Origin of the sequence: Streptomyces sp. NPDC126510 (assembly GCF_040302345.1) — a bacterium.
In the GTDB taxonomy this organism is placed as follows: domain Bacteria; phylum Actinomycetota; class Actinomycetes; order Streptomycetales; family Streptomycetaceae; genus Streptomyces.
Genome location: NZ_JBEORR010000025.1, coordinates 1 through 55,755 on the forward strand (window position 1 = coordinate 1; position 55,755 = coordinate 55,755).

Below are 55,755 nucleotides of genomic sequence, written 5' to 3' on the forward strand. Positions count from 1 at the left end.
TACGAGGGACTCCGCCCGGCACGCCGAGAGCACGCACCAGACGCCGCGGGGCCCGCCCTCCGGGCGGACGACGGGACTTTGCGGACACGACCTAGCGGGGATGGGCAACGGGTGGCAGGGGCGCGGTGGTCGAGGGGTGGGTGTGGGCGGCTTGGAGGAACCCGGCGGCGCCGCGGACGGCCGCGGTGTGCGGCGCCGGGACAATACGCAGCGGTGCCTTCAGCCGGGCCGTGAGGGCGTAGGTGATCTCGGGTCGCAGGGCTCCCCCGCCGGCCAGGAGGACGCCGCGCCGCAGGGCTCCTGCGGCGAGGGAGGTGCGGTCGTCGCGGCGGATCGCGGTCAGCATCGCGACCACCGATGCGACGATCTGCTCGGGCGAGGTCGTCTCACCGAGGTCGCTGGTGCCTACGGCCGTCCGGCGCGCGTCGGTGACGGCGCCGTCGCACAGCAGCACCGCCTCGGTGAGGTGGGCTCCGATGTCCACCACCAGCAGCGGCCGGGACATGTCGGCGTCGGCGGCCAGAGCGATGCTCCGGGCGCTGGGGACGGTCAGGACGCTGCGGGGCCGCAGCACCTCGACGGCGGCGCGGGCCCGGGTGCGGTAGGCGACGCCGTCCAGGACGGGCGTGGTGACGATGACCATCGGGCGGGTGAAACGGGGCAGCCGGTGGCCGAGCAGGCGCTGCAGCATCCGGGAGCAGCCCGGGGTGTCGATGATGGTGCCGCGCTGGACGGGGTACACCGCGCCGGTGCCGGGGAAGGTGACGGTGGGTACGTCGACGACCGTGCCCTGGCCGGCGATCCAGACGCGGGTGCGGGCGCTGCCCATGTCCAGCGCGATGCCGCAGCAGCGTCGGCACAGCGGCCAGGGCCGGTGACGGGCGGCGTCCCCGGGCAGGTCGTGGGTGCCGGTCATGGCTGTGCCTCCTTGACCTGCTGGCAGCGGGAGCAGTAGCGGGCCTGCGGCACGATCATGAGCCGTTCCCGTTCGATCGGGTGCCGGCACAGGCGGCAGGGGCCGTACGAGCCCTCGTTCATGCGGGTGAGGGCTGCTTCGACGTCGGTGAGGACCATGCGGGCGGAGGCGGCCAGTTTGACGCGGACCTCGATCTGCGCGGCCGCTCGCTGCCGGATCCGGTCCTCGGTCCGGGAGGTGACCGGCCCGGCGAGCAGGCGCAGTTGCTCCTGGCGGAACAGGCGCTGCTCATGGAGGTTCTCGCGCAGCGCGGCGAGGTCCTCGGCCGACAGGTGGGTCGTGCTCTCGTCGATGGTCTGGTGGTTCACCACGTCACCCCTTTGCGGCAGGGCGTAGGAGGTCGGTACGGGCGGGGTCAGGCCGCGCGGCGCTGGCAGGCGACGCAGTGGCGGGTGTACGGCAGGATCTCGAGTCGTTCGGCGGGAACGGGCTTCGCACAGCCCACACAGATTCCGTAGGTGCCGTCGTCGATGCGGGTGAAGGCTTCCTCGATCTCTGCGAGGACCCGCTGCATCGCGGTCCGCTGCGCGGACAGCAGGTGATCCTCCGGTCCGCGCTCGCTCTCGTCGAGGGCGCGCAGCTGGGCCAGCCTCGAGGTGCGGGCGTGTTCCAGGCGCCGGCGGGCCTCGTGCGGGTGGGGCTCGGCCCGGGTGACATCGAGCGACATGGTCGGTCCCTTTCGGCGCGGGTGCGCGGGTCGGTCATGCGCGGCGGGCGGCCCGGCGGCGTTGCCGGGCCGCCCGTCCGCTGTCGGGTGGTCTGTGCTCTCCACCCTGGCCCGGTCGGCGGCGGATACCCATCGGGCGCGGAACCCATTTGCGGTGGGACGGGCAACCCATGGCCCCGCGCCCTGGGTGCGGCGTGACCGGGGAAATGGGGGTCAGTGCCCATGGACGGGACCCGCGGGGAGGGGGCAGCCTGATCGGCGGGCTTGCTCAGCGCCTGGGCCGCGAAGGCGGTGGGCCCCGCGATGCCCGACTGTGGAGGTGAGACCCAGGTAGGAGAAGGGGAGGCGCAGGGACGGTGTCCTTGTTCTGGCGGATCTTCGCGCTCAACGCCGTGGTGCTGGGTACGGCCACGGCCTTGCTGCTGTGGGCTCCGGTGACCGTCTCCGTGCCGGTGCTGCTGACCGAGGCGGTGATCCTGGTCGGCGGTCTGGCCGTCATGCTCGTCGCGAACGCGGCGCTGCTGCGGTTCGGCCTGGCTCCCCTGGACCGGCTCACCAGGCTGATGACGACCGTGGACCTGCTGCGGCCCGGCCAGCGCCTGCCCGCTTCGGGCGGCGGCGGGGTCGCGGAGCTGATCCGTACGTTCAACGCCATGCTGGAGCGGCTGGAGCAGGAGAGGGTCGCCAGCAGCACCCGGGCCCTCCTGGCCCAGGAGGGGGAACGCCGCCGCATCGCCCAGGAACTGCACGACGAGGTCGGCCAGAGCATGACCGCGATCCTGCTGGGCCTCAAGCGCTCGGCGGACGACGCCCCGGAGCCGCTGCGGGGGGAGCTGCAGGAGTTGCAGGAGATCACCCGGGAGAGCCTGGACGAGGTCCGCCGGCTGGTACGCCGGCTGCGGCCGGGCGTGCTGGACGACCTGGGCCTGGTGAGCGCGCTGACCTCGCTCAGCGAGGACTTCGCCACCCACACCGGGCTGTCGGTCACCCGCCGCTTCGACTCCGATCTGCCCGCGCTGGAGCCGGAGACGGAGCTCGTCCTCTACCGGGTCGCCCAGGAGTCGCTGACCAACGTCGCCCGCCATGCGGACGCCCGGCGGGTCACCGTCGCCCTGCGCCGTGCCGACGACGGTGTGGTGCTGACGGTGACCGACGACGGCAGCGGCATCGAGGCCCCTCGCGAAGGCGCCGGGATCCGCGGCATGCGCGAACGCGCCCTGCTCGTCGGCGGCACCCTGGAGATCACCCCGGCGCCCCGGGCCGGCACCCGCGTCCAGCTCACCGCGCCCGTCGCAAGGATGCAGCCCTGACCATGCCCGACACGACCACGCCCGCTCCGGCGGAACCGAGCACGATCCGCATCCTGCTCGCCGACGACCACGCCCTGGTCCGCCGCGGTGTGCGGCTGATCCTCGACCAGCAACCGGACCTCGACGTGGTCGCCGAGGCCGGTGACGGGGCGGAAGCCATCGAGCTGGCCCGCACCCACGACGTCGACCTGGCCGTGCTCGACATCGCCATGCCGCGCCTGACCGGCCTGCAGGCGGCCCGCGAACTGGCCGCCCTCAGACCGGGCCTGCGGATCCTGATGCTCACCATGCACGACAACGAGCAGTACTTCTTCCAGGCCCTGAAGGCCGGCGCGAGCGGGTACGTGCTGAAGTCCGTCGCCGACCGGGACCTGGTCGCCGCCTGCCGGGCCGCGATGCGGGACGAGCCCTTTCTGTACCCCGGCGCGGTCACCGCCCTGATCCGCAACTACCTGGACCGGGCCCGCCACGGCCAGGAAACGCCCGACCAGATCCTCACCCCGCGCGAGGAGGAGGTCCTCAAGCTGGTCGCTGAGGGCCACTCGTCCAAGGAGATCGCCGAACTGCTCTTCATCAGCATCAAGACCGTCCAGCGGCATCGCGCCAACCTGCTGCAGAAACTCGGCCTGCGGGACCGCCTCGACCTCACCCGCTACGCCATCCGCGCCGGACTGATCGAGGCCTGACCCCACAACGGGCCCGGGCCGTCCATCGCGAGGAGAGGGGAACGGTGCACCACATCGCGCGCACAGCGCCCGTCGTCGGCACCACCCGACCCCACTCCCCCGCCGCCGCGCTGCTCGCGGTCGTCGTCGCGGCGGTGCTGGCCGTCCTCGGCCTCGTCACCCCGCCGCCCGGCGCACCGAGCACGGGCACGGGCACGTCCGGCCATGCCACGGCGGCCGACCACCTCCGGTACGACGGGACGCGTGCGGCGGCCGACCACCTCCTGGCAGGGGGCACGCGCGCGGCGGATCACCTCCGGTCAGGCGGCACGCGCGCGGCGGACCCTCTCCGGTACGCCGAGACGCACGCCGACGACGGGTGCGATGCCGCCCGCGTCGTCCGGGCAGCCACCCGTCACGAGCAGACGCACGGCGAACACCCGGGCCCCCGCGGACACTCCGGCACCTGCGACCGGAGCACGCACGCCACCCCCTTCCTGTTTCCCCACCCGCACGGGCCTCCGACCCTGCGCATGCCCGTCCCCCAGCCTCACGCGGCCCAGGACCAGGGGCGGGCGCCCCCGGTGTTCTCCGGCACCTGACGCCCCTTCCCCTTCACCCCGACCCACCCGCGGCGGTCCGCGACGGCCGCCGACGTGGTGTGCCTGCCGGAGGCTCCCTTGAACCGTTCCCCGCGTGTGAGAGCGCTGCTCGCCCTCACCGTGCTCGCCCTGTCCCTGTACATCGCCGCCACTGTGCCCGTCCGGCTCGGACTGGACCTGCGCGGCGGGACCCAGATCGTGCTCGAAACCCGCTCCACCCCCACGGCCGACGCCGACCGCGCGGCCACCGACCGCACCCTCGAGGTGCTGCGCGGCCGCATCGACGCGCTCGGCGTCGCCGAACCCACCCTGGTGCGCTCCGGCGACGACCGGATCATCGTCGAACTGCCCGGTGTGCAGGATCCGAAGAAGGCCGCCGATGTCCTGGGCCGCACCGCACAGCTCACCTTCCACCCCGTGCTCGGCGCCACGGACGGAGCGGAAGACACCTCCCGGCAACTGCCGAAGCGGCCCCGGGAGCGGGTCCTGCCCGACGAGTCCGGCACGCCACTGCGCCTCGGGCCCACCTCCCTGACCGGCGAGGACGTCAAGGAGGCCGCCGCCCGGTTCGACCAGCAGGGCGGCGCCGGATGGCACGTCACGGTCGGCTTCGAGGGCGCAGGCCGGACCGGCTGGGCCGACCTGACCGGCGAGGCCGCCTGCCGGGCCCCGGGCGACCCCGCACGGCGCGTCGCCATCGTCCTCGACGACAAGGTCATCTCCTCCCCGCAGGTCGACCCGTCCGTGGCCTGCGGGGCCGGCATCCGCGACGGCGCCACCCGGATCACTGGCTCCTTCAGTGCCGAGGAGGCCCGCGAACTCTCCCTGCTCATCAACGGCGGGGCCCTGCCCGTGCCCGTCGAGACCGTCGAGCAACGCACCGTCGGCCCGACCCTCGGCGCGCAGGCCATCACGGCCGGCGCCTGGGCGGCGGCCATCGGCACCGCGCTGACGTCGCTCTTCATCATCGCCGTCTACCGGCTCATGGGAGGTCTGGCCGCTCTCGCCCTGGCCTGCTACGGCCTGATCTCCTACGCCGCCCTGGCCGCCCTCGGCGCCACCCTGACCCTGCCGGGCCTGGCGGGTTTCGTGCTGGCCATCGGCATGGCCGTGGACGCCAACGTGCTGGTCTTCGAGAGGGCGCGCGAGGAGTACGCGGCACGCCGCCGGCCCAGTGTCCGCTCGGCACTCACGGCCGGCTTCCGCAAGGCCCTCAGCGCGATCGCCGACTCCAACATCACCACGCTGATCGCGGCGGCCCTGCTGTTCCTCCTGGCCTCCGGGCCGGTCCGGGGCTTCGGGGTCACCCTCGGCATCGGCGTGCTGGCCTCCATGTTCAGCGCCCTGGTCGTCAGCCGGGTGCTGGCCGAGTTCGCCGCGAGCCGTCCGGGCGTACGCCGCTGCCCCGGTCTCACCGGCATCGCCGGCATCGGCGCGGTGCGCGACCGCCTCACCCGCCGCAACCCCCTCCTGATGCGCCGCCCGCGCCGCTGGCTCGCCACCTCCGCGGCCGTGCTCGTGCTGGCCGGCTCGGGCATCGCGGTGCGCGGCGTCGACCTCGGCGTGGAGTTCACCGGGGGCCGCCTCATCGAGTACAGCACCAGCGGCCCCGTCGATCCCGGCCGCGTCCGTGCCGCCCTCGCCGACGCCGGATTCCCCCGGGCGGTCGTGCAGTCCTCGGATGACACGGGAGTGACGGTGCGTACCGATCCACTGACCCATGCCGAGGAGGCGGAGGTCACCGGCGCGCTGCGCGACCTCGACCGCCGAGCGGACAAGGTCCGCGACGAACTGATCGGCCCCAGCCTCGGTGAGGAGCTGCGCCGAGGTGCGCTGATCGCACTCGCCGTGGCCCTCGGGGCGCAGTTCGTGTACCTCGCGGCACGTTTCCGCTGGGTGCTGGGATCGGCCGCGGTCGTCGCACTCGTCCACGACGTGGTGATCCTGCTCGGGGTCTTCGCCTGGCTCGGCAAGCCCGTCGACGGGGTGTTCCTGGCAGCCCTGCTGACCGTCATCGGCTACTCCGTGAACGACTCCGTCGTCCTCTTCGACCGGCTCAGGGAACTGGTCCGGCGCAGCCCCGCGGCACCGTTCCCCGGCCTCGTCAACCAGGCGATCCTGCAGACCCTGCCCCGCACGGTGAACACCGGCATGGGCGCGGCGTTCATGCTCACCGCGCTCGCCGTGCTGGGCGGTTCCTCGCTCGCCGACTTCGCCCTGGCGCTGCTCGTCGGCCTCGTCGTGGGGACGTACTCCTCGGTGTTCACCGCCGCTCCCCTGGCGATCAGGCTGCACGGCCGCTTCCCGCGAGCGGAGCCGTCCGGCCGGCGACCGGTCACGACGTGAGCCGGTCCAGCGCGGCGAGGACCGGGGCCACGCCGTCCTCTTCGCCCAGGGCACGGGCCAAGTCCTGGGCGCGGAGGCGGTGGTGAGGATCGCTCGTGGCGCGGCGCAGGGCGGAGGCCAGTGAGCCGGCGGTGAGGCGTCGCAGGGGGACGGCGCACGGTGCCGTCCCCAGGGCGACCAGGCGTGCCGCCCAGAAGCCGCCGTCGAACTGCACCGGTACCGGAACCGTGGGGACTCCGGCGCGCAGGACGGCGGCGGTGGTGCCGGCTCCGGCGTGGTGGACCACGGCGGCGGTACGGGGAAACAGCGGCGCGTGCGGCACGTCGCCCACGGTGATCACGTCATCGTCGTCGCCTCGGGCGGCCAGGCCCGCCCAGCCCTGCTGGATGATGCCCCGCAGTCCCGCCGCCCGCAGCGCACGCACGATCTCGGCGCTGAGGTGCTCGGCATCCGGCACCGTCGCACTGCCCAGACCGACGAATACCGGTGGGGGCCCGGCGGCCAGGAACTCCTCCACCTCACCGGGCAGTGCGCGGGTGTCGTGCGGCCACCAGTACCCGGCGACGTCCAGTCCGGGGCGCCAGTCCTTCGGGCGGGACACCACCCGTTCGCTGAAGCCGTGCAGCACGGGCCAGTGGGCTCGCTCGTGGGCCCGGCGGCCGGCGGAGGGGCCGCGCAGGGCCATGCCGTGCCGGGTGCGCAGCCGGTGCACTGCCTGGGCGAAGACCCGGTCGACGGCGGAGATCACGGCCCGTCCGCCCAGGTGTTTTCCCACCGTGCCGAGCGATCGTCCGCCGAGCATGGGCGCACCGAACTCGCGGGTCGGATGCTGGGGTTGGAGGAACAGGCCGAGACTGGGCAGGCTCAGCCCCTCGGCGATGGCGCGGCCCAGCGGTGCGACGGCTCCGGCGGCCAGGACGACGTCCGCGCCGCGGGCCGACTGGACCAGGGCATCGGTCATCTCCTCGGCCACGGACCGGGCCATCGACACCACACGCAGCAGCTTGCCGAGACCGCTGGTGCTGGCGTGCAGCTCGCGGCCGCGGTCGGAGTGCGACACGGCGTGCGGGTCGACCGGGGTCGGGTGGAAGCGCACCCCCGATCCGGCGGCCAGGGGTTCGAACAGGCCGTGGGTGGCGAGCGTGACCTCGTGCCCGCCGCGTGCCAGCCCCGCGCCCAACCCGGTGTAGGGCGCGACGTCGCCGCGCGATCCCGCCGTCATGATCACCACGCGCATGGGTCCCAGTGTGGACCGGCCGGACGGCTGACACGCGGTGCATGGCCGCACTTGGACGAAAATCGCCGCTGCGCGTGTTCTCCGGCCGGTTCTCGCCGCGGGGTGTCACAGCTGTGGAGGAGGCGGGGTGGCGGCTTTGGCGCAGTCGCGCGGACGCGTCGCCGGTGAGGGCCGATCCGCCCCAGCCCCCCTTCCACGCCGCGGCGCACCGCTCCGGATCCCGCTGCGCCGACTCCCGCACGAGGAACGCGATCTGATGGTCCGCCCCCATGGCCGCCCTCGGAGAGACGGGCCGCCGAGGGGCGGGAAGGTTGCCCGCGTCCGGGGCCGGCGCGGTCGGCTGTGGGATCACGCGATGGGCGGTGAGGGCTTGGTGTCCGGGCCGGGTTCCGGGACCGTCGTGATGCGGGCCGGGTCGTCGGTGCTCCTTCGGGTCGCGGCCTGCTGCCGGTCGAAGCGCATGGTCATGCGGTCCGGTTTGACCGTGACCACCGCCTGGGGGCGTGGGGCCCGGGAGGTGAGCCGGAAGGACGGCCAGGTCCGCAGGACGGTCGCCAGGATGATCTGGAGTTCGGCCCAGGCGAAGTTCTCGCCGATGCACTTGCGGCGACCGTCGCCGAAGGCGAGGAACGAGCCGCGGGTGGCCGCCGTGTCGCCGGTGGTCCAGCGGTCGGGGTCGAAGGCGTCGGGGTCGCTGAACACCGCGGGGTCGTGCTGGTGCAGGTAGGGGCTCCAGACCACGTCGGCGCCCTCGGGGACGAGATGCCCGCCGAGATCGAGGTCGCGGGTGGCGGTGCGGGTCACCAGCCAGGCGGGGCCGTACTTGCGGATGGCTTCCCGCAACACCCGGCGGGCGTACGGGAGATGCTCCAGATCCTCGTAGGCGAGCGGGCGCTCCGCGGACACGGTGGCGAGTTCCTCACGCAGCCGCTCTTCGACCCGCGGATGGCGGGTGATCTCGTAGAGGGTCCAGGCCAGCGTGGTGCCGGTGGTCTCGATCGCGCCGGTCAGCAGGGTGATGGCCTCGTCCTGGAGCTGCTGACGGGTCAGCGGGTCCTCGGCGGTCAGCAGGGTGTCGAAGAGGCCGGTCCGCTGCTCGCCGGCGGCGGCCGCGTGCGGGCATCCGGCGTCTGCCGCGGCTGCGCCACCGGCGGCGGGCACCGCCGGGGTGTCAGCGTCCGCCGGAGGCCCGGCCACCCGGCGCGCCCGGTGGTCGATGGCCTGGTCGATGAGTGCCCGCAGGCGGGCGACCCGCTGTGCGTGTGCCCGGTTGGCGGGGAGCGGCAGCCGGGTCACCCAGGGCGGAAGAATGGTCTGCCGAATCGTTCCTGCCATGATGTCCGGCATGAGCGCGGTGAACTCGCCGGCCAGATGCCCGGGCAGATCCGCGCCGAACAGGGCGACGAGGAAGGCCCCGAGCGTGACCTCGTTCATGTCCGCGTACACATCGCGCGGCTGGCCCTCGGGCCATGCGCCGACCGCTGTGGCGACCTGCTCGATCATGGCGTCGCCGCGGTCGGCGATGTGCGCCTTGTTGAACATGGGCTGCATCAGACGCCGGTTGCGCAGATGGGCGTCGCCGTCGGCGATCGTGGCGAGGCCGTCCCCGAAGAACACACGCAGGGCGTCGATGATCTTGCCGCCCTTGGCGTAGTGCGCCGCGTCGGTCACCAGGACCTTGCGGGTCAGAGCGGGGTCGGTGACGACGTAGGCGGGAGTGGGGCCGATGCGTATGCGCACGACCGGGCCGTGGTCGCGCAGGGAGCCGATGAAGGGCAGGGGGTTGCGGGCGAGTTGGAGGCCGTGGCCCAGGAGGGGGAGCCCTCCAGGGGCGGTGGGGGTGGGGGTGGGCGACGTCGCGGGAGCGCTCATGACCGGTTTCACTCCTTGTGGGGGCGTCGGCAAACGCTCGATGCATGCCCAGGGCACCCCCGATGGATTCCGGCCACCCGTGCTCCGTGCGTCACACCGGCCCGCCTTCGGCCCGGTCACGGATGGTGGGACGGCTCGCGGCGCAACGATCCACGGGAGCCGCTTCCTCCGCCACATGGTGGCGGAGGAAGCGGCTCCCGTGGATCGCCGGCTCAGGACGACTGGGCGCTCTGGTACAGGTTCTGGGCGTCCGCGCCGAAGTACGGGCCGTACATGGCGTTCGGCAGGAAGTTGTACTTGAAGCTGTTCACCGAGGACTGCAGGCCGGTCCCGGTGGTCTCGCTGAACTGCGTGAACCACGGGCCGCCGCTGGAGCCGCCGGTCATGTTGCAGGTCAGGCCGTGGTCGTTGGACAGCAGGAAGTCGCGGGTGGTGGTGCCGCTGCAGTAGATGAACTTCTCGCCGTCGTACGGTGCCGCGGCCGGGAAGCCGAAGGAGTACATGGCCTTGTTGTAGCCGGTGTTGAAGGCCAGACCCTGGCCGCCGACGACGTCGGTCAGCTTCTTCCCGTCCAGCGGGGCGACCACGGCCGCGCCGATGTCGTAGTTGATGTCCTCACTGGCCGTCCACTGCGGGGTGGACAGGGTCTTGGAGGCGGTCCAGGTGCCGTACGGGCGCTGCCCGTCGTGGTAGCCGGGTACGAACACCCAGTTGGTGTGCCAGGCGCCCTCCAGCTTGACGCAGTGACCGGCGGTGATCACGGTGCTCTTGTTGGCGCTGGTGACGGCGTTGCCGGAGCAGGATGCGGTGCGGCCCTGGTAGCTGAAGAACACCCGTCCCGCGGTCTTGGTCACCGCTCCCCCGCCGGACCAGGGACCGCCGCCGTGCGGAAAGGCCAGCGGACCCGCGGCGGAGGCGGGCACGCTGGGGGCCACGACCGTCGCCTTGCCCTTGCGGAGCGCCGGCGCCTTGACGTCGGAGCGGTCGACGGTCAGCAGGTCGAGCGGAGTGGCCTCGCGCATCCGCTGCGGGGTCCAGAAGGCCAGGGCGCGTTCCTGCGCCGAGGCGGTCATCACGCCGGGGCCCGGCGCGGCGCTCGCGGGTGCGGCGGTGACGCCGGTCGCCAGGAGTGCGGCGACGCCGGCGAGCGCGCCGAGGACGGAGCGGCGGGCGCGGGTGCTGCCACCGAAGAGGTACGGGCTGCGGGGTCGGCCTATCACGCGGTCTCCTTCTGCTGTGGGGGCCGGGCGGCGGGAAGCCCGCCCACCCGGTCAGGCAGGGGTGTCACTGCGGACGGTCAGGGGGCAGCGTGCCACCAGGAGGCCGATATAGACAGGTGCATGTCATAACGTTGGCCGAAACTCCACGCGCTCACCGCGCCGGGCGGGGACGTGGCGGCACGGAAGAACCCGGCCTCACCGTGGAGGCCGGGTTCGGGGAGTGCCGCTGCTGTCGGGAGAGTGCGGCCGGTGTCAGAGGATGGGGCCGGCGCCGCCGGGGCCGCCCGGCTCGACGCGACCGCGCCATGCGCCGGATTCGACTCCGCGCTCCTCGATGTACTGCTTGAAGCGCTTCATGTCGCCCTTCACCCGGCGGTCGATCGTGCCCATCATGTCCGCGGCCTTCTCCACGGCACCGCTGGGCTCGACATCCATCACGAGCTCCACCCTGGTGTGAGTGTCGTCGAGACGCTCGAAGCGGACGGAACCCCTCTGGTGAGTGTCTCCGCTGGTCGTGCGCCACGTGACCCGCTCGTCGGCCAACTGGTCGACGATCTCGGTGTCGAATTCGCGCCGTACCCCGCCAATCTTGGTGGTCCAGTGGTTGTGGCGGTCGTCCAGCTGCCTGACCTCCTCGACGCCCTCCATGAAGTTCGGGAACTCCTCGAACTGCGTCCACTGGTTGTAGGCGGTGTGGACGGGGACGTCGACTTCCACGGTTTCCTTGATGGTGCTCATCTGACTGCCTCCGTATTCACTGATCGACTGCAGGAGGCCCATCGGCCCACGTAGGTCCGGGCCCGTGGAGGCCGAGTACCCGGGATGCTCCGATTGCCACATCGGATGTGATCAGTGACCCTCGCCGAGGCGCGCGCCCGCACGCTCCGGCCGCAGGGATCAGAACCGGTCGTGCGGCTGCGGCTGCCCGTACGCCTGGCCGCTCGGGCCGTTCGCGCTCTGGGTCCGCAACTGCTCCGCCTGCTCCTTGGTCACCTTCTGTTCCGCGCCGCAGAAGGTGCACTGCGTCAGGTACTTCGTCGAGATCGGGAACAGCGGGACGAAGAACAGGCTGAACTTCGTGACCCGCTTCCTGAGTGTGTGGGCGGCTGGGTTACCGCACTGACCGCACACCAGCGTCAGTATCGCCAGCTGGTAGAGGTATCCCTTGGTGCCGAAGATGATCACGTGTCGGTCCTTCCCGGTCGGATCTTCACCCAGTGTCCTGTATCGCGGGCACGTCGGGGGCGCGGGCCCCTCGTTCGGGTGGAGCGACCGGCGCGGGCCGGTCCAGTCGGGTGACCGCGGAGCGGGTTGCTCCCGGGCGCCGATGCGGGTTCCGCGGCGACCGCATGCGCAGCTGACAGCACACCACGGCCCGGGCCGGCCGAGAGCGGCCCGGGCCGTGGTGTGCCCGGGGTCAGCCGGACAGGGCCGTCAGGACCACCGACTTGGCCTCCTCCTGGACCCGGCCGAGGTGGTCCGGGCCGAGGAACGACTCGGCGTAGATCTTGTAGACGTCCTCGGTGCCCGAGGGGCGGGCCGCGAACCAGGCGTTGTCCGTGGTCACCTTGATGCCACCGATGGCCGCGCCGTTCCCGGGGGCCTCGGTGAGCACCGCGGTGACCGCGTCCCCGGCCAGGCTGTCGGCCGTGACCTGGGCCGGGGAGAGCTTGGCGAGCAGGGCCTTCTCCTCGCGGCTCGCGGGGGCGTCGATGCGCGCGTACGCCGGTTCGCCGAAGCGGGCGGTCAGGGCCGCGTAGTGCTCGGAGGGGGTCTTCCCGGTGACCGCCGTGATCTCGGAGGCGAGCAGCGCGAGAAGGATGCCGTCCTTGTCCGTGGTCCACACGGAGCCGTCCCGGCGCAGGAAGGACGCCCCGGCGGACTCCTCCCCGCCGAACCCGATGGTGCCGCCCGCCAGTCCGTCCACGAACCACTTGAAGCCGACGGGCACCTCGACCAGTTCGCGCCCCAGGTCGGCGGCGACCCGGTCGATCATGGCGGAGGAGACCAGGGTCTTGCCGATGCCGGTGGTGGCCGGCCAGCGGTCGCGGTGGGCGTAGAGGTAGGAGATGGCGACGGCCAGGTAGTGGTTGGGGTTCATCAGGCCCGCGTCCGGGGTGACGATGCCGTGCCGGTCGGCGTCGGCGTCGTTGCCGGTGGAGATCCCGAAGCGGTCGCGCTGCTCGATGAGCGAGGCCATCGCGTACGGCGACGAGCAGTCCATGCGGATCTTCCCGTCCCAGTCCAGCGTCATGAAACGCCAGGTGGGGTCGGTGTGCGGGTTGACCACGGTCAGGTCGAGGCCGTGCTGTTCGGCGATGCGGCCCCAGTAGGCGACCGACGCACCGCCGAGCGGGTCGGCGCCGATCCGGATCCCGGCCGACCGGATCGCGTCGAGGTCGAGGACGTCCGGCAGGTCGGCGACGTACGTGCCGAGGAAGTCGTAGCGGCCGGTGGTGGGGGCCGCGAGGGCGCGGGCGTACGAGACCCGCCGCACATCCTTCAGGCCGCCGCGGATGATCTCGTTCGCCCGGTCCTGGATCCAGGAGGTCGCGTCGGAGGCGGCTGGGCCTCCGCTGGGCGGGTTGTACTTGAAACCGCCGTCGGCGGGCGGGTTGTGGGAGGGCGTGACGACGACGCCGTCCGCGAGGCCGGTGGTGCGGCCCCGGTTGTGGGCGAGGATGGCGTGCGAGACGGCCGGGGTCGGTGTGTAGCCGTCCGCGTCGTCGATCAGCACGGTCACCTCATTGGCGGCGAACACCTCCAGGGCGGTGACGCGCGCGGGCTCCGACAGGGCGTGGGTGTCGGCGCCCAGGAAGAGGGGGCCGTCGATTCCCTGGCCGGCCCGGTACTCGCAGATGGCCTGGCTGGTCGCCGCGATGTGGTCGTCGTTGAACGCGTTCGCCAGGGACGAGCCCCGGTGTCCCGAGGTCCCGAACGTGACGCGCTGGCCCGGGTCGTCCAGGTCGGGGCGGCGCGCGTAGTACGCGGTGACCAGCCGAGCGACGTCGACGAGATCCTCGGGTCCGGCCGGACTTCCCGCTCGCTCGTGCTGCATGGGCCCGCTCCTCCGCATGGGTTGATCCTTCGCTTGCGGTCTCATCCTTCCTCGTCACAGCGGTGCCGCGCGAGAGGGGCACCCCGGTGAGGGACCGATGTGCGCCAGGCCACGCGGAAGGGAGCGGTCCGGAACGCGAGGAGGCGGCGCCGCGTACCACCGGAACTCCGGTGGCGCGCCGCGCCGCCTGCTCCCCTCGTGCCGGCACGTCGATCGCGCCGGCCGTGCTCAGATCCGCCCGCCGGTGAGACGGGTGAGGGGGCCGTGCGCGCCGCGTTCCGCGCGGCGTCCGACGGCGTAGGAGGCGGCGCTCAGGGCGGTCAGACCCGCTCCGACACCCGCGGCCACGAGCTTGCGGTGGGCGATGACCGTCCAGGCCGTCTTCGCCGTGGTGGCGACGTGGCCGGAGGCCGTGACGACCGCCTGGCGGCCCGCCTCGACGCCCTTGGCCGCGGTCTGCGCGGCCGCCTTCGCCGTCTCGGTGGAGCGCTCCGCGCCGGACTTGGCAGCTGACGCCGCCTCACCGGCCTTGCCTGCGGCGCCCTTCGCCGCCCGGGACGCCGGTTCGGTGGCCTTGTTCGCCGTGCTGCGGGCCTTGGACTCCGCGGTCCGTACGGTGGCCGGCTTCTGATTCGTGCGCTTGTTCTCATCAGTCATGGACACCGACTTGCCTGTGACTCCGGCGGCAAACACATTCGGTCGCGCGCCGACCGGGCGGGGATGGGCCTGAGCACCCCGCAGGAGGGGTAGGCGCACCATAGGCAAGCGACATCACCACCGGAAGGAAACCGTGTCATGGCCGGAATGCTGAATCGCATCAAGGAGTTCGCCAAGAGCCCGCAGGGACGGCGGGCCGCGGAGCAGGCACGACGGGCAGCGGCCGACCCCCGCAAGCGGGCCCAGGCCCAGCGCCTCCTCGGCAAGCTAAGGGGCCGCGGCCACTGACCGGGACACCCGTTCCGCCCGGTATGCAACTCCTCGGCCCCACAGGTGTGTTCAGGCCCGGCTTGGGCACTTGGGTCGCACCACACACCTGAGGGGAGCTGGTTCGATGAGCAGGGCGGGAAACGGCAGGCGGGTCTGTGCCTTAGGCGTCGCCGGAGTCCTGGCCGGGACGGTGCTGGTCGGCTGCGGCGACGACGACTCGAGCGACGGCGCGCAGGACACCTCGGCGAAATCCAGCGCCGGCGCCAGGGAACAGGGGACGCAGGCGGTGCGCTCGGCCTACGACAGGACGGCCGAGGAGGACACCGCCAAGGTGAAACTGCGGGTGCGGACCTCGGCCCAGGGCGCCTCGCAGACCGCGAACGGGCAGGGCTCCGTGGACCTGGACGACGGTGACAGCGTCATGACGCTCACGGTCCAGGGGCAGCAGGTCGAGCAACGGGTGATCGATCAGGTGCTGTACCAGAAGCTGCCCAAGGGGCAGGCGCCGGGAGGCAAGCCCTGGATCAAGATCGACCTGGGGAAGGTCGCCGCGCAGCAGGGCGCCGGTGACGGGTCCATGAGCGATCCGGCCCGGTCCGCCGCATATGCCAAGGCGATCACAGACAAGGACGTCACCGAGAAGGGCAAGGTCACGGTCAACGGCGTGCAGACCACGCGCTACCGCGTCTCCGTCGACGTGGCCGACCTCCCCAACGGCGACACCCTGCGCAAGCAGGTCGGTCCGACCCTGCCGATGGACGTCTGGCTGGACGACGAGGGGCGGATGCGTCGTCAGCAGATCGACATGACCGTCAAGACCCCGGAGGCGAAGCAGTCCTCCGGCTCCTCGTCCGCGCCCGGGAAGGTCACGGTGCGCACGGTCATGGACTTCACCGACTTCGGTACCGAGGTGGAGGCGGACGAGCCACCGGCCGGGCAGGTCACCGACATGACCGGCAAGGCCCTGGAACAGGGCAAGAAGCAGAGCTGACCCGAGATCACCTCGCCGGGCGGCCGCGGAGACGTCGCACGAGGTCGTCCGCGGCCTCCGGCCACTCGGGATGCCGGAAGTCGAAGCCCGCTTCGAGCAGGCGGCCGGGGACGACCCGGCGGCTCTTCAGCAGGAGTTCGGTGTCCGAGCGCAGGACGAACGCCCCGATCTCCCCCATCCAGCGCGTCGCGGGCAGGCCCACCGGGATACCCCACGCCTCGCGCAGGGCGCGCATGAAAGCGCGCTGCGGCAGGGGCCCGGGGGCGGCGAGATTGACCGGGCCCTCGATGTCGTCCCGGGCGACGAGGAACTCGATCGCCCGGGCGAAGTCCTGGTCGTGGATCCAGGACACGTACTGGGCGCCGCCGCCGACCGGCCCGCCGAGTCCGAGCCGGGCCAGCCGCAGCAGGACGTCGAAGACCCCTCCCCGGTCCGGGCTCATCACCATGGCGGCGCGCAGGGCCACCTTCCGGGTGTGCGGGGTCTCGGCCTTCTCCTGCTCCCGTTCCCAGGCCTTGGCGATGTCGACGCTGTAGCCCCAGTAGCCGGGGACGCCGCTTTCGCCACCGCCGATCACGCCGGTGGTCTCGTCGTTGGCCGCGTCGAGACGGTGGGCGTAGACGGTCGCGGTGCTCATCTGCAGCCAGACCCGTGGCGGTCGGTCCGCCGCCGCGATCGCCTCTCCCACGGCCCGGGCGGAGTGGACCCGGGAGTCCATCATCTGCCGGAGGTTGGCGGGGGTGTAGCGGCAGTTCACGCTTCGGCCGGCCAGGTTGACCACGACGTCACAGCCGTCGACCTCGGCCGTCCAGGACCCCGGAGTGGCCCCGTCCCAGTGCACTTCGCCCGGCACCGCGGGGTTCCTGCTGAGCACTACGACGTCATGCCCCGCCGCGCTCAGCGCGCGCTTCAGGACCGTGCCGACCTGTCCGGTGCCGCCGGGTATCACGAATTTCACGAAGGCCTCCCCCTCGTCGTCCGGAAGCAACCCTAGCCCATAATTGAACACGTTCAAAAGTGTGCGTGGGTGGGGGGTTCGACCTGCGCGGATGCGCCATCGGGCAAGATGGGGCCCATGAGCGTAGTCAAGATCAACGTGCTGACCGTGCCCGCCGAGCAGCGGGAGACGCTGGAGAAGCGGTTCGCCTCCCGGGCGCACGCCGTGGAGAACTCCGACGGGTTCGAGTGGTTCGAGCTGCTCCGCCCCGTGGAGGGCACCGACACCTACCTCGTCTACACCCGGTGGCGTGACGAGGAGTCGTTCCAGGCCTGGATGGAGGGGCCGATGAAGAGCGCGCACCAAGGCGGCGGCGAGGGCGGCGAACGGCCGAAGCCCGCGGCGAGCGGCTCGACGCTGTGGTCCTTCGAGGTGGTGCAGCAGGCCGGACCGAAGCAGGCGTGACCGACGGCGTGCCGCAGGAGGCCCCCCGTGCCGTGTGGCATGGGGGGCCTCCTGCGTGAGTGCCGTGTGGGCGCTCAGTTGCGCCGGGAGCGCGTGGGGACGGCGGTGCGCCCCACCGCGGCCGCCAGCTTCCGCAGCCGGCGCCAGTCGAGGCGCGGGGGCGCCTCGGGGACTCCCGGACGGTCTCGGGGCACGCGGACGCGCAGAGCGCGGCGTGCGATGCGGCAGTGGACGGGGGCGGGCATGGTGAGCGCCTCACCGTCGAGGCCGACCTCAAGCTCCGCCTGGTCGGCGTCGACGACGACCCGCTGGGCGGTGAGCACCGTGAGCCCCTCCGGGCGCGGGGACAGCAGCAGTTCGGCCGCTTCCACGGCACTGTCCACACGGACGGCGAGGACGCCCAGCCGCCCGGAGTTGAGCCGCTCGCGCCGGCCGAAGCCGAAGGGGTCGTCCATGCGGTAGGCGTTGTTGCTGACCAGGATCGCCTGCGGGTCGACGACGGTGGTGCCGTCGGCGGTGGCCGTCAGACGCGGCCCGCTCTGCCGGGTGAGCAGGTCGGGCAGGCGCTCCAGGGCCGCGCCCACCTTCCCCTCGCGGTAGCCGGGACTCTGCACCACGGCCCCGTACACGCCGAACGAGGCGTTGTTGACGAACGGGCGGTCGTCGGCGAACCCGAGGTCTACGCGGAGTTCGACACCGTCGGTGAGGGCGTCGAGGCAGGTGGCGGGGTCGTCCCGGTCCAGGCCCAGGTCCATGGCGAAGTGGTTGCGCGTGCCGGCGGCGATGACGAGGAACGGCAGTCCGTGTTCCGCGGCGACGGCGGCGACCAGGGCCTGGGTGCCGTCGCCGCCCGCGACGCCCAGGAGGTCGGCTCCGTCGGCCACGGCGGCTTTGGCCAGGGCGGTGACGTCCTGGTGCTGGTCCGGGTCGAGCAGCACGACCTGGGCGCCGAGCGCCTCGGCCTTCTCCTGCAGGTTGAACTTCTCGACCTTGCCACCGCCGGAACGCGGGTTGAGCAGCAGGAAGGGGCGCAGCGGCGGCGGTGTGCGGTACTCCTTGACCCGTACGGTCCGCAGGCCCGTGCTGCGCAGGGCGTAGCGGCCGCTCCAGACCGCCCCGCACCACAGGAGCAGGGACAGGAAGACCACCCACAGCAGATTCGCGGTGGCGAAGAGGGTGATGAGGCCGACGGGCGCGACGACGGCCAGCGCGGCCGCCGCGATACGGACCACTCCTCGCCGGGACAGGACCCACCAGAGCGCCGCCGCGGTCACGGCGAGTCCTGCGAGGCCCGCCACGAGCAGCAGCAGCCCTCTCAGGCCGCCGGAGACGAGCGGCAGCAAGGCCGCCAGCGCGGCCGCGGCCAGGGCGCCCCGGGCGGCCCATCTCTGTCGGCGGTGAAACCGCTCGTCCATCGCCGATCCCATCTCGTCCCTCCACTCGAAGGCCGGCGCGGGCGGGCCCTGGAGACCGCGCCCCGCCGTGACCATGGTGCCCGTCGGCACATCGGCTCCACCACCGTCATACCGGACGGCTCCCTCGCCGCCGGTCACGTCGGACGTGAAGATCGCCGGGTGGAACCACCGGTAGCGTACGCGGCCCCGCGGGCGCGGTTCCGCGCACCGGGCCACATCGGCACGTCCACGCACCCTCCTTCAGCCGCCCACCACTTGACCTGGTGAGTCTTATTACGCAACCCTGTGCCGACCATCCTTGTCGACGAGGAGGCCGACACACGATGGAGTGGACGGGCGCACGGTACGCGGACCGGCCGACGGTCGAGGTGACGACATGGGTCGCCGCCCCGCCGGGAAAGGTCTGGGCGCTGGTGTCGGATGTGACGCGCATGCCCGAGATGAGCGACGAACTCCAGTCCGCCCGGTGGACCGGGAGCACGGCCGGACCGGCCGTGGGGGCCCGGTTCGTCGGCCGGAGCCGGCACGAGCAGTTCGGCGAGTGGGAGACGACCTCGACGGTGGTCGCGTGCGACCCGGAGCGGGTGTTCGCCTGGGCCGTCGGGGATCCGGCGGAGCCCAGCGCCGTGTGGAGGTTCGAGCTGGAGCCCAAGGACGGCGGGACCGAACTGTCGCAGTGGATGCGGATGGGGCCCGGGCGCTCGGGGCTGTCGTTCGCGATCGACGCCATGCCGGAGAAGGAGCAGAAGATCGTGTTCGTACGTCTGCGGGAGTTCGAACGGGGCATGACCGCCACGCTGGAGCACATCAAGCACCGGCTGGAGGCGTGATGCGCGCGGCGACGACCGTCGAGGCGGCGGCTCTGGGCTCCTGGTCCCGGCATGCCGACTTCGTCGTGGAGGCGGAGAAACTGGGGCTCGACGTCTGCTGGGTGGCCGAGGCGTGGGGCTCGGACGCCCCGTCCGCCCTGGGTTTCTACGCGGCCCGCACGGAGCGGATGCTGCTCGGCTCCGGCGTCATGCAGGTCGGCACACGCACACCGGTCGCCCTCGCACAGACGGCGATCACCCTGTCGAACCTGTCCGGGGGGCGGTTCCTGCTGGGACTCGGCCCGTCCGGTCCGCAGGTGATGGAGGGCCTGCACGGGGTGCCGTTCGCCCGCCCCCTGGCCCGGGTGCGCGAGACGGTGGAGATTCTTCGGCAGGTGGTCGCGGGGGACAAGATCGCCTACTCGGGCTCCGAGTTCGGCATTCCGCTGCCCGGCGGGGAGGCGGTGCCGATGCGCCTGTCCATGCGCGCCGAGCACCCCGTTCCCGTCTACCTCGCGGCGCTGTCGCCCGCCATGCTGCGGCTGACCGGCCGGGTCGCGGACGGCTGGCTCGGCACCAGCTTCGTCCCCGAGGGCGCCGCGGAGGCCTATTTCGGCCCCCTGGACGAGGGTCTGACCGCCGCCGGCCGTGACCGCGCCGGCTTCGACGTCTGCCAGGGCGCCGAGGTCGCGTTCGCCCGGGACGAGGAGGCGCTGGCCGCCATGGTCGCGGGCCGGAAGAAGGAACTCGCCTTCAGCCTTGGCGGCATGGGGTCCGCGTCGACCAACTTCTACAACCGGGCCTACAGCCGCCAGGGCTGGGCGGACGTCGCGGCCGAGGTCCGGCAGCGCTGGCAGGCGGGCGACCGGGAGGGTGCGGCCGGTCTCGTCACCGACGAGATGGTGCTGGCCACCACGCTCATCGGGACGGAGGAGATGGTGCGGCGGCGCCTGCGCGTCTGGTGCGACGCCGGTGTGGACACGGTCCGCCTCTACCCGGCCGGCGAGACCCTCGACGACCGGCTCGACACCCTCGGCAGGGCGATCGAGCTGGTCCACGGGACCGAGGCCACCGAGGCGGGCGGGTAAGCTCCCCTGGCCGATCACCGGCCGACACGAACAACAGGGGGGCTCCGTGCGGGCCATGACCACCATGACGACGACCGCGCTGTGCCTGCTGGCCGGGGCGGCCCTGGCCGGGTGCGGAGCCGGCGGCTCCGGCGAGGACAGGTCCGCGGGCGAGATCCTCGACGAGGCCAACGCGAGAATGCGGAAGCTGGACACCGTCACCGTGGACATCACCAACCGCACCACGAGCGGCGGCGCGGTCACCAGCCACCTCGTGACCAACCTGGAGAGCCGGTGCAGGTCGAAGACCACTTGGTCCGGGGGTGGCGCCCTGGAGCAGATTCGTCTGGGCAAGACCGACTACGTCCGCCCGAACCGGGCCTATCTGCAGAAGTGGAAGAACAACCCCGGCGCCACCGGCGAGCAGAGGCTGTGGGTGAAGACGCCCGTGGACCAGGCCTCTTCGGGCGGCGACGGACTCACCTCCTGCACACGGCCCTTCGACTCGTTCGGCACGGCGAAGAAGAGCGGATCCGCGCGCGTCGGAGACACGAAGGCCCTCGAACTGATCGTCACCGACAAGGCGGACAAGGAAGGGACGTACACCTTCTACGTGGCCGACGAGGGCGAACCGTATCTGCTGAAGACGGTGTACAAGAGCGCCGCGCAGCACACCACCACGGCTTTCAGCGGTTTCGACGAGCCGCTGGACCTGCGGGCGCCGAAGCCCGACGAGGTGCTGAGCGCCGGAGGCTGAGCCACCGTCAGGAGGCGGCGCTTCCGTTGGTTTTCCGGCGGCAACCGGCCGAGAGGGACGAATCGTCACACCAGGGCTTGACGGGGCGCAGCCGGGCTCGGCCTACTGGAAGCGCATCCGGCCGTGTCGGGGGTCTGGTCCGGTGCCGGCCCTCGGGCCGAGTCCACTCCGTACTCCCCCGCCCGGAACGCAGGTCAGGGGTCTGATGGTGCGGCGACGTTGGGCAGCGCTGGCGGGTCTGGTGGCCTGCCTGCTGTTGCTGCAGCTCGTCGTTCCGGGGCTCGCGGGCGACGGGCGTCCGACCGTGACGGTCGCGGCGGCGGTGGGCGCGACGGCTGCGGGTGCCGCTTCGAGTGCCGGGGCCGAAGGGGTCGAGGGGGCAGAAGGGGCCCGAGAGTCGTGTCCGTGTGAGGACGAGCCGTCGGTCCGGCAGCTCGCGGCGCGCACGCCGCGGGCCACGGGGGCGGCAGGGACGGGCCCGGCGGTGGCCGGGGCGGCCGAGGTGGGCCGGGGCGGTACGGAGCCGCGTGCGGCCGGAACGAGCCCGTGTCCGGGGGCGGTCGGATCCGCCCCGAGCGCCGAACGGTTGCAGACGTTCCGCTGCTGAGTGACGGCAGTACCGACAGAGGCCTGCGCCGTGCGGCCTGAGTACTGCCCTGGTGCCGATTCGCGGTGATGTGCAGGCCTTCGTGTGTCCCCATGCCGATGACACAGGAGGCAGTGTTGCCTGGAAAGCGCGTTCTCGTTCTGCGGCCGGACGAACTGGGCCCGAACGACCAGAAGATGTGGCGGGAGATCCGGACGGAGTCCGGCGCACCGGCCAATCCCTTCCTCGACCCGGCGTTCACCGTGGCGGTGGGGCGGGTCAGGCCGAGGGCCAGGGTGGCGGTGCTGCAGGAGGACGGTTCCCCCGTGGGGTTCTTCCCCTACGAGGCGGGGGTGCTGGGGCGGGGCCGGGCCATCGGGCTGGGCGTGTCCGACAGTCAGGGGGCCGTGTTACGTCCCGGGGTCAGGCTGGACGCCCGGCGGTTGCTGCGGGTCTGTGGGCTGTCGTCCTTCGAGTTCGACAATCTCGAAGCCGGTCAGGGGGTGTTCGCGCCGCACGCGGTCGAGGAACTCGCCTCCCCGGTCGTCGACATCGGCAGGGGCTTCGCGGCGTACACGGACCATCTGCGGGCGCGGTCGCCGGGCTTCCTCAGACAGACCCTGGCCAAGGAGCGCAGGCTGGCCCGGCAGGTGGGCGAGGTGCGGTTCGTGTACGACGCCCGGGACCCGGCGGCGCTGCGGGCGCTGATGGAGTGGAAGTCGGCGCAGTACCGGCGGACCGGCCGGCGGGACCGGTTCGCGCAGGAGTGGATCACGCGGCTGGTGGGGCTGCTCCGGGAGAGCGAGGAGCCGGAGTGCCGCGGCGTGCTGTCCGTGCTGTACGCCGCCGGACGACCCGTCGCCGCCCACCTGGGGCTGCGGTCGCGCACGGTGCTGTCCTGGTGGTTCCCGGCGTACGACCGCGCCTACGCCAAGTACTCCCCCGGCCTCCTCCTGCAGTTGCGGATGCTGGAGGCGGCTGCGGCCGACGGTATCGAGACCGTCGACCTGGGCAGCGGTGCGGCCCGCTACAAGGAGTCGCTCAAGACCCGTGACCTGCGGGTGTACGAAGGAGCGGTGGTGCGGCCGGTGCCGGGCGGAGCCGCCCACTGGCTGGGCCGTGAGCCCGCCCGGGCCGCCCGTCGCTTCGTGCGCAGCCGGCCCCGGCTGGCCGGTGCGGCGGCCCGGACGCTCGAGGAACTGGGCCGGTTGCGCGGCGGCTGAGGCCGGCCCGGGTCAAGACCTGGGCGCCCGGTCCCTGAGAGCCGGGCGCCGTGCGGTCGGCCCGTGGCCGTCAGCCCGTCGCGGTCCAGCTGTGGGCGACGTCCACGACGACACGGTCCTCCAGCTGCTGCACCCGGAAGGGCAGCCGCGCGCGGACGCCGAGACCGATCTGGGTCTGCCCCTCGAAGCTCCCGGCGAACCGGGTGTCCCGGAAGGTGCGGTAGCCGGTGAGGTCCACGCCCGGCAGCGGGTGCGCCACCCGGCCGGGATACGTGGCCGCGCCGGTCTCCGGGTCGTACGCGGGCGCGGTCACCCGCACCTCGAGCACGGCGCCGCCGGACACGGCGATGTAACGGCCCGAGCCGTCCTGGTAGAGCTTGTCGACGTACTGGACGGTGTAGCCGACGCCGCTGCCCGCGCCGGGCACGTCGACGACCATCCGGTCGAAGCAGGTGTGACGACCGGTCCTGACGTCGGTCATCGGTGCGACACCCGCGCCGGCGCCGGTCTTGGCGAGGCTTCCCCAGCCGGTCGGACACGTCGTGGCCCGTGCGGTGGTCTGCGGGCCGGCCACCGGTGCGGCGCCGGCCGGGACGGCCGCCACACCCACCGTGGCGCCCACGAGTGCGAGAGTCGCGCATGCTCTTCTGATTCGTACCATTGCTGCCCCCGAGGCTCGCATGTGGCTGATGCCGGATGAGACGGCCGGACCGGCCGAAAGGTTGCACTTGCCGCGCCGGAGCGCCGACCATGGCACATCCTGGTGGGAAGCGATTGGTGTCCGGTGCGTCCGTACCGGGAGGACGCGACATGGATGAGGCAGCCGCCGTACCGGACGGGCCGCGGTCAGCCGCCGGCCGGAGCCGGGACGGGGCTGGGGGCCGGATAGAGGATGCCCTGACGGACCCGCTGGTGCAGGCCGTGCGGGACCTCGGCGGCTACGGCGGACTGGTCTACCTGCGCTCCCGCGACCGGCGCTCGCTGGTGCTGGCGATGATCACCGGGGTGCCCCGTTCGCTGCTCAGGAGCTGGTGGCGGGTGCCCGTGGGCGGTGCCCTGCCCATGGCCGAGGCCTACCGGCGCGACGAGACGCTGTGGCTGCCGGACGAGCACGCCACCATGGTCCGCTTCCCGCACTTCACGGCCGGGCTCCCGTATTCGTTCGGCTCCGCCTACCAGCCCGTCCGGACTCGCGGCGAGGCGGTCGGCGTGCTGGTCGTGCTGCGCTCGGCGGCCCGGGACCCTATGGACGGGGAAGCGGTCGGTCTCGCGCTGCGCCCCGCCGAGCGGGCCATGGAAGAGCGCCTCGACCGTCTCGTCGCGGGCCGGCCCGCCGCACACCACGTCGAGTACGACGACGAGCCGATCAGCGTGCGGCTGCCCACCCCGGCCGCCCACCCGGTCCGGGTCGGACTCATCGACTGGGACCTGGACAGCGACCGCTGCACGGCGGACGACGACGCCCTCGCGCTCCTGGGCCTGGACCGGTCGGCCTACGGCGGCACCATCGCGGACGTCGAGGCCCGTGTCAGCCCCGACGACCTGCACGAACTGCGCGAGAGCCGGCACGACGCGCTGGCCGACGGCCGGGTCAGGTCCCGGCACTTCCGGGTCCTGGACGAGTCGCGGGGCGAGGAGAAGACCGGCTACCGGCCGGTCGAGCTGTGGGGCCATCTCGTGCAGGGCGGCGCCGGATCCGCGCGGATCCTCGTGGGCGCCCTCGTCGACGCGGGCGGCGGCCTCACCGCGGCCGAAGCGGCCGAGCGGCTGCCCGACGGGCTGTTCTCCCTGGACCAGGACGGCCGCCTGACGTATGCCAACCGTCGCTGCGAGGAACTGCTGGGCTCCGGCCGGGAGGACCTCTTCGGCCGCTACCCGTGGGAGGTGGTCACCTGGCTCCGGGATCCCGCGTACGAGGACCGCTACCGGGCGGCGATGCTGTCGCAGGAGCAGGTGTCCTTCCTCGTCCGTCGGCCCGACGGGAACTGGCTGAGCTTCGTGCTGTTCCCGGACGTGCACGGGCTGACCGGCCGGGTCTTTCCGACCGGGCCGCCCACCGGGGCGGAGCCGGAGCCGGAAGCCGGTTCCGCCGCCGCCCCCGGCCCCACCGCCGTCGCGCCGCCGCCCGGCCCGGTGGCGGCCGCGCGGGCCGGGGCGCTCTACCACGTGGTGCAGATGGCGAGCGTGCTCACCGAGGCGGTCACCGTGCAGGACGTCTGCCGGGCCGTCTCGGAGCAGTTGCTGCCCGCCTTCGGCGCCCGGGAGCTGGCCCTGTACACCGTCCACGAGGGCCGGATGTACCTGCTGTGGGAGTCGGGCTACCCGGAGGGCTTCCTCACCCCGTTCGAGGGCGTCACCCTCGACACGCACCTGCCCGGCGTCCACGCGCTGACCACGCGGCTCCCCCTGTTCTTCGAGTCGCCCGAGGACCTCTCCCTCGCCTATCCGGGCATCACCCTGGACCGCATGCAGGCCTGGTCGTTCCTGCCGCTGATCGCCTCCGGCCGTTCCGTCGGGTCCTGCATCCTCGGCTGGGACGCCCCGCACCGGTTCACCCCCGACGAGCGGTCCGCCCTCACCGCGCTGAGCGGCCTGGCGGCCCAGGCGATGGAACGGGCGCGGCTGTACGACTCGGAGTCCGCCGTCGCCCGCGGCCTCCAGGAGGGACTCCTGCCGCACCGGCTGCCCATCGTCGAGGGCCTGCGCACCACCGGCCGCTATCTGCCCGGCACGCAGGGCATGGCGATCGGCGGCGACTGGTACGACGTGATCACCACCGGGCGTGGCGTGGCGCTGGTCATCGGGGACGTGGAGGGCCACAGCGTCGGCGCCGCCGCCGTCATGGGGCAGTTGCGGAGCGCGGTGCACGCCTTCGCGGCGAGCGAGCGCCCGCCCCAGGAGGTCATCACGCACACCAACCGGCTGCTGAGCGAGCTGGAGTCGGACGTCTTCGCCACCTGCTGCTACATCGAACTCGACCCGGCCACCGGACGGGCCCTCGCCGTGCGGGCCGGCCACCCCCCGCCGCTGCTGCGCCACCCCGACGGGCGGGCCGAGACGCTGGACCTCGCGGGCGGCGTCATGCTGGGCGTGCAGCCCGACTCGGTGTATCCCGTCACCGCGCTCGCCCTGGCCCCCGGCAGCGTTCTGGCCCTGTACACCGACGGGTTGGTCGAGCGGCCCGGCAGCGACATCGAGACGGGCATCGACGCGGTCCGCCACCGTCTGTCCGAGACCCCGGCGGACTCGGTGGAGCATCTCGCCGACCGGCTGGTGGGCACGGCCAGGCAGGCCCGGGAGCGGCCGGACGACGTGGCTCTGCTGCTCACGGCGTACCGGTGAGTGCGGCTCGGCACTGCGGGCAGACTGCCCGGACGCCCGGCCGATCGGGTGAACGGCCGTACGAGGCCGGGCGGAGTACGGTGGGCGGGACCGGTGAGCGAGGCGGTGGTTGCGGTGGATTGGCAGCGGTACGCCGAGCAGATGGCCCGGCTCGCCCGGGACCTGGTCGCGCAGGATTCGGTCCAGGCGACCCTGGACGCGGTCTCGTCGTCGGCGGTGGAGCTGATCGAGGGCTGCGATGCCGCCGGGATCCTCACGGTCTCCAAGGGCCGGGCCGTGACCCTGTCCGTGTGCGGTGACATGGTCGCGGAGTCGGACCGGCTGCAGGGCGAGTTCGGCGAGGGGCCGTGCTTCGACGCCGCGCGCCGGGTGGACGGGGAGCGGCTGTTCCGGATCGCCGACATGACCCGTCCGCAGCCGTCCTGGCCGCGGTACAGCCGGGCGGCCCTCGACCTCGGGATCGGCAGCATGACCGGTGTCCTGCTCTACACCGACGAGGACGACTTCGGTGCGCTGAACCTCTACTCGCGCCGTCCCGGGGCCTTCGGTGAGGACATCGAGGCCGCGGGCTGGCTGCTCGCCTCACATGCCGCGGTGGCGCTCGCCACGGCCCGGACCGTGGACCAGCTGGAGCACGCGCTGGAGACCCGGCACGCCATCGGCGAGGCGATGGGGATCCTGATGGAACGCCATCAGCTGGGCGAGGACGAGGCCTTCGGTGTGCTGCGGCGCATCTCCCAGGACCACAACCTCAAGCTGCGCGATGTGGCCCGCCGGGTCAAGGCCGACTCCCCGGACCCGACGGGCTGATGTCTTCGGCCGGAGCGTCACCCGGTCGGGAGGCGCGCAGCAGGAGCACCGCGATGTCGTCGGTGTGCCGTCCCGTGGGTGTGGTGTGGCGCACCAGCCGGTCGATGAGCCGTTCCAGGTCGTGGCCGTCGGCGGAGTCCAGGTGCCCGGCGAGTTCGGCGGTGGTGCGGGTGACGTCGGTGCCGGGGAGTTCGACCAGGCCGTCGGTGTAGAGGGCGAGGGTCGTGCCGGGGAGCAGGGGCACGGTGGTGACCGGGTAGTCGGTGCCGGTGTCGATGCCCAGGAGCGGGCCGGGCTCGAGGTCGAGGACGCCGGTGGGGTGCCGGGCCTGGCGCAGTAGCGGCGGCACATGTCCCGCGCTGGCGAGGGAGGCCTGGTGGCGGCCCAGGTCGAGGTGGACGTAGAGGCAGGAGACGAGCAGTTCGGAGTCGAGGTCGGCCAGGAGACGGTTGGTACGGACGAGGACCTGGCCGGGTCCGGCACCGGCGGTGGCGTGGGCGTGGATGGCGGTGCGGACCTGGCCCATGAGGGCGGCGGCGGCGACGCTGTGTCCTTCGACGTCGCCGATCACGGCGGCCGCGCTCGTGTCGCTCAGGCGCAGCACGTCGAAGAAGTCCCCGCCGACCTCGGTGCCGTGGCCGGCGGGCAGATAGCGGGCGGCGACGTCGAGGCCGCGCAGGCGGGGCAGGGCCCGGGGCAGGAGGGCGCGCTGCAGTTCGTGCACGAGCCGGTGTTTGGTGTCGTAGAGCCGGGCGCGGTCGAGGGCCTGGGCGATCAGGCCGGACAGCGAGGTGAGGACCGCGCGTTCGTCGGCGGTGAAGGTGTGTGGCCGGCTGTAGGACAGGATGCAGCAGCCGACCGGCCGACCGGAGATGATCAGAGGGAGGAACGCCCAGGCCTGCTTGCCGCTGATCTGGGGTGCGTCCGGGTAGCTGGCGGCCAGCTCGCCGGGGTCGGCGAAGAAGGCGGGAGTACCGCTGGCGAGGACCTGGCCGGCGGGGGTGAGGTCGGTGTCCAGCGACAGGGCGTCGAGCCGCTCCATGACGTCGGCCGGATAACCGTGGTGGCCGGTGATCTTCAGCCGGCCCGCGTCGACGCCGGACAGCACCAGGCCCTGGGCGCCGAAGGCGGGCAGGATCTGGTGGGCGATCAGCGCGACGAGGTCGCGCACGGTCACCGCCTCGGTGAGCGCCGCGGCCAGGTGCACGAGCTGGTAGAGGCGTCCCGTAGGCGCCGCGACGGGCGGCCGCGCAGCGGCGGGCGGCGGGTGCTCGGTCTGCTCCGCGCTCGGCAGGACGCGGACGCTGATGCCGCTGGTGTCGGGGTAGAGCTGGAAGGTCAGCGACTGGTCCGGTGGGCGGAGCGCGGTGAAGGAGACGGGGGCGCGGCTGATGACCGCCGTGCGGTAGTGGTCCTCGACGACGGAGTCGTCGAGCCAGGGCAACGAGTGCCAGGGCCGGGTGCCGAGGAGCCGGTCGGCGCCGCTGCCGAGCAGACGTGCCGCGGTGGCGGTCGCGAAGGTGATGCGGCCCTCCAGATCGAGGCCCAGGGCGCCCTCGGGGAGGCGTTCGAGGTAGTCGGCGGCGGCCAGGCCGGTCTGCACGGGGTGGCGGACGGCGTCGACGGGGACGACGCGCGGCAGGTCGGGCAGGGACGGCGGCCGGGTGGCGTCGTCCAGGAGGCGGGCGATGCGGCGGGCGCTGGAGGTGATGTGCCCGCGTTCGCGTGGTGTGACCCGGCGCGGCCGGCCGGCGGGCCACATCAGCACGAGGCCGCCCCAGGAGCGCCGTACGCCGGTCACCGGGGCGGCGACCAGGGCGAAGGGGTAGGGCAGGACGGCGGCGGCCCGGGGATAACGGCGGGCCATGTCGTCCTGGCCGGCGATGCTGACCAGTACGTCGTCGTGGATCGCGTCGGTGACCGGGACGGGTGCGGTGAGGGGCAGCCGCTGCCAGGGGGCGCTGAAGGCCACCGGAAGACCGCACAGGGCGACCAGGCGCAGCACCGGCTCCGCCTCCTCGATCAGGTAGAGGCCGCCGATCGAGGCGCCGGTACCGCGCACGGTGTCGGCCAGCGCGATCCCCAGGGCCTCGTCCGGCGATCCGGAGCCGCCGGGGTGCTCCTCGCTCCCGGGCATGGTGTCCTCCCGCTTCTATCCCGGACGCTACGCCTGGCGGAGCGTGCGGGCATGTCGTCCGGACGGGTGCCCGGTTTGCGGATGAACGTGCAGGCCTGGGGCATGGCCGTGGGGACGGTCGGCTGCGGTGGACCGGCCGTTTCGCACAGACGGCCGTGGCGGCGGGCGTCTCCTGGCAGAATCGGCAGCCCTGGACGGCATGGGGAGGCCGGCTTGCAGACGCTGACATCGCGGGACCCGCTGGCCGTCGCCGTCACGGAGGCGATCCGGGCCGGAGATCTGCCCGGGCTCCGGAACCTGCTCGCTGACCACCCGGGTCTCGCCACCGTGCGCATCTCGGAGGAGGGCGAGGACGGCGCGGGTACGCGCAGTCTGCTGCACATCGCGACCGACTGGCCGGGGCACTTCCCGCGCGGCCCCGAGGTGGTCGCGGCCCTCGTGGCCGCCGGGGCCGATCCCGGCGCCCGCTTCATCGGTGCGCACGAGGAGACGCCGCTGCACTGGGCGGCCAGCAGCAACGACGTGCCCGTGCTGGACGCGCTCATCGCGGCGGGAGCCGACATCGAGGCGCCCGGCGCGGTGATCGGCGGCGGCAGCCCGCTCGCCGACGCCCGGGGATTCGGCCAGTGGCGCGCCGCCCGCCGGCTGATCGAACACGGCGCCCGCGTCACCTTGCAGGACGCGGCCACGCTCGGGCTGCTCGACCGGGTGCGGGCGTACGTCGAGGCGGATGAACCGCCGTCGGCGGACGAGATCACCAGCGCGTTCTGGGGCGCCTGCCACGGTGGGCGGCTGGCCACCGCGCAGTACCTCCACCAGCACGGCGCCGACCCGCACTGGTGCGGCTACGACGGCATGACCCCGCTCGACATCGCCCGCGCCCAGGACGCCGACGACGTCGTGCGGTGGCTGCGCGACCTGGACGCGAGGAGCACCTCCTAGGTCGTGTCCGCAAAGTCCCGTCGTCCGCCCGGCGGGGCAGGCGGGACTTTGCGGACACGACCTAGCGGCCCGCCCGCCTCACAGGCAGTAGCGCACGAGCCATTCGTCCTGGTTGTACGCGGTGCGCGCCGGGTCCGGCACGCTGGCTGCCCGCTCCTCGACCATGTCCTCCACGCGCACCGGCTCCGGCAGTGCGCCGAAGCGTGCCCGGCGGGCGGCGCTCTCCGCCTCGCTCCCCTGCTGCGACCTCGCCTCGTCCACGGCGATTCCCCTCTCCGGCTGGTCGGTCCGACCGTTCGGCCCTTGCGGGCACTGAGTTGACGTGTGAGAGGGGCCGTTGGTTCCCGTGCCACCCCCGCCGCCGTGGATGTCGCGCCGCCACGGGTACCGAGCTTGTTCGACCCTACGAACTTCCAACCCGCTTGTTTCTCTTGCGCCTTCACAGTGATAGGAAACCTTCCTATCAGTTCTGCACGGCCCGCTCTTCCAACCCCCACTCTGCTTGGAGGCACCGTGAGACACCCCTCTGCCCCGGCCGGCCGCCGCACCGTCCTGGCGCTGTTCGGCGCGGCCCTCGCGACCGCCCCGTTCCTGAAGCCGCCGCGCGCCACGGCCTCCGTGGCCGTGATCGGGCTCGACGACCCGGCGAAGAAGGAGATCGCCATGCAGCTCGTGTCGAGCGCGGAGAACTCCTCGCTCGACTGGAAGGCGCAGTACCAGTACATCGAGGACATCGGCGACGGCCGTGGCTACACCGCCGGCATCATCGGGTTCTGCTCCGGCACCGGCGACATGCTGGACCTCGTCGAGCTCTACACCGCCCGCAAGCCCGGCAACCTCCTCGCGAGGTACCTGCCGGCCCTGCGCGAGGTCGACGGCTCCGACTCGCACGACGGACTCGACCCCGGCTTCCCCGGCGACTGGCGCCGGGCGGCACGGGACGCGGAGTTCCGGCGCGCCCAGGACGACGAGCGCGACCGGGTGTACTTCGGCCCGGCGGTCCGGCAGGGCAAGGCCGACGGACTGCGGGTCCTGGGCCAGTTCGCGTACTACGACGCCATCGTCATGCACGGCGACGGCGGCGACCCCACGAGCTTCCGCAACATCCGCAAGCGGGCCCTGCGGACGGCGAAGCCGCCGGCTCAGGGCGGTGACGAGGTGACGTATCTCAACGCCTTCCTGGACGCGCGGGTGTGGGCCATGAAGCAGGAGGAGGCACACAGCGACACGAGCCGGGTGGACACGGCCCAGCGCGTCTTCCTGCGGCAGCGCAACCTCGATCTGAATCCGCCGCTGGACTGGAAGGTCTACGGCGACAGCTACCACATCGGCTGACGTCACGGGCCGGGCGGGACGGGCCGATTGGTCCATCAAGCACGCGTGGAAGTGGACCCCTTCCCAGGCCGCCCGGCTGCCTAGCGTCACTCCCATGAACACCACGACCACGCGCGGGGCCCTGCTCGCCGCGCTCGCTTGCGTCCTCGTCGGAGGGTCCTTCACGGCCAACAGCGTGCTGGGCGACTACCCGTACGCGGGAGGCCAGTTCCTGCGCTACGGGCTGGCCTGCCTGCTGCTGGTCCCGGCGGCCGGGAAGGGCGCCGCCGACCGGCTCCGGGCCCTGACACCCCGCCAATGGGGCCGTCTGGCCCTGCTCGCGGCAGTCGGCATGGTCGGTTTCAACCTGGCCGTCATCGCCGCCGAGCGGACGGCGGAACCGGCGGTGCCCGGCGTGTTCGTGGGCTGTGCGCCGGTGGCCGTCGCGGTGCTCGTGCCCCTGCTGGACGGGCGCAGGCCGCAACGGGCCGTGCTGTACGGGGCGTTGCTCGTGGCCGTCGGTGCCTTCACCGTCCAGGGCTGGGGACGCACGGACGGCGTGGGCATCGCCTTCTCCGTGTGCGCCCTGGCCGGGGAGGTCGGGTTCGCCGTACTCGCCGTTCCCGTACTGCGGTCGCTCGGTCCGCGCCTGCTGTCCGCCACCGTGTGCGCGGTCGCCGCCGTGGAGTCGGCGGCGGTCGGGCTCCTGGCCGACGGCACCGGCTGGCTGCGGCGTCCGGACGGCGTCGAGACGGCCGCGCTGCTGTGGCAGGCGGTGGTGGTCACCGTGGTCGGCTTCGTGTGCTGGTACATCGGCATGCAGCGGATCGGCGCGGAACGCGCCACCTTGTTCTCCGGCCTCATCCCGGTGGCGGCGGCCTGCACGGCACCGCTCGTCGGCACGGGTTCCTACGGACTCGCGCAGGCGGCGGGCAGCGCGCTGGTGGGACTCGGCGTGGCTCTCGGCTCGGGAGCGCTGAGGGGCGTACGGCGCGACCGCCGTACGCGGAGGCGGGCCTTTCGGGGGAACGCGCGCCCGGAGTCCCGCGCACTCCGCGTGCCTGAAATGCCGGAGTGATCCCGGGCGCATCTAATGGACGGCACTGCCCTCCCGGCCGACACAGGAGACGAGTTCATGCCGCACAGCCGCACCGCCGACGGGGACCGGGAGGCCGCGCGCGGAGGTGTGCTGCGGCGGCTGGGCGAGTGGTGCGCACGCCACTTCGTGATCGTCATCATCGCCTGGCTGGTGGCGCTGGTGGCGCTGCAGGTCGTCAGCCGGGCTTTCGGCGGGGAGTACTCCGACAACTTCTCCCTGCCCCAGGCGCAGTCCCAGAAGGGCCTGGACGTGCTGAAGGCGCACGATCCGCAGGCCGGCGGCTACAGCAGCCAGATCGTGTTGCACGACGACCAGCAGGACCTGACCGCCCTGAGTTCGCAGATCTCCACCACGGTCGCCGACCTGGAGAAGCTGCCGCACGTCCTGTCGGCCCAGAACCCGCTGTCCGCGCAGGGGTCCACCTCGGGGCAGTCGCAGCAGCAGAACGTCGGGCCGCTGTCCGACGACAAGAAGACGGCGTACATCACCGTCCGTTTCAACGTACAGCCCTCGACACTCGGCGACGACTACCTGAACGGGGTCGACAGTGCCGTGCAGCCGCTGCGGTCGGCCGGTGCCGAGGTCGAGTACGGCGGGCCGCTCGGTGAGCTCGCCCGGCCGAACGCCGACGACCGGGTGAGCGAGCTGATCGGTTTCGGTGTCGCCATCATCGTGCTGCTGATCGGGTTCGGCAGTGTCATCGCCGCCGTCGTCCCGCTGCTCACCGCGCTGATCAGCGTCGTCGGCGGTCTGGCGATCCTCGGGCTGCTGGCCGCCGCGTTCACCTTCGCGACGGTCTCCCCCACCCTGGCCACGATGATCGGACTCGGGGTCGGCATCGACTACGCCCTTTTCATGATCACCCGGCACCGGCAGAACCTCATCGACGGGGCAGACCCGGTGCGAGCCGCCGGGCAGGCCGCGGCCACCAGCGGCCACGCCGTCCTCGTCTCCGGCTGCACGGTGATCATCGCGCTCGCCGGCCTGTCCGCCTCCGGCGTCGGCTTCATCGGTCTGCTCGGGCTCGCCGCCGCGGTCACCGTCGTCTCGGCCGTCATCGGCGCGCTCACGCTGGTCCCGGCCCTGCTCGGGCTCATCGGCCGGCACATCGACCGCTACCACGTACGCCGTCCCGTCGCCGAGACCGACGCCGAGGCGGGCGACACGCCCCAGGGCACCTGGCACCGGTACGCGCAGCGGGTGGAGCGCAGGCCGCTGCGGTTCCTGTCGGCGGGCGTGGCCGTGGTCGTGGTGCTCGCGATCCCCGTGTTCTCCATCCAGCTCGGCCACATCGGCGACGGCGCCGATCCGACGTCCTTCACCGACCGGCGGGCCTTCGACCTGATGACCGACGCGTTCGGGCCCGGGTCCAACGGCCCGCTCACCGTCGTCATCGACCAGACGAACGTGCCCTCGTCGCAGCGTTCCGCTCTGGCCTCGAAGGCACAGAAGAGGCTCGACTCGGTGCAAGGGGCCGCCGCCGTCACGCCCCTGACGCCCACGCAGGACGGCGACGTCCTGATCGGCACCGTCTACTCGACCAAGTCGCCGCAGAACGCCACGACCACGGACCTGACCAACCGCCTGGTCGACCAGACACTGCCGGACGCGGTCGAGGGCACGGATGCCAAGGGCTATGTCACCGGCACGACGGCCGCCCAGGTCGACTTCCGTGACATCGTCGCTTCCCGGCTGGTCATCATCATCCTCGTCGTGGTCGGCCTGGCGTTCCTGATCATCCTGGCCGTGTTCCGGGGGCTGCTCGTCGCCGTCAAGGCGGCCGTCCTGAACGTGCTGTCGATCGCCGCGTCGTACGGCGTGGTCGTCGCGGTGTTCCAGTGGGGCTGGGGCGGGCCCGCGCTCGGTGTGCACGGCAAGGTGCCCATCGAGAGCTACGTGCCGATGATGATGTTCGCCATCATCTTCGGCCTCAGCATGGACTACGAGATCTTCCTGCTGTCCCGCGTCCACGAGGCGTGGCTGCGCACCGGGGACGCGAAGGGCTCCGTGGCGCACGCCCTGGAGATCACGGCCCGGGTGATCACCTGTGCCGCGCTCATCATGGTGAGCGTGTTCGCGGCGTTCATCGTCAGCGACAACATCGTCGTCAAGATGCTCGGACTGGGTCTGGCCGTCAGTGTCCTCATCGACGCGACCGTCGTACGCCTGCTCATGGTGCCGGCGGTGATGACGCTGCTCGGACGGCACGCCTGGTGGATGCCACGGTGGCTGGACCGGGTGGTGCCGCACATCGACGCCGAGGGGGCGAAGACCGGGGCGCGTCCGGCGGCTCACTGAAGCGCGACTCCCACCTCCGCCTCAACTCGCTTATGACACCGGCCGCCTGTGACGGCCGGACACCTCACCCCGAACCTCTGTGCCCGAAAAATCCACTTTTGCCGTTTTGTCCTGGCGGGTGTGGTTAATCGAGGAGGGTGCGTGCGGGACGGCAGCCGGAGCATGAGGAGTCGGCGGCGAGCCCTCGCACTCGGCCGGACGCGCCGAAACGCGGTGATCGTGCGTATGCCATCGCCGCGGACGGTGACGGCATACGCCTTCGCCGCGGACGGTCCGGATCGCGACGAGAGCGAATCCACGGGCGATGCCTGAGGGAGAAGACCCATGAGCGAGATGGCGAACGAGAGCACCAGTCGTGCTCAGCAGGCCGGGCAGACGGCGAAACAGGAGGCGTCGGCCACCGTCGGTCAGGCCAGAAAAGGGGCGAGTCAGGTCGCCGGCACCGCCGGCGACCAGGTCAGAGCCGTCACCGGTGAGGCCAGGGCGCAGGCCGGTGCGATGGCCGGTGACCTGCGGACGCGGGTCACCGAGGAGGCCGAGAGCCAGACGCGACGAGGAGCGCAGGTGATGCGGCAGTGGGCGGACGACCTGTCCGGTCTCGCGGACAGCGCTGACGCGGACTCGCCCGCCAGGAGCCTCGTGACACAGGCGGCCGACCGCGGTCACCGGGCAGCCGACTACCTGGACACACGGGGCGCAGGCGGTTTGGTCGACGACCTGCAGGACTTCGCCCGCCGACGCCCCGGCGCGTTCCTCGGCGGAGCGGTCGTGGCGGGGTTCGCCGTCGGACGGCTCGCCAAGGCCGGCAGCAAGGCCAACGGTTCCGGCTCGGGCCGGCCGGAGCGCACCGCCGGCGCTCCGAACCTGCCCGGGGACGCGGCGCCGGAGCTCAGGGAGGCATGAGATGTCGTCGCTCACGCCCCTCGCCCCGCGTCGGCACGCTCCGAAGCACCGCGGCGAGGAGGACAGCTCGATGGGGGAACTGCTGTCGACGGTGACCTCGGACGTGCAGCAACTGCTGCGCCAAGAAGCGGAACTGGCCAAGGCCGAGATCCGGGAGGAGGCCACCAAGGCGGGCAAGGCTGCCGGGATGTTCGGCGGAGCCGGTTTCGCCGGTTACATGGTGGCCGTCTTCCTGTCGCTGGCGGCGACGTTCGCCCTGGCCAACGTCATGGACATGGGATGGGCCGCGCTGATCGTCACCGGAGTGTGGGCGGTGATCGGCCTGATCCTCTACCGCCGGGGCCGCGCGCACATGCGCACCGTCTCGCCGAAGCCGGAGCAGACCATGCAGACACTGAAGGAGGACATGCAATGGGCACGGCACCCGACCGGATAAGGGCCGACATCGAAACCACGCGGGAGAGACTGTCCGAGGACGTCTCCCGGCTGGCCGACCGCGCCCGCCCCCGCCGGATGGTACGGCGTCGCACCCGGCGCGTCCGCGGCGCGCTGCACGGGGTCAGGGAACGGGTGATGGGCAGCGCCTCGGAAGTCACCGGGCAGACCGCCGACCGCACCCAGCAGGCCACCCGGTCGGTGCAGGAATCCACCGGGCAGGCCGCGGATACCGCGCGGCAGGCCGCCGGAAAGGTCGCCGGCGCCGCTCGTCAGACCGCCGGGCAGGCCGGTGAGGCGGTACGGGAGGCCCCTGAACAGGCGATGCGGCAGACGCAGGGCAACCCGCTCGCGGCCGGCCTGATCGCCTTCGGCGCGGGACTGCTGACCGCCTCGCTGCTGCCCACCTCGCAGGCCGAGGAGCAGGCGGCGGAGCGGGCCGGAGAGGCCGTCGAGCCCGTGAAGCAGGCCGCCTTGGAGTCCGCTCAGCAACTGAAGGAGGACGCCACCCGGGCCGGGCGCGAGGCCGCCCAGGAGGTCAAGGACACCGCCTCCGAAGCCGCCCGCGTCACCAAGGAACAGGCCGGAGAACAAGCCGGGCACGTCACCGACCAGGCCCGCCGCTCCGCACAGACCACGGCCGAGGAGACCCGTGGGCGCAACGGCAGCCCCGGATCGTAGGCGCCTGCCCGCCCGACCGGCCAACCGCATTCAAACAGCAGACAGCAGCACAGCCCGCCCCGACGGCGGGGACCTATCAATATCAACAATGCAGGAGATACCGGAATGATCACCCGAGAGCAGATCGACACCGTGCTGGACCACCCCGTGCTCGATGCCAGGGGCGACAAGATCGGCGACGCCAGGCACGTCTTCTTCGACGACGTCACCGGCGAGCCGGAGTGGGTCAGCGTACGGACGGGACTGTTCGGAACCAGCGAGTCCTTCGTACCCATCCACGATGCGGCCCTCGTCGAGGACCACCTCGAGGTGCCGTACGCCAAGAACCAGGTCAAGGACGCTCCCAACGTCGACATAGACGCCGGCGGGCACCTGTCCGAACAGGAGGAGCAGCGCCTGTACCAGCACTACGGCATCGACTGGGACGCCGCCTGGCAGGACGCACAGGCCGGCACCGGCCAAGGGATCGGCACCACCGGCACCGCCGGGACCGCCGGCACCGCCGGCACCGCCGACGACGCGATGACGCGGTCCGAGGAGGAAATGCACGTCGGTGTCGAACGCCACGAGGCCGGCCGGGCGCGGCTGCGCAAGTACGTCGTCACCGAAGAGCAGCAGTACACCGTCCCCGTACGTCACGAAGAGGTCCGCGTCGAGCGCGAGCCGATCACCGACACCAACCGGGACAGGGCGATGACCGGCCCGGACATCACCGAGGCGGAGCACGACGTCACGCTCTACGAGGAACAGCCCGTGGTGGAGACCAGGGCCGTGCCGAAGGAGCGGGTCCGCCTGACCACCGAAGAGGTCACGGAGGAGGAGACCGTCACCGGCGAGGTCCGCAAGGAACGCATCGAAACCGAGGGGACCGACGAGCACGGGGACCGGCGGCGCCGCCCCTGATCTCCGCCGGGCGCCCGGGGTGGGAGGGCCGAGACCCTCCCACCCCACACCGTTGCGTCTCGTCGAGCAGCATGCCCATCAGGGAGACGTAGATGATGCCACGCGCGGCGGAGAAGTAGCCGCCGTAGACGCCGGCCAGAGTCAGCCCCGTGAACAACAGGGGCCCGCAGGGACTCGGCCCGAGACGCGCGACGGCGACGGGATCCGGTGGGGTCCCGCCGCCGTTCACGGCTCACGTCCGGGGGTGGCTCCTAATCGCGCCGCACCCGGCGCAGGACGACAAAGCCCGCTATGACCAGCACTGCGCCCGCCGCGGCCGGCCAGAGCTGGGCTCCGGTGTCGGCCAGGCCGCCCTCGCCGACCGCCTGGGGCTCGGTGCGGGAGGGGCCCGACGGGGTCGGGGCGGCACTGGTCGCCGTGCCGACGGCCTGGGACTCGCCGAGGCCGTCCGCGTCCTCCTCGTCGTCGTCCTTCGCAGCGCCGCCCTGCCCGGCGGCCTTGCCGCCGTCCGCCGAGTCGGTGGCCTTCACCTCGGGCTGTGCCTTGCCGGGAGCGGTGGACGCGTCGCCGGGCTCCGGTTCGGGGGCCGGCCTGTCCGCCGGGGGCTTCGGGGCCTCACCCTTGCCGTCGTCACCGCCGTCGCCCTTGTCGCCGGGCTTCCCGCCGCCGTTGCCGTCCTGCGGGGCCGCGGGGGTCTTCGTCGGCTCGTCCTGCGGGGCTTCCGGCGCCTTGGTCGGCTCCTCCTGCGGAGCCTCGGGGGTCTTCGTCGGCTCCTCCTGCGGGGCCTCCGGCGTCTTGGTCGGCTCCTCCTCGGGCTCCTCGCCCGGTGCCGGGTCCTGCCCGCCGCCCGCCCCGGCTCCACACTTGCGGCCGTCGTTGATGCAGTCGACCATCTCCCCCATCAGATCCTCGTCGAAGATGTTGATGAAGTCGCCGTGGTCGGTGACCGGCTTGTGCAGCTGCTCCGGGAAGGAGTCGACCGCGAACAGCGGTGACGTACGGCCGCCGTCCTGCAGGCTCGGCGCGTCGATGTCGTAGACGATGCGCTGGACGAGCTGCGGGATGGGGCGGAAGCCGGACGGGCAGTTGCCGGAGGCGTCCGCGAACGCCACGTGGGTACGGTGGTTGGCGCTGTCGATGTTGCGGCCGTCCCAGCAGCTCTGGAACTTGAAGGTCCGTACGACGTCGCTGCCCTGCGGGCACAGCGGGTATTTGTCCTTCAGCTGCCGGTCCTCGAAGCCGGTGCAGCTCCAGGAGGCGTTGGCGTTGGCCGGGCCGTTGACGAACGACTTGGCGTCACCGGTGATGATGCGCAGCAGCCGCGGCATGGCCGTGACCTTCTCGCGGGGGTTGCCGACGAACGTCAGTGTGACCTGCTTCGGCGTCACGATCTCGCCCGCGTTGCCCTCGATGCCGCCGCCGGGCTTGCCGGCGTCCTGCTCCTGGGCTCCGTTCTGCAGACGCACGACGGGCCAGTAGTAGGACGACTTGTCGCCCTGGTCGTCGCAACTGGTTCCGGCCTTCGCCAGGTCCTGGTCGCTGGCGAAGGCGTTGTTGCCCTGATTGCCGACGTAGTCGTGGAAGTGATGGGCGCCGTTGGTGACACCCGGCGCGGCGATGATGTTGTCGGAGTTGAACAGCCCGTTCTCGTTCACGCCGCAGCTGGTGGCGAAGGAGCCGCGGGATGCGCCGCTCTCCTCGCGGGGATTGTTCACGTTGGGCTGGACGCTCTTGATGTCCGCGAAGTCGGCGGCGACGGGGCCGTTGCCCGCCTGTCCGCCATTGGCGCCCTGGCCCTGGCCGTTCTGCTGCCCCTCGCCTGCCTGGCTCTGCTCCTGGCCGGGCTGCGGGCTTGCGCCGGCGTCCTGGCCTTCGCCCTGGGCGGGAGCCTGGTTGCCGTCCTGGAGGGTGCAGGCGGCGAGGGCGTCGAGTCCCTCGGGGCGGTCTCCCACGCGGTCGATGGCGATGGCGATGCGCTCGAGGGTCGCGGCCCGCTTCTCCTTGAGCGGGTTCACGACCGCGCTGTCGGCGAAGCCGGGGTCCTGCTGCACCTGCTGGGCCGATTCGCTCAGCCGCTGGTAGGCCTTGGCGATCTGCTCGTCCAGGAGGGCGAGTTCCTTGTCGACCTCCCCCCGCGCCTGCTCGGGGACGGAGGTCAGCTTGCTGCCGACGTCCGGGCAGTCGATCGTGGCGCCCGCGGTCCGGACCCCCGTGCCGGACCGTGTCTGGGCGGAGTCACCGCCCGAACCACCGTCCGTGGCGGAGGCGTAGACGTTCGCGGCCATCAGGCCGCCTCCGCCGAGGATCAGTGCGAATGCGGCGAAGGTCGCGCGTCGTGGGCCTGTAGGGCGTCTTCGCGTGTTGCGTCCCAAGGGTGCTCTCCTGCGCTTGTGGCGTGCCGGGCATGAAAATCCCCTCGCCCCATACGTACGGGAGCGCCGCTGCGTTCACTCGCCTCGAAAACTTTCGGAGGATTCTCATGAAGCCCCAACCCGCCAGGGCCCCGCCGGACGCGCCGTCCGGCGGGGAGGCGCAGGTCAGCGGAAGTTCACGTCACTGCACAGGAAGTAGGTCTGGTCCATGTGCGAGGCCTGCCAGATCGTGTAGACGATGTGGCGGCCGCTCCGTCCCGAAGTGCTCACGGGAATCTCGTAGTTCTGGCTGGGCGCGTACCTGCCGGTGCGCTTGACGAGCTGGAGGTCGTTCCAGGTCAGCGGCCGGGTGGTGGGGTCGAAGCCCTGCCGCGTGACGTACACCAGGAAGTAGTCGGCGCCGTGACTGGCCTGGTCGTACAGCTTCACCGTGAAGTTGCCGGTGATGTCCGTCGTCTTCCAGGCGCCGACCGTGTCCAGGGAGTTGTACCGGCCGCCCTCGGTCCGGCCACCGCTGCACAGCTGGCCGTTGGGGACGACGGCCTGGAAGTTCCCCCCGGAGCCGTTGCGGTACAGGCCGTTCCAGTTCCACATGGCGTTGGCGTCGGCCCGCCACGCCTGCCAGCACATGGGGTCCTGCTGGGCCATGGCGGGGTTCAGATGGTCGTTGCCCCAGCGCTGCCAGCAGCCGTAGTTGCGGGAGGCCGGGTCGACGACCGAGCCGTGGGCGACGGCGGTGCCGCTCCAGGGAATGAGGCTGAGCAGCGCGGCGACCAGCACGCTCAGGGCGAGCGTCAGGCGGGACCTGAACCTGTGGGGCTGAAAGTCATGCGCATGACAATCCATGATTGCCTCTTTCAGGTGTGGGGGTGTCGTGCGTTCCGTCGTACTTTCGATCATGTTTCGATGTGGGAGCGCTCCCACTCTGCACAGGGTGCGCCCGCTGGTCACGGGTCCGCAATGCGCGTTTGCGCCACTTCCGCATCGGTCAGAGCCGGTCCAGGTCCTTTGTGGTGCGCCCGAGGAAGGTCGCCTCGCCCGGCTCGGGGACGTCGAGCTCCTCGAAGCCCATGCGGTCGTAGAAGGCCCTGGCCCGGGTGTTGGCCGTCGACATCGCCAGATGGACGGCAGGGACCCCCGCGTCCTGGAGCGCTCGCAGGAAGGTCCGCATCAGGCGACGTCCGTACCCGCGGCCCTGCCATGCGGGCAACAGGTCGATGTGCAGATGAGCGGGGTGGTCGGCCAGCTCGGGCAGCACCATCCGCTCAGGGTGGTGCAGCATGCCCGCCAATGCCTCGTCCGGGGTGCGCGCGGGGCTGGGCGGTTCCGGGTACCGGTCGGCCACCAGGGGCAGCCACTTGACCCGGAAGGCTTCGGCGAAACGCGGGGTGTCGGCCGTACCGAGGATGTAGCCGACCGCCTCTCCCCGCCCGTCGTCCAGTACGAAGGCCAGTTCCGGCTCCAGATGGACGTAGGGTTCCGCGAAGGTCGCCGGGAAGAGGCCCGGGTCCTCGTAGTGAGGGCGGCTGTCCTCGCCATGGTGGGCGGTGCGGACACAGATGTCGTCCAGGGCCGGACGGTCCTCGGGGCGGTAGGGGCGGACGGCGGGTGAGGTGGTCATGGCGGCATGGTGCCCGTGGGAGCGCTTTCTCAACTCGATACGCGGATCGGTCTTGCAGGTGCGCGGCTTAAGGGTTCGGCCTGGGGTTACCCGTCTCACATGGTGAAGCTGCATATTCCGGGACGAAAAGAACACACCGAATCCGAGGCCCCGCCTCCTGAGAGCCCGCCCCCAGGGGCCCGGGAGACCTCCGAGGCGGACCGCCCGGAGGCCCCGTCGGCGGATCGGCAGGACGCTCGTGACGCGGACCGCCGGGACGATCCCGCCGCCGTGGAGCGCCGGGAAGACGCCGCCACCGCTTTCGGGGAACCCGGACCGGACCCCGAGGTGGAGCGTGTGGCGCCGGACTCTCCGACCGACATGCCCCGGAAGTCGTGGGTCGCGGTGCTCAAGGGCAGTGTGCGGGAGTTCAAGGACGACGAGCTCACCGATCGCGCCGCCGCGCTGACGTACTACGGGGTGCTGGCGCTGTTCCCCGCGCTGCTGGTGCTGGTGTCGATGCTGGGCCTCACCGGCCGTTCGACCACGGACAAGGTGACCGAGAACGTCCGCGAGCTCGTCCCCGGCTCGGCGGGCGACATCATCACCCGGGCCGTCGACCAGTTGCAGGGCAACGCCGGCATCGGCTCGCTGATGGCGGTCGTCGGTCTGATCCTGGCGGTGTGGTCGGCGTCCGGGTACGTGGGGGCGTTCATCCGCTCCGCCAACGCCGTGTACGACATGCCCGAGGGCCGGCCGGTGTGGAAGCTGCTGCCGATGCGGGTGGGCGTGACGGTCTTGCTGCTGGTGATGGCCGTCGTCAGCGCGCTGATCGTGGTGTTCTCGGGCGGGCTGGCGCAGCAGGCCGGAGACGCCCTGGGCATCGGCGACACCGCGTTGACGGTGTGGTCGATCGCCAAGTGGCCCGTCCTGGTCCTGCTGGTCGTGAGCATGATCGCGATCCTGTACTGGGCGGCACCGAACGCCAAGGTGAAGGGGTTCCGCTGGATCACTCCGGGCAGTTTCCTGGCCTTGCTGATCTGGATGGTCGCCTCCGCCGGCTTCGCGGTCTACGTGGCCAACTTCGCCTCGTACAACAAGACCTACGGCACGATGGCCGGTGTCATCGTCTTCCTCGTCTGGCTGTGGATCACCAACCTGGCGATCCTGCTGGGTCTGGAGTTCGACGCGGAGACGGTTCGCCAGCGGGCCATCGCCGGTGGTCATCCGCCGGAGGCCGAGCCGTACACCCAGCCGCGGGACACCCGGGCGTGGGACGAGCAGGACCGGCGCCGGCTGGAAGAGACCGAAGAGACCTGACGGCCCGGGCGGTTCAGTCCATGAGTCCGGCGGCCACCGTCGCGCCCAGCTCCCAGCACCGCTCGAGGTCGCCCTTGTCCGGCTCGCCGGTCACGGTCACGGCCTCGGCGGTGCGGCGCCAGCCGAGGCCCGTCGTGACCGACTCGATGCCGCGTACCGCGCCGGTGACGTCGTTGCCGCCGTGCACCCAGTAACCGAAGGGGTGGCCGCGGGTGGCGTCCAGGCACGGGTAGTAGACCTGGTCGAAGAAGTGCTTGAGCGCTCCGGACATGTAGCCGAGGTTCGCGGGAGTGCCGAGGAGGAAGCCGTCGGCGGCGAGGACGTCGGAGGCGGTGGCGGACAGCGCGGGCACGCGGACGACCCGGACGTTCTCGATCTCGGGGTCCGTCGCCCCGGAGACGACGGCTTCGAACATCGCCTGGCAGTGCGGCGAGGGCGTGTGATGGACGATTAGCAAGGTGGCCACGGCACCTGACCTTGCCGTCCGGGCGCCCGCCACGCAAGCCCGGGCCCCTGCGCCGCGCGCGGTGCAGGGGCCCGGGGGGTCGCTGTCGCTCAGCGGTTTCCGCGACGGCGGATCAGCAGGCAGGCCACGAGCACGGCACCGGCGCCCGCCAGCAGGGCGGCACGGTGGTCGCGCACCTGCTGCGGGGCCTTGTCCTGCCAGACCTGCTCGGCCTGTGCGGCCTTCTCCTTGGCGCCCTGAGCGGCGGCGACGCCCTTCTGCTTGACCGGCTCGGGCAGCTTCTCCTCCACGGTGTGGGCGACGTGCGCGGCCTTGGCCCTGGCCTGCCCGCTCCACTCCTGTGCCTTGGCCCCGGCCTGTTCCCTGACCGCGACGGCCTTCTCGCGGGCGCGGGTCTTGACGTCGGCCCGGTCCGCCAGGGCCTGGACGGTGTCGCCCAGTTCGTGGCGGGTGTGCTCGACCTGCTCGCGCAGCTCCTCCTGGCTGCGGGCGGTCGGCTCGTCGTGCGGAGGCTGGGTCATCGCTGTGCACTCTCCTTGATCTCGGCCACGTCGGCCTTCACGCTGTCGATGGTCTGCTGCGGAGCGGGCGGGGTGGCGCTGCGCACCTGTTTGCGGCCGGCCAGCGCCGTCACGCCCGTGGCGACTGCCAGTACGCCTGTGACGATCAGCGCCGCCGCCCACACCGGCAGTGGGACGGCAAGGGCGGCGATCACCGTGGCGACGAGGGCCTGGAGGGTGACGAAGCCGAGTACGCCGGCTCCGCCGAACAGGCCGCCGCCCTTGCCGTAGCGTTTGCCCTTCTCCGTCATCTCGGCCTGGGCGAGACGCATTTCGCCGCGCACCAGGTCGGTCAGCTGCTCGGTGGCCCGTTGCACCAGCTCGCCCACCGGCTCCTCCCCGGCCGCCGGCGCGCTCCCTGTGCGGGGAGCGGCGGGGGCCGTGCGGTGCGTGTCCGCCATGACGATCACCTCCCGATCCGTAGTTCCTGGCCGAGTACCAGCGAGGACGGAAAAAACACCTGGTCGGACAACTCGTGATGACGAGGAGTGAGCGGCGCGAGATCTGGTACCCGTCCGTCGCTCACACACGAGAGAGGGAGGTTTCGCCTTGTCGCAGGTAGAGGAATCCATCGAGGTCCGCGTGCCGGTGCACACCGCGTACAACCAGTGGACGCAGTTCGAGTCCTTCCCCGAGTTCATGGACGGCGTCGAGCGCATCGAGCAGCGCACCGACACCCTCACGCATTGGGTGACGAAGGTCGGCGGACAGGCGCGGGAGTTCGACGCGGAGATCACCGAGCAGGTCCCGGACGAGCGCGTCGCCTGGACCACCGTGGGCGGCGAGGCGCGGCAGGCCGGTGTGGTGACGTTCCACCGCATCCAGGACGACACGACCAAGGTCATGCTGCAGATGGACTTCGACCCCAGTGGCGTGGCCGAGAACGTCGGCGACAAGCTGGGCTTCGTGAAGCGGCAGGTCTCCGGTGATCTGAAGCGGTTCAAGCAGTTCATGGAGGCTCGCGGGACGGAGACCGGCGCCTGGCGCGGCGAGGTCTGACCCGCAGAGGAGGAGGCCGCCACCACAGCCCGTGGTGGCGGCCTCTTCTCGTGTTCCGCCCTATGACGCCACCGGGGCGGCGATCCCGCTCTGGAAGAAGTGCCGGGCCTGGCGGCTCAGGTCGTTGAGACGCAGGGCCAGCTGCGCCGCGCCGTCGTAGAGGGCGTGGACGGCCCGGAGCCGCTCGAGACGGGGGGCCAGGGCCGACAGGGCGATGGCCAGCGCGACGCCGGCCCAGGCCACGGGCCCGAGCGGGGTGCAGCCGAAGAAGTGGCTGACGCCGGGGGTCTGGACGAGGACGGCGAGGACGGCGGCGGAGCCGAGGGCCGTGACCCACACCAGCGTGCTGTGACGCCGCCCGGAGAGGGTCTGCACGAGCTGGGCGCCGACCACACCGCACAGGGCCATGGTGGTGGAGCGGCGTTCGGTGCCGGGGGTGAGGCGGCCGATGAGGTACGCCGCGACCGCGCCGAAGCAGGTGGTGATGCCGCGGCGTCGGATGGAGCGCAGCAGGGGCACGCCGAGGACGTCGAGGCCCATCGGGCCGGTCGCCGCGTGCTCCGCGGTCGAGGGGTCACTGCTCGGGGTGACGGCCACGGCCATGGCCGGGAACATGTCGGTGAGCAGGTTGACCAGCAGCAGCTGACGGGTCGACAGGGGCGAGGCGCCGGCGAGCAGGGTGCCGAGGACGCTGAAGCCGACCTCTCCAGCGTTGCCGCCGATGAGGATGCTCACCGCGTCGGCGACGCTGCGCCACAGGGCACGGCCCTCGGCGACCGCGTCCACGAGGACGGACAGGTCGCCGGTGGTGAGCACGAGGTCGGCGGCGTTGCGGGCGGCCGCCGAGCCGCGCGACTCGACGCCGACGCCGACGTCGGCCGCGCGGATGGCGGCGGCGTCGTTGGCACCGTCACCGGCCATCGCCACGACCCGCCCGGCCTGTTGCAGGGCCTCCACGACGTGCAGCTTCTGCTCGGGTGCGACCCGGGCGATGACGCCCGCGCCGCGCAGGACCCGGACGCGTTCCCGGCGTTCCATGGCGACGAGTTCGTCGCCGGTCACCGCCTCCGTCTCCTCCGGCCAGCCCAGTTGCAGGGCGATGGCGCGCGCGGTCTCCGGGTGGTCGCCGGTGAGCATGACGGGCAGGATGCCGGAGCGGCGGAGCTCCGCGAGCAGGGCGTGCGAGGTGTCGCGCGGGACGTCGGCGAGGGCGACGAAACCGCTGAACTCCAGGTCCGCGAGCGGCGCGTCGAGTTCGGCCTCGGCGTCGTCGGCCCGGCAGGCGCGGCGGGCGACGGCGAGGACGCGCAGTCCTTGCCCGGCGAGCGTGTGGGCGGTGTCCGAGGCGTGGCCGGGCAGGTCCCGGCAGGCGGGCAGGATCGTCTCGGGGGCGCCCTTGACGACGAGGAGTTCACCCATGTCCGGGTCGCCGTCGCGACCGACGGCGGCGGCGTAGCCCCGGCGGGTTTCGAAGGGCAGCTCGCCGGTGGGGGCCCAGCCCTCGTCGGGCGGGGCGACGTCGAGGACCGCCTCGTCGGTGGCGTGCGCGACGCGGCGGCCCTGACCCGTCTCCTCCGGGGGGCAGGCCCGCGCGGCCAGCCGCACGATCGGGTCGGCCTGCTCGTCGTCCGTGGCGAGGACGGTGCCGTCGGCGGTGGCGACGCGGACGAGGCGCAGCGTGTTCTCGGTGAGGGTGCCGGTCTTGTCGAAGCAGACGGTGTCGACCCGGCCGAGCGCCTCCAGGGTGCGCGGGGTGCGGACCAGGACACCTCGGCGGGAGAGCCGGCGGGCCGCCGCCATCTGCGCGACGGTGGCGACGAGCGGAAGGCCTTCGGGGACGGCGGCGACGGCGACGGCGACACCGCCGCTGACGGCGCGCCGGACGGGGCTGCCGCGCAGCAGGGACAGTCCGGTCACGGCGGCGCCGCCGGTGAAGGTCACCGGCAGGGCCTTACGGGTCAGTTCCTGGAGCCGGGCTTGGACGCCGGCGGGCGGCGGGGTGCGGGCGGCGAGGGTGACGGCCCGGCCCGCCTCGGTCTGGTCACCGGTGTCCACGACGAGGGCGGTGGCCCGTCCGGCCACGACGGTGGTGCCCTCAAAGACCATGCAGGTGCGCTGCGCCACGGGGAGCCCGGGCGTGGCGTCGACACCCTTGGTCACCGGCAGGGACTCGCCGGTGAGCGCCGACTCGTCGACCTCCAGGCCGTCGACGTCCAGCAGCCGGGCGTCGGCGGGTACGACGTCGCCGGCACCGAGGCTGATCTCGTCGCCGGGCCGCAGCCTGGCGGCGTCGACGGTGACCGTGCGTTTGCGGCTGTCCTGTTTGCGGGCCTTGGGCTGCTGCCGGGCGGCGAGCCGGGCCAGGGCCTGTTCGGCGCGCAGCCGCTGGAGTCCGCCGGTCACGGCGTTGAGGTCCATGGCGCCGACGACGAGCAGCGCGTCGACGACCGAACCGAGCAGCGCCGAGGCGACGGCGCCCGTGGCGAGGACCGGGGTCAGCGGGTCGTCGAGTTCGCGGCGTACGGCACCGGCCGCCTGCCACGTCCAGCGGGCGGGGGCGAGTGCCGGGTGCCGGGTCACACGTACGGCCTGCTGCCGTGAGCGGTCCGCGGCGAGGGCCAGTCCGCGGGGCTCGGCGTCGCGGTCGGCGCGCCCCAGCCGGTCCCGGGCCTCGTGGGGCTCCAGGGCGTGCCAGGGGATGTGCAGCCGGGGTGGGGGTGGGGTGGCCCGGGCGACCCGGACGGCTTCGAGCCAGCCGGTGATCAGGGCGCCCGCGGCGGCGATGTTGACGGGGGCGTGCCGGGTGAGGGGCCACAGGAGGTGACGGCCCGGGGGCTGCCCGCCGCGGGCGACCAGGAGCCCGGACAGGGCCGCGCCGGCGCGGGCCAGGGTCTGCGACCGGCGTCCGACGCGCCGGGCCGCGGGGATCGCCGTGAGCAGCCTCCAGACATCGGCGAGACCTTTCGGGGCCAGCACGTCGACGCCCCAGGTGACGGCTGCCCGTCCATCGGTGAGGGCGATGGCCACGTCACCGGCGGGCAGCCCGGCGGCGAGGTGCCCGCCGCCGGACTCGTGCAGACGGGCGACGGTCACGACCACGCGTCCCTCGGCCTGCAGGGCCCGTACGACGTCCCCGAACGGCTTGGCGGTCGGGGCGACCTCGTCGGCGAGCCGGGTGATGTCCTTCAGGTCGGAGCCGCCCGCGATCACGACGTGCAGTCCGGCCCGGCGGGCGGCGTCCAGGACGGCCTCGGCGAAGGGGTGGACCGGGTCGTCGGGCAGACCGTCGTCGGCGCCGTCCTGCCGCAGGCTGCGCAGGGCGTCGGCGTGCAGGACGAGGGCGTCGGCGATCTCCAGCTGCCGCAGGCGCTCTCCGTTGCGCAGCAGGATCCCGGCGTGGGCGAGGAAGCTGCCGAGGGTCGCGCCGAAGGCGGCCGGTCCGTAGCGGGCCGCCTTGGGGGATCCGGCGAGGACCGCTTCGGCCGCGTCCCTGGCGCTGTGGGTGACGAGGAGGGTGGCGGCGGCGCCGGCGAGGCTGCCGGTGCTGGCGTGGGAGGCGTACTCGGCGGCCGGGGTCACTTTGAGCGGCGGCCGGATGTCCGCGGGGCAGGACACGCTGGTGCGCCGGTGGTGGCAGACGTCGTCGTGCAGTGCCTCGAAGGCCGCGGCCCTGGCCACCGTCTCCGTGAGCTGGTTGCCGCGCAGGACGCCGTCGAGCACGAGGGCCAGCGGGGTCTGGCCGATGCCGTGGGCGGCGGCGTTGGCGGCGGCGAGCAGGAGTTCCATGCCGGACGCGCCGAACCGCTGCCGGAGCAGGGCCCGGAAGCGGGGGTTCTCGCGCAGCAGCGTGACGGTGGCGGTGATGACGCGTGAGGTGGGAGGCAGTCGCAGGGACCGGCCGGCCAGGGCACCGGCCGCTCCGGCGGCGTCCAGCAGGATCGCCGCCGCGATGACGCGTACCTCGGCGGGGTCGCCGGGGTGGCTGGTGTCCCGGAGGGTGGGGTCGGCGCCCTCTTCGAGACCGAGGCGGGTGGCGAGCGCGGTCGCCCGCTCGGTGACGCGGTCGGTGGCGACGTCCTCGGCCACGGTGACCACCAGGCGGCCCAGTCCCCCGTCCCAGTACGCCGTGAGGACGTCCGGGTGCTCCACGAGTTCCTCGGCGACTCGGTGGGCGAGCGCTCCGGGATCGCCGTCGGAGTGCCGCAGTGCGAGGTGGAGGCGCTGCCCGGCCGTCCAGTGCTGTCCGCCGGTCAGGGCGTTGCGCGCGACGTTGCGGACGCGGCGGGTGGTGTCGTAGACGGACGTCACCGACCGGGCGGTGCCGCGGGCGGCGCCTGCGGCCGCACCGGCCACGACCCCGACGAGTGGGGTGACGTCGAAGCGTGTGAGCATCTGCTGCTGTCCCGACTCAGCCGGTGGGGCGGCTGTCGTGTGTGTGTCCGTGGGGGTGTTCGTCGCCGTGGTGTGCGGTGGCCTCGGCGACCTGCTTCAGAGCGGAGGCGGTGGCGGTGTCGCCGACCTTGGCGGGCTGTTCGTGGACGTGCTGTTCCGGCTGGTCGTGCCGGTAGTGGGAGGAGGCGAGCCTGCCGCCGGGGCCGTACCCGGAGGTGTCCTCGTCGTCCTCGTAGGCCCGGGCGGAGCCGCTGCTTCCCGTTCCTGTTCCGCCGTTCGGTGACGCGCCGTCGGGCCGCTGTTCGGGCCGCGGCCGGGTCAGCCAGGCGACGGCGGCTCCGGTCACCGCCACCGGCCACTCCACCACTCCGGCCACGCCGAGCACCCCGGCGCCGGCGTAGACGGCCATCCGGCGGCCGCGTGGCGAGACGGCGCCGATCATGTCCAGCGCGCCCGTGGCCGCCTTGCCCACCTGCTCCGCGCCCGGCAGATGCCGCAGGCCCGAGGCGACGGCCCGCAACGGCTGCGGAAGATCCGACGAACGTGATGTCTCCTGGTTCATGTCGACCTCCACAAGCGCGTTGCCGGCGGCGTGATTCGACTTCCCACCCCTTTGCCCCATATTCCGCCTTTGGTCGAGTATGCGCTTGTCTTGTTCGGCCGGGTGCCGGGATCCTCCGGGGCGGTCGGCCGGGTGAAGGCGCGTGGAAGCCGTCCGTGTCGGGCCGGGAGCGCCGGGTACTCAAAGCAGGCACACAGGCCGTCTCGGGTCCGGACACCGCACGGGAGCGGAGTGTCCGGTTCGGCGAAGGAGTGGTCATGACGCAGAACGGTGATGACGCGACGCTCGTCCGGCGACCGGGGATCCCCGACCTCCGGACGGCACCGGACGGTGCCGAGCCCGCGCCACCACAAGATCCGCAAGCCGACCAGCCGCTGCAGGAACTCCCCCAGGACCGGAATCAAGCGCTCCTGGAGGCGGCCAAACAGGTCGGCGCCCTGCTGAAGCGCAAGGGGCACCTGTTCGCACTGGCCGGGAGCGTGGCCGCGTACGCCCACGGCGGCGAGAAGAACCTGCAGCACGACGTCGATTTCGCGATCCGCCCCGAGGACGCCGAAGCGGTGGCGGCCACGCTCCACGAGGCCGGGCTGACGGTGTACACCCCGCCGGAGGACTGGCTGATCAAGGCCACGTGCTTCGGCCAGCCGGTCGACCTCATCTTCGAGCTGGCACACCGGCCGGTCGGCGCGGACATGCTGGAGCGGGCGCAGGAGCTGTCGGTCGACTCCGTGCGCATGCCCGTGCTGGCCCCGACCGATCTGCTGTGGAGCCTGACCGCCGCGTTCTCGGAGCACCACTGCGACTTCGGGGCGGCCCTGCCCATCGCACGCGCCCTGCGGGAGAAGGTCGACTGGGAGAAGGTACGGCGCGAGTGCGGGGACGAACCCATGCCGGCGGCCTTCTTCTTCCTCCTGGAACGCCTGAACGTCATCTGAAGGAGCACCCATGAGCACCCACGGTTCCCACGACCCGGGCGGCGGGCCGCCGGCCGAGAACCTGGACTACCGGATCGCCCACCTCCAGGACCGCCTCGCCTCCGGCGAGCTCGGCGAACTGGGCGTACGGGTCGAGGCCCGCGGCCGGACGGTCCTGCTCACCGGCACCGTGCCCTCGGCGCCCTGCCGCGACGAGATCGTGCGCACCGTCCACGAGGAGCTCGCCGGACTCCCCGTGCACAGCGACCTCGTGGTCACCGAGGCGTCCTCCCCCGACCACGCGGAGGAACTCTCATGATCCGCGTCGCAGCCGTCGGAGACATCCACATGGGGCCCGACAGCCAGGGCGTGCTCCGCCCCGCCTTCGAGACCCTGCACGAGTGCGCCGATCTCCTGCTGCTGGCCGGAGACCTGACCCGGCACGGCACGCCCGAGGAGATGCGGGTGGTGGCCCGGGAGGTTCAGGACCTGGCCGTTCCGGTCGTCGCCGTCCTCGGCAACCACGACCACCACGACGACCGCCCGGACGAGGTCACGGCCATCCTCCGGGACGCCGGCGCGCAGGTGCTGGAAGGGCAGAGCACGGTCGTGGAGAGCGGCGGGACGCGGATCGGCGTCGCCGGGACCAAGGGGTTCGGGGGCGGCTTCGTGGGCCGGTGTGCCGGGGAGTTCGGCGAGCCGGTGATGAAGGAGTTCGTCCAGCACTCACGCCGGTGCGCCGACGGTCTGCGGACCGCCCTGGAGCAACTGGCACGGGACGGCTGTGACGCGCGGATCGCCCTCACCCACTACTCCCCCGTCCCGGACACCCTGGCGGGCGAGCCGCTGGAGATCTACCCGTTCCTGGGGAGCTATCTGCTCGCCGAGGCGATCGACACCGCCGGCGCCGACCTCGCGGTGCACGGGCACGCGCACGCCGGCACCGAACACGGCATGACCAGCGGCGGCGTGCGGGTGCGCAACGTCGCCCAGCCGGTCATCGGGCGGGCCTTCCACGTTTACCACCTGCCGGCACGGGAGTCCGCCGCGGTCGGCGCCGCCGCCCAAGGCGACCGCCGCCTGAAATAACACCGGGAATCAGGCCGCGACGAGCTCCCGCTCGCGGTCCGGGGTCTTGACCTTGGGCTTCTTGTTCGGCAGCGAGAGCCGGAAGACCTTGCGCCACGCGGAGTACACCTGCTTGGGCAGCGGCCCGGTGACGTACTCCAGCTCGTACTTCTCGAACAGCGCGCGCACCTTCACCGCGACCTCGGCGTACCGGTTGCTCGGCAGGTCCGGGAACAGGTGGTGCTCGATCTGGTGCGACAGGTTGCCGGTCATGAAGTGCATGGCCCTGCTGCCGCTGATGTTGGCCGAGCCCATCATCTGGCGCAGGTACCACTCACCGCGCGTCTCACCCTTGATCGACCGGCGCTCGAAGACCTGCACGCCCTCGGGGAAGTGCCCGCACATGATCACCGAATGGGACCAGATGTTGCGGACCAGGTTCGCGGTGAACGTGGCGGCGAGCGTGGGGAGGAACGACGGGCCCGACAACAGCGGGTGGATCACGTAGTCCTTGAGCACCTGCCTGCGGATCTTGCGACCCACGGCCTTGGCCCGCGCGCGGAACTCCGGGTTCTTGCGGCGGCGCTTGTGCAGGTTCTTGCCGAGCTCCAGGTCGTAGGCCGCGATGCCGTACTCGAAGAAGCAGGCGTTGATGAAGTTCCACAGCGGCTGGCCGAGGTGGAACGGGTGCCACTTCTGGTCCTCGTCGACGCGCATGATGCCGTAACCGAGGTCGTTGTCCTTGCCGATCACGTTGGTGTACGTGTGGTGCAGCTCGTTGTGCGAGTGCTTCCACTGGTCGGCCGGCGACACGTGATCCCACTCCCAGGTGGTGGAGTGGATCTTCGGGTCCCGCATCCAGTCCCACTGGCCGTGCAGGATGTTGTGGCCGATCTCCATGTTGTCCATGATCTTCGCCACGGACAGACCGGCGGTGCCGAGCAGCCACGCGGGCGGGAACATCGAGAACAGCAGCACGCCCCTGCTGACCAGCTCGAGCTTGCGCTGCGCCGAGATGACCTTGCGGATGTAGGCGGCGTCCTGCTCGCCGCGGCCGGCGATCACCTCGTCGCGGATCGCGTCCAGCTCGCGGCCGAGCTCCTCGATCTGCTCCGCGGTCAGGTGGGCGGTGGGGTCGATGGCGGTCAAGGTGGTCCTACCGTTCGATGTCGCAGGGGCCCGCGGCGGCGGACACGCAGGTCTGGATGAGGACGCCCGGCTCGGCCTCGGTGATCTCGCCGGTGCGCAGGTCGCGGACGGCGCCCGCCTTGAGCGGCGTGATGCAGCCGAAGCAGATGCCCATGCGGCACCCGGAGGGCATGAGCACGCCGGCCTCCTCGCCGACGTCCAGCAACGGCGTGGCGCCGTCCGCGTCGACGGTCTTGCCGGTGGCGCTGAACGTGACCTCGCCGCCGTCGCCGGCGACGACGATGCTGGGGCGGAAGCGTTCGATGTGCAGGCGCTCCAGGACGCCGTGCTCGCTCCAGTGTTCTTCGGCGGCGTCGAGCAGGCCCGCGGGCCCGCAAGCCCAGGTCTCGCGCTCGGCCCAGTCGGGCACGAGTTCGTCGAGACGGGCGATGTCGAGCATGCCGTCCGTGTCGGTGTGCACCTCGGTGAGCCGCAGCTTCTTCTCCGCCACCAAGTCGTGCAGTTCGTTGCGGAAGATCACGTCTTGCGGCTGTGGCGCGCAGTGGACCATGACCACGTCGTCGAACTCGATGTCGCGCAGCATGCCCATCACGGGCGTGATGCCGCTGCCGGCCGTCAGGTAGAGCACCTTGGCGGGCTCGGCCTGCGGCAGCACGAAGTCCCCGGTCGCCTGGTCGAGCTGGATCAGCGTGCCCGGTTTCGCCCTGCGGACCAGGTGGTTGCTGACCTTGCCGTCCGGGATCGCCTTCACCGTGATCGTGACGCGGCCGTCCTGGCGGTTCGTCGGCGAGGTGATGGAGTAGGCACGCCACAGGCGCACCCCGTCGACGTCGACCCCGATCCGTACGTATTGACCGGCTGTGTGGCCGCGCCAGCCCCGTCCCGGCCTGATCACGATGGTCGCCGCGTCACCCGTCTCGGGGTGCACGGCCTCGATGCGCCCACGCAGATCAGCGCCCGCACGCAGCGGGCTGACCAGGTCGAGGTAGTCCGACGGCAGCAGCGGCGTCGTGACCATCTCCAGCAGTTTCCAAGCCCTGCTGCGGAGGGCTGCACTCGTCATGGCTCCAGCTTGCTGCGCCGTAGGCGTAAAGTCCTGACCGCAGGACGTAAATCTGGTCGGCTGAATTGTTCGCAGGGAACAAAAAATGAGCCATGCAATCCGCAGAGCCAGCGAGCTGGCTCTGGATGAGACGACGGTCACCGCACTTCGGGCCGCGCTGAAGACCACCGCCGACGAGGTCGTCCAGGCGATCATCGACGAGGTCCCTCCCTACGCCAACGCCCTCGCGGGCCACATGGGCGGCACCATCCGCCGAGCCGTACGCACCGCCCTGGGGCACTACCTGGACCTCGCGAGCGGGAACGCCACAGGCGGCGACGCCGGTGACGCGGCCTACGAGCTGGGCCGGGGCGAGGTGCGCGACGGCCGTTCGATGGACGCCCTCCTGAGCGCCTACCGCGTCGGCGCCCGCGTGGCCTGGCGATGCCTGGCGGCCGGTGCCGTACCCGCGGGTCTGCCCGCCGCCGAGGTCGCCAAGTTCGCCGAGCTCACCTTCGCCTACATCGACGAGCTCTCCGCCGCGAGCGCCGCGGGCCACGCCGACGAACTGGCCGCCCAGGGCAGGGCCCACGAGCGCCACCTGGAGCACCTGGCCCGCGACCTCCTCGCCGGCGCGAGCCCGGACGTACTGCTGGCCTCCGCTCAACGGGCAGGGTGGCAGCCCCCGGTTTCGCTGACCGCGGTCCTGCTGCCCGCCTCCCAGGCCCGGCCCGCCTACCGCGCGCTCGACCCGAGCACCCTCGTCCTCGACGATCTGCCGGACGCCACCGGTGTGCTGCTCGTCCCCGACGCCGACCGATCACATCTCTTGAGGCAGGTGACCGACCGCACCGCCGTGGTCGGCCCGGCTCGGCCGTGGACCCGTGCGTCCGCCTCGTACGCACGAGCCCTGCGCGCCCGCTCCCTCTCCTCCGATATTCGCGACACCGAGGACCACCTGCCCGAGCTGGTGCTGAGCGCCGACACGGACGCGCTCGCAGACCTGCGTGCCCGAGCCCTTGCACCGTTGCGGACCTTGCCTGACGCGACCGCACGACGCCTGGAGGAGACGTTGCGGGCGTGGCTGCTGCACCAGGGGAGGCGGGAAGAGGTGGCGGCGGCGTTGTTCGTCCATCCCCAGACAGTCCGGTACCGGATGTCGCAGCTGCGGGAGCTCTTTCCGGATCTCGCATCGCCGCACCGGGTCCTTGAACTTACGCTGGCGGTCGCTCTTCGGGGCAGCTGACGCGTACTTCGACCGCCCACGACCGCCCCTCTCGACGCCTCTCACCCTCACCACAGTCGGGTGCCCGGGGC

At 72.3% G+C, this 55,755-nt stretch carries 52 protein-coding genes and 1 pseudogene; 27 read left to right on the top strand and 26 right to left on the bottom strand.

What is annotated here, in order from left to right:
• Positions 1-91: 91 nt before the first annotated feature.
• The 3 genes from ABTX60_RS30105 to ABTX60_RS30115 are packed head-to-tail and all read right to left on the bottom strand — an operon-like array spanning position 92 to position 1,643.
• Positions 92-916: a rod shape-determining protein gene (locus tag ABTX60_RS30105; protein ID WP_352100161.1), complete on the bottom strand. Its 825-nt coding sequence runs from the start codon at positions 914-916 to the stop codon at positions 92-94.
• On the bottom strand, positions 913-1,287 hold the full coding sequence (locus tag ABTX60_RS30110) for a TraR/DksA family transcriptional regulator (protein WP_352100162.1): 375 nt from the start codon (positions 1,285-1,287) through the stop codon (positions 913-915). Before ABTX60_RS30110 ends, ABTX60_RS30105 begins: the two co-directional genes overlap by 4 nt.
• Before the next feature lie 44 nt (positions 1,288-1,331).
• Positions 1,332-1,643 (bottom strand): TraR/DksA family transcriptional regulator, encoded by a 312-nt coding sequence (locus ABTX60_RS30115; protein WP_352100163.1) that lies wholly within the window; start codon positions 1,641-1,643, stop codon positions 1,332-1,334.
• Between the two features lie 356 nt (positions 1,644-1,999).
• On the opposite strand from ABTX60_RS30115, the gene ABTX60_RS30120 reads away from it, so the two are divergent.
• The 4 genes from ABTX60_RS30120 (at position 2,000) to secD (ending at position 6,566) form a co-directional block, all read left to right on the top strand.
• A complete protein-coding gene (locus tag ABTX60_RS30120; protein WP_352100164.1) occupies positions 2,000-2,953 on the top strand; it encodes a sensor histidine kinase in 954 nt (317 codons plus the stop codon).
• A 2-nt stretch (positions 2,954-2,955) separates the two neighbouring features.
• Positions 2,956-3,639, top strand: a complete 684-nt coding sequence (locus tag ABTX60_RS30125; protein ID WP_352100165.1) for a response regulator — start codon at positions 2,956-2,958, stop codon at positions 3,637-3,639.
• A 44-nt stretch (positions 3,640-3,683) separates the two neighbouring features.
• Complete coding sequence (locus ABTX60_RS30130) at positions 3,684-4,220, top strand: hypothetical protein (RefSeq protein ID WP_352100166.1); 537 nt, start codon at positions 3,684-3,686, stop codon at positions 4,218-4,220.
• Between the two features lie 78 nt (positions 4,221-4,298).
• On the top strand, positions 4,299-6,566 hold the full coding sequence (gene secD / locus ABTX60_RS30135; protein ID WP_352100167.1) for a protein translocase subunit SecD: 2,268 nt from the start codon (positions 4,299-4,301) through the stop codon (positions 6,564-6,566).
• Here secD and ABTX60_RS30140 read toward each other — a convergent pair.
• From ABTX60_RS30140 to ABTX60_RS30170, 7 genes are all read right to left on the bottom strand, one after another.
• Entirely contained in the window at positions 6,556-7,803 is a 1,248-nt protein-coding gene (locus ABTX60_RS30140; protein ID WP_352100168.1) for a glycosyltransferase, read from the bottom strand. The genes secD and ABTX60_RS30140 overlap by 11 nt on opposite strands.
• Before the next feature lie 348 nt (positions 7,804-8,151).
• On the bottom strand, positions 8,152-9,675 hold the full coding sequence (locus tag ABTX60_RS30145; protein WP_352100169.1) for a cytochrome P450: 1,524 nt from the start codon (positions 9,673-9,675) through the stop codon (positions 8,152-8,154).
• Between the two features lie 212 nt (positions 9,676-9,887).
• Complete coding sequence (locus ABTX60_RS30150) at positions 9,888-10,895, bottom strand: trypsin-like serine peptidase (protein WP_352100170.1); 1,008 nt, start codon at positions 10,893-10,895, stop codon at positions 9,888-9,890.
• A 252-nt stretch (positions 10,896-11,147) separates the two neighbouring features.
• A complete protein-coding gene (locus tag ABTX60_RS30155; protein WP_352100171.1) occupies positions 11,148-11,633 on the bottom strand; it encodes an SRPBCC family protein in 486 nt (161 codons plus the stop codon).
• Between the two features lie 159 nt (positions 11,634-11,792).
• Positions 11,793-12,080: a zinc-ribbon domain-containing protein gene (locus tag ABTX60_RS30160; RefSeq protein WP_352100172.1), complete on the bottom strand. Its 288-nt coding sequence runs from the start codon at positions 12,078-12,080 to the stop codon at positions 11,793-11,795.
• 232 nt (positions 12,081-12,312) lie between these two features.
• On the bottom strand, positions 12,313-13,953 hold the full coding sequence (gene pgm, locus ABTX60_RS30165) for a phosphoglucomutase (alpha-D-glucose-1,6-bisphosphate-dependent) (protein WP_352100173.1): 1,641 nt from the start codon (positions 13,951-13,953) through the stop codon (positions 12,313-12,315).
• 228 nt (positions 13,954-14,181) lie between these two features.
• A complete protein-coding gene (locus tag ABTX60_RS30170; protein ID WP_352100174.1) occupies positions 14,182-14,610 on the bottom strand; it encodes a hypothetical protein in 429 nt (142 codons plus the stop codon).
• Between the two features lie 138 nt (positions 14,611-14,748).
• On the opposite strand from ABTX60_RS30170, the gene ABTX60_RS30175 reads away from it, so the two are divergent.
• Together ABTX60_RS30175 and ABTX60_RS30180 are read left to right on the top strand one after the other, a co-directional pair.
• Positions 14,749-14,898, top strand: a complete 150-nt coding sequence (locus tag ABTX60_RS30175; RefSeq protein WP_167345921.1) for a hypothetical protein — start codon at positions 14,749-14,751, stop codon at positions 14,896-14,898.
• Positions 14,899-15,004: 106 nt separating this feature from the next.
• Positions 15,005-15,871: an SCO4651 family lipoprotein gene (locus ABTX60_RS30180; protein ID WP_352100175.1), complete on the top strand. Its 867-nt coding sequence runs from the start codon at positions 15,005-15,007 to the stop codon at positions 15,869-15,871.
• A 7-nt stretch (positions 15,872-15,878) separates the two neighbouring features.
• Here the strand turns inward: ABTX60_RS30180 and ABTX60_RS30185 are convergent, their stop codons facing one another.
• Entirely contained in the window at positions 15,879-16,829 is a 951-nt protein-coding gene (locus ABTX60_RS30185; protein WP_352100176.1) for a TIGR01777 family oxidoreductase, read from the bottom strand.
• 117 nt (positions 16,830-16,946) lie between these two features.
• On the opposite strand from ABTX60_RS30185, the gene ABTX60_RS30190 reads away from it, so the two are divergent.
• Positions 16,947-17,273 carry an antibiotic biosynthesis monooxygenase family protein gene (locus ABTX60_RS30190; RefSeq protein ID WP_352100177.1) on the top strand — a complete coding sequence of 109 codons (327 nt, stop codon included), beginning with the start codon at positions 16,947-16,949 and terminating at the stop codon, positions 17,271-17,273.
• 74 nt (positions 17,274-17,347) lie between these two features.
• On the opposite strand, the gene ABTX60_RS30195 is transcribed toward ABTX60_RS30190, so the two are convergent.
• The gene (locus ABTX60_RS30195; protein ID WP_352100278.1) at positions 17,348-18,700 is read right to left on the bottom strand and encodes a diacylglycerol/lipid kinase family protein; all 1,353 of its coding nucleotides are present in this window, start codon (positions 18,698-18,700) and stop codon (positions 17,348-17,350) included.
• 311 nt (positions 18,701-19,011) lie between these two features.
• On the opposite strand from ABTX60_RS30195, the gene ABTX60_RS30200 reads away from it, so the two are divergent.
• The 4 genes from ABTX60_RS30200 (at position 19,012) to ABTX60_RS30215 (ending at position 23,130) form a co-directional block, all read left to right on the top strand.
• Positions 19,012-19,518, top strand: a complete 507-nt coding sequence (locus ABTX60_RS30200) for an SRPBCC family protein (protein WP_352100178.1) — start codon at positions 19,012-19,014, stop codon at positions 19,516-19,518.
• Positions 19,518-20,585, top strand: coding sequence for an LLM class flavin-dependent oxidoreductase (locus ABTX60_RS30205; protein ID WP_352100179.1), 1,068 nt, complete (start codon positions 19,518-19,520; stop codon positions 20,583-20,585). The genes ABTX60_RS30200 and ABTX60_RS30205 overlap by 1 nt, the downstream gene beginning before the upstream one ends.
• Before the next feature lie 55 nt (positions 20,586-20,640).
• Positions 20,641-21,321 (top strand): hypothetical protein, encoded by a 681-nt coding sequence (locus ABTX60_RS30210; protein WP_352100180.1) that lies wholly within the window; start codon positions 20,641-20,643, stop codon positions 21,319-21,321.
• A 705-nt stretch (positions 21,322-22,026) separates the two neighbouring features.
• Complete coding sequence (locus ABTX60_RS30215; RefSeq protein ID WP_352100279.1) at positions 22,027-23,130, top strand: GNAT family N-acetyltransferase; 1,104 nt, start codon at positions 22,027-22,029, stop codon at positions 23,128-23,130.
• Between the two features lie 70 nt (positions 23,131-23,200).
• On the opposite strand, the gene ABTX60_RS30220 is transcribed toward ABTX60_RS30215, so the two are convergent.
• The gene (locus ABTX60_RS30220) at positions 23,201-23,791 is read right to left on the bottom strand and encodes an AMIN-like domain-containing (lipo)protein (protein WP_352100181.1); all 591 of its coding nucleotides are present in this window, start codon (positions 23,789-23,791) and stop codon (positions 23,201-23,203) included.
• Between the two features lie 149 nt (positions 23,792-23,940).
• Between ABTX60_RS30220 and ABTX60_RS30225 the strand changes: the two genes are divergently transcribed.
• Both ABTX60_RS30225 and ABTX60_RS30230 read left to right on the top strand, forming a co-directional pair.
• Positions 23,941-26,472, top strand: a complete 2,532-nt coding sequence (locus tag ABTX60_RS30225) for a SpoIIE family protein phosphatase (protein WP_352100182.1) — start codon at positions 23,941-23,943, stop codon at positions 26,470-26,472.
• Positions 26,473-26,613: 141 nt separating this feature from the next.
• Positions 26,614-27,282, top strand: a complete 669-nt coding sequence (locus tag ABTX60_RS30230; protein ID WP_352100280.1) for a GAF and ANTAR domain-containing protein — start codon at positions 26,614-26,616, stop codon at positions 27,280-27,282.
• Here the strand turns inward: ABTX60_RS30230 and ABTX60_RS30235 are convergent.
• Positions 27,251-29,419: a SpoIIE family protein phosphatase gene (locus tag ABTX60_RS30235; RefSeq protein ID WP_352100183.1), complete on the bottom strand. Its 2,169-nt coding sequence runs from the start codon at positions 29,417-29,419 to the stop codon at positions 27,251-27,253. The genes ABTX60_RS30230 and ABTX60_RS30235 overlap by 32 nt on opposite strands.
• Before the next feature lie 213 nt (positions 29,420-29,632).
• Between ABTX60_RS30235 and ABTX60_RS30240 the strand changes: the two genes are divergently transcribed.
• Complete coding sequence (locus tag ABTX60_RS30240) at positions 29,633-30,361, top strand: ankyrin repeat domain-containing protein (RefSeq protein ID WP_352100184.1); 729 nt, start codon at positions 29,633-29,635, stop codon at positions 30,359-30,361.
• Positions 30,362-30,439: 78 nt separating this feature from the next.
• Here ABTX60_RS30240 and ABTX60_RS30245 read toward each other — a convergent pair whose 3' ends face one another.
• Positions 30,440-30,622, bottom strand: coding sequence for a hypothetical protein (locus tag ABTX60_RS30245; protein ID WP_352100185.1), 183 nt, complete (start codon positions 30,620-30,622; stop codon positions 30,440-30,442).
• 252 nt (positions 30,623-30,874) lie between these two features.
• On the opposite strand from ABTX60_RS30245, the gene ABTX60_RS30250 reads away from it, so the two are divergent.
• From ABTX60_RS30250 to ABTX60_RS30280, 7 genes are all read left to right on the top strand, one after another.
• Positions 30,875-31,696, top strand: a complete 822-nt coding sequence (locus tag ABTX60_RS30250) for a chitosanase (RefSeq protein ID WP_352100186.1) — start codon at positions 30,875-30,877, stop codon at positions 31,694-31,696.
• A gap of 94 nt (positions 31,697-31,790) precedes the next feature.
• Positions 31,791-32,753, top strand: a complete 963-nt coding sequence (locus ABTX60_RS30255) for a DMT family transporter (protein WP_352100187.1) — start codon at positions 31,791-31,793, stop codon at positions 32,751-32,753.
• A gap of 57 nt (positions 32,754-32,810) precedes the next feature.
• Complete coding sequence (locus ABTX60_RS30260; RefSeq protein WP_352100188.1) at positions 32,811-35,072, top strand: MMPL family transporter; 2,262 nt, start codon at positions 32,811-32,813, stop codon at positions 35,070-35,072.
• A gap of 324 nt (positions 35,073-35,396) precedes the next feature.
• A complete protein-coding gene (locus tag ABTX60_RS30265) occupies positions 35,397-35,975 on the top strand; it encodes a hypothetical protein (protein WP_352100189.1) in 579 nt (192 codons plus the stop codon).
• A 1-nt stretch (position 35,976) separates the two neighbouring features.
• Positions 35,977-36,411 (top strand): phage holin family protein, encoded by a 435-nt coding sequence (locus ABTX60_RS30270; protein WP_352100190.1) that lies wholly within the window; start codon positions 35,977-35,979, stop codon positions 36,409-36,411.
• Positions 36,387-37,091 (top strand): DUF3618 domain-containing protein, encoded by a 705-nt coding sequence (locus ABTX60_RS30275; RefSeq protein WP_352100191.1) that lies wholly within the window; start codon positions 36,387-36,389, stop codon positions 37,089-37,091. Before ABTX60_RS30270 ends, ABTX60_RS30275 begins: the two co-directional genes overlap by 25 nt.
• Before the next feature lie 105 nt (positions 37,092-37,196).
• Positions 37,197-37,994, top strand: coding sequence for a YsnF/AvaK domain-containing protein (locus ABTX60_RS30280; protein WP_352100192.1), 798 nt, complete (start codon positions 37,197-37,199; stop codon positions 37,992-37,994).
• A 55-nt stretch (positions 37,995-38,049) separates the two neighbouring features.
• Here ABTX60_RS30280 and ABTX60_RS30285 read toward each other — a convergent pair.
• The 4 genes and pseudogenes from ABTX60_RS30285 to ABTX60_RS30300 all read right to left on the bottom strand — a co-directional run.
• Positions 38,050-38,160: pseudogene (locus tag ABTX60_RS30285) on the bottom strand (sulfite exporter TauE/SafE family protein); the annotation flags it as partial.
• A gap of 85 nt (positions 38,161-38,245) precedes the next feature.
• Entirely contained in the window at positions 38,246-40,279 is a 2,034-nt protein-coding gene (locus tag ABTX60_RS30290) for a DUF1996 domain-containing protein (protein ID WP_352100193.1), read from the bottom strand.
• A 252-nt stretch (positions 40,280-40,531) separates the two neighbouring features.
• On the bottom strand, positions 40,532-41,212 hold the full coding sequence (locus ABTX60_RS30295; protein ID WP_352100194.1) for a lytic polysaccharide monooxygenase auxiliary activity family 9 protein: 681 nt from the start codon (positions 41,210-41,212) through the stop codon (positions 40,532-40,534).
• Between the two features lie 142 nt (positions 41,213-41,354).
• Positions 41,355-41,987: a GNAT family N-acetyltransferase gene (locus tag ABTX60_RS30300; protein ID WP_352100195.1), complete on the bottom strand. Its 633-nt coding sequence runs from the start codon at positions 41,985-41,987 to the stop codon at positions 41,355-41,357.
• Between the two features lie 102 nt (positions 41,988-42,089).
• On the opposite strand from ABTX60_RS30300, the gene ABTX60_RS30305 reads away from it, so the two are divergent.
• Positions 42,090-43,286, top strand: coding sequence for a YihY/virulence factor BrkB family protein (locus tag ABTX60_RS30305; protein ID WP_502992431.1), 1,197 nt, complete (start codon positions 42,090-42,092; stop codon positions 43,284-43,286).
• Between the two features lie 13 nt (positions 43,287-43,299).
• On the opposite strand, the gene ABTX60_RS30310 is transcribed toward ABTX60_RS30305, so the two are convergent.
• From ABTX60_RS30310 to ABTX60_RS30320, 3 genes are all read right to left on the bottom strand, one after another.
• Complete coding sequence (locus tag ABTX60_RS30310; RefSeq protein WP_352100197.1) at positions 43,300-43,752, bottom strand: flavodoxin family protein; 453 nt, start codon at positions 43,750-43,752, stop codon at positions 43,300-43,302.
• Between the two features lie 89 nt (positions 43,753-43,841).
• Positions 43,842-44,273, bottom strand: coding sequence for a DUF3618 domain-containing protein (locus ABTX60_RS30315; RefSeq protein WP_352100198.1), 432 nt, complete (start codon positions 44,271-44,273; stop codon positions 43,842-43,844).
• Positions 44,270-44,713 carry a phage holin family protein gene (locus tag ABTX60_RS30320; protein ID WP_502992428.1) on the bottom strand — a complete coding sequence of 148 codons (444 nt, stop codon included), beginning with the start codon at positions 44,711-44,713 and terminating at the stop codon, positions 44,270-44,272. Before ABTX60_RS30320 ends, ABTX60_RS30315 begins: the two co-directional genes overlap by 4 nt.
• A 148-nt stretch (positions 44,714-44,861) precedes the next feature.
• Here ABTX60_RS30320 and ABTX60_RS30325 point away from each other — a divergent pair, with 148 nt between their 5' ends.
• Positions 44,862-45,311, top strand: a complete 450-nt coding sequence (locus tag ABTX60_RS30325) for an SRPBCC family protein (protein WP_053669470.1) — start codon at positions 44,862-44,864, stop codon at positions 45,309-45,311.
• 60 nt (positions 45,312-45,371) lie between these two features.
• Here ABTX60_RS30325 and ABTX60_RS30330 read toward each other — a convergent pair whose 3' ends face one another.
• Entirely contained in the window at positions 45,372-49,703 is a 4,332-nt protein-coding gene (locus tag ABTX60_RS30330; RefSeq protein WP_352100199.1) for a cation-translocating P-type ATPase, read from the bottom strand.
• A gap of 16 nt (positions 49,704-49,719) precedes the next feature.
• Entirely contained in the window at positions 49,720-50,265 is a 546-nt protein-coding gene (locus ABTX60_RS30335) for a hypothetical protein (protein ID WP_352100200.1), read from the bottom strand.
• Positions 50,266-50,522: 257 nt separating this feature from the next.
• Between ABTX60_RS30335 and ABTX60_RS30340 the strand changes: the two genes are divergently transcribed.
• From ABTX60_RS30340 to ABTX60_RS30350, 3 genes are read left to right on the top strand one after another with little or no spacing between them, the layout of a single operon-like run.
• Positions 50,523-51,200, top strand: coding sequence for a nucleotidyltransferase family protein (locus ABTX60_RS30340; RefSeq protein WP_352100201.1), 678 nt, complete (start codon positions 50,523-50,525; stop codon positions 51,198-51,200).
• 10 nt (positions 51,201-51,210) lie between these two features.
• A complete protein-coding gene (locus tag ABTX60_RS30345) occupies positions 51,211-51,498 on the top strand; it encodes a BON domain-containing protein (RefSeq protein ID WP_352100202.1) in 288 nt (95 codons plus the stop codon).
• Complete coding sequence (locus ABTX60_RS30350; RefSeq protein ID WP_352100203.1) at positions 51,495-52,268, top strand: metallophosphoesterase family protein; 774 nt, start codon at positions 51,495-51,497, stop codon at positions 52,266-52,268. Before ABTX60_RS30345 ends, ABTX60_RS30350 begins: the two co-directional genes overlap by 4 nt.
• 9 nt (positions 52,269-52,277) lie before the next feature.
• On the opposite strand, the gene ABTX60_RS30355 is transcribed toward ABTX60_RS30350, so the two are convergent.
• Both ABTX60_RS30355 and ABTX60_RS30360 read right to left on the bottom strand, forming a co-directional pair.
• A complete protein-coding gene (locus ABTX60_RS30355) occupies positions 52,278-53,396 on the bottom strand; it encodes a fatty acid desaturase family protein (protein ID WP_352100204.1) in 1,119 nt (372 codons plus the stop codon).
• A gap of 7 nt (positions 53,397-53,403) precedes the next feature.
• The gene (locus ABTX60_RS30360) at positions 53,404-54,459 is read right to left on the bottom strand and encodes a ferredoxin reductase (RefSeq protein ID WP_352100205.1); all 1,056 of its coding nucleotides are present in this window, start codon (positions 54,457-54,459) and stop codon (positions 53,404-53,406) included.
• Between the two features lie 85 nt (positions 54,460-54,544).
• Here ABTX60_RS30360 and ABTX60_RS30365 point away from each other — a divergent pair, with 85 nt between their 5' ends.
• Positions 54,545-55,684, top strand: coding sequence for a PucR family transcriptional regulator (locus ABTX60_RS30365; protein ID WP_352100206.1), 1,140 nt, complete (start codon positions 54,545-54,547; stop codon positions 55,682-55,684).
• The last annotated feature ends 71 nt before the right edge of the window (positions 55,685-55,755 follow it).

What these genes read in the sequence shown, in the direction of transcription:
- ABTX60_RS30220 (WP_352100181.1), bottom strand. Translation starts at nt 23,791, where the DNA reads ATGGTACGAATCAGAAGAGCATGCGCGACTCTCGCACTCGTGGGCGCC.
- ABTX60_RS30140 (WP_352100168.1), bottom strand. Translation starts at nt 7,803, where the DNA reads ATGCGCGTGGTGATCATGACGGCGGGATCGCGCGGCGACGTCGCGCCC.
- ABTX60_RS30175 (WP_167345921.1), top strand. Translation starts at nt 14,749, where the DNA reads ATGGCCGGAATGCTGAATCGCATCAAGGAGTTCGCCAAGAGCCCGCAG.
- ABTX60_RS30295 (WP_352100194.1), bottom strand. Translation starts at nt 41,212, where the DNA reads ATGGATTGTCATGCGCATGACTTTCAGCCCCACAGGTTCAGGTCCCGC.
- ABTX60_RS30205 (WP_352100179.1), top strand. Translation starts at nt 19,518, where the DNA reads ATGCGCGCGGCGACGACCGTCGAGGCGGCGGCTCTGGGCTCCTGGTCC.
- ABTX60_RS30345 (WP_352100202.1), top strand. Translation starts at nt 51,211, where the DNA reads ATGAGCACCCACGGTTCCCACGACCCGGGCGGCGGGCCGCCGGCCGAG.
- ABTX60_RS30275 (WP_352100191.1), top strand. Translation starts at nt 36,387, where the DNA reads ATGGGCACGGCACCCGACCGGATAAGGGCCGACATCGAAACCACGCGG.
- ABTX60_RS30145 (WP_352100169.1), bottom strand. Translation starts at nt 9,675, where the DNA reads ATGAGCGCTCCCGCGACGTCGCCCACCCCCACCCCCACCGCCCCTGGA.
- ABTX60_RS30170 (WP_352100174.1), bottom strand. Translation starts at nt 14,610, where the DNA reads ATGACTGATGAGAACAAGCGCACGAATCAGAAGCCGGCCACCGTACGG.
- ABTX60_RS30155 (WP_352100171.1), bottom strand. Translation starts at nt 11,633, where the DNA reads ATGAGCACCATCAAGGAAACCGTGGAAGTCGACGTCCCCGTCCACACC.
- ABTX60_RS30225 (WP_352100182.1), top strand. Translation starts at nt 23,941, where the DNA reads ATGGATGAGGCAGCCGCCGTACCGGACGGGCCGCGGTCAGCCGCCGGC.
- ABTX60_RS30320 (WP_502992428.1), bottom strand. Translation starts at nt 44,713, where the DNA reads ATGGCGGACACGCACCGCACGGCCCCCGCCGCTCCCCGCACAGGGAGC.
- pgm (WP_352100173.1), bottom strand. Translation starts at nt 13,953, where the DNA reads ATGCAGCACGAGCGAGCGGGAAGTCCGGCCGGACCCGAGGATCTCGTC.
- ABTX60_RS30180 (WP_352100175.1), top strand. Translation starts at nt 15,005, where the DNA reads ATGAGCAGGGCGGGAAACGGCAGGCGGGTCTGTGCCTTAGGCGTCGCC.
- ABTX60_RS30200 (WP_352100178.1), top strand. Translation starts at nt 19,012, where the DNA reads ATGGAGTGGACGGGCGCACGGTACGCGGACCGGCCGACGGTCGAGGTG.
- ABTX60_RS30115 (WP_352100163.1), bottom strand. Translation starts at nt 1,643, where the DNA reads ATGTCGCTCGATGTCACCCGGGCCGAGCCCCACCCGCACGAGGCCCGC.
- ABTX60_RS30195 (WP_352100278.1), bottom strand. Translation starts at nt 18,700, where the DNA reads ATGGGATCGGCGATGGACGAGCGGTTTCACCGCCGACAGAGATGGGCC.
- ABTX60_RS30105 (WP_352100161.1), bottom strand. Translation starts at nt 916, where the DNA reads ATGACCGGCACCCACGACCTGCCCGGGGACGCCGCCCGTCACCGGCCC.
- ABTX60_RS30265 (WP_352100189.1), top strand. Translation starts at nt 35,397, where the DNA reads ATGAGCGAGATGGCGAACGAGAGCACCAGTCGTGCTCAGCAGGCCGGG.
- ABTX60_RS30350 (WP_352100203.1), top strand. Translation starts at nt 51,495, where the DNA reads ATGATCCGCGTCGCAGCCGTCGGAGACATCCACATGGGGCCCGACAGC.
- ABTX60_RS30315 (WP_352100198.1), bottom strand. Translation starts at nt 44,273, where the DNA reads ATGACCCAGCCTCCGCACGACGAGCCGACCGCCCGCAGCCAGGAGGAG.
- ABTX60_RS30280 (WP_352100192.1), top strand. Translation starts at nt 37,197, where the DNA reads ATGATCACCCGAGAGCAGATCGACACCGTGCTGGACCACCCCGTGCTC.
- ABTX60_RS30235 (WP_352100183.1), bottom strand. Translation starts at nt 29,419, where the DNA reads ATGCCCGGGAGCGAGGAGCACCCCGGCGGCTCCGGATCGCCGGACGAG.
- ABTX60_RS30290 (WP_352100193.1), bottom strand. Translation starts at nt 40,279, where the DNA reads ATGGCCGCGAACGTCTACGCCTCCGCCACGGACGGTGGTTCGGGCGGT.
- ABTX60_RS30365 (WP_352100206.1), top strand. Translation starts at nt 54,545, where the DNA reads ATGAGCCATGCAATCCGCAGAGCCAGCGAGCTGGCTCTGGATGAGACG.
- ABTX60_RS30340 (WP_352100201.1), top strand. Translation starts at nt 50,523, where the DNA reads ATGACGCAGAACGGTGATGACGCGACGCTCGTCCGGCGACCGGGGATC.
- ABTX60_RS30230 (WP_352100280.1), top strand. Translation starts at nt 26,614, where the DNA reads ATGGCCCGGCTCGCCCGGGACCTGGTCGCGCAGGATTCGGTCCAGGCG.
- ABTX60_RS30255 (WP_352100187.1), top strand. Translation starts at nt 31,791, where the DNA reads ATGAACACCACGACCACGCGCGGGGCCCTGCTCGCCGCGCTCGCTTGC.
- ABTX60_RS30190 (WP_352100177.1), top strand. Translation starts at nt 16,947, where the DNA reads ATGAGCGTAGTCAAGATCAACGTGCTGACCGTGCCCGCCGAGCAGCGG.
- ABTX60_RS30210 (WP_352100180.1), top strand. Translation starts at nt 20,641, where the DNA reads ATGACCACCATGACGACGACCGCGCTGTGCCTGCTGGCCGGGGCGGCC.
- ABTX60_RS30215 (WP_352100279.1), top strand. Translation starts at nt 22,027, where the DNA reads ATGACACAGGAGGCAGTGTTGCCTGGAAAGCGCGTTCTCGTTCTGCGG.
- ABTX60_RS30260 (WP_352100188.1), top strand. Translation starts at nt 32,811, where the DNA reads ATGCCGCACAGCCGCACCGCCGACGGGGACCGGGAGGCCGCGCGCGGA.
- ABTX60_RS30330 (WP_352100199.1), bottom strand. Translation starts at nt 49,703, where the DNA reads ATGCTCACACGCTTCGACGTCACCCCACTCGTCGGGGTCGTGGCCGGT.
- ABTX60_RS30300 (WP_352100195.1), bottom strand. Translation starts at nt 41,987, where the DNA reads ATGACCACCTCACCCGCCGTCCGCCCCTACCGCCCCGAGGACCGTCCG.
- ABTX60_RS30360 (WP_352100205.1), bottom strand. Translation starts at nt 54,459, where the DNA reads ATGACGAGTGCAGCCCTCCGCAGCAGGGCTTGGAAACTGCTGGAGATG.
- ABTX60_RS30335 (WP_352100200.1), bottom strand. Translation starts at nt 50,265, where the DNA reads ATGAACCAGGAGACATCACGTTCGTCGGATCTTCCGCAGCCGTTGCGG.
- ABTX60_RS30125 (WP_352100165.1), top strand. Translation starts at nt 2,956, where the DNA reads ATGCCCGACACGACCACGCCCGCTCCGGCGGAACCGAGCACGATCCGC.
- ABTX60_RS30270 (WP_352100190.1), top strand. Translation starts at nt 35,977, where the DNA reads ATGTCGTCGCTCACGCCCCTCGCCCCGCGTCGGCACGCTCCGAAGCAC.